The 57,671-nt window shown below is 72.0% G+C and carries 37 protein-coding genes (2 of these 37 cut by a window edge); 9 read left to right on the top strand and 28 right to left on the bottom strand.

The window, feature by feature from the left end; genetic code table 11:
• Positions 1 to 1,273, bottom strand: partial view of an RNA-guided endonuclease InsQ/TnpB family protein gene (locus ACFY3C_RS12015; RefSeq protein ID WP_390770652.1) — the 5' portion only. The gene continues 2 nt to the left of window position 1, outside the view; the window shows 1,273 of its 1,275 coding nt (coding positions 1–1,273); its start codon is at positions 1,271 to 1,273; the stop codon is cut by the window's left edge — 1 of its three bases falls inside, at position 1.
• A gap of 514 nt (positions 1,274 to 1,787) precedes the next feature.
• Positions 1,788 to 2,429: a TetR/AcrR family transcriptional regulator gene (locus ACFY3C_RS12020; protein ID WP_390770653.1), complete on the bottom strand. Its 642-nt coding sequence runs from the start codon at positions 2,427 to 2,429 to the stop codon at positions 1,788 to 1,790.
• 79 nt (positions 2,430 to 2,508) lie between these two features.
• Between ACFY3C_RS12020 and ACFY3C_RS12025 the strand changes: the two genes are divergently transcribed.
• From ACFY3C_RS12025 to ACFY3C_RS12035, 3 genes are read left to right on the top strand one after another with little or no spacing between them, the layout of a single operon-like run.
• A complete protein-coding gene (locus ACFY3C_RS12025; RefSeq protein WP_390770654.1) occupies positions 2,509 to 3,294 on the top strand; it encodes an ABC transporter ATP-binding protein in 786 nt (261 codons plus the stop codon).
• A 36-nt stretch (positions 3,295 to 3,330) separates the two neighbouring features.
• The gene (locus ACFY3C_RS12030) at positions 3,331 to 4,080 is read left to right on the top strand and encodes an ABC transporter permease (RefSeq protein ID WP_390770655.1); all 750 of its coding nucleotides are present in this window, start codon (positions 3,331 to 3,333) and stop codon (positions 4,078 to 4,080) included.
• A 13-nt stretch (positions 4,081 to 4,093) separates the two neighbouring features.
• Positions 4,094 to 4,666, top strand: coding sequence for a cob(I)yrinic acid a,c-diamide adenosyltransferase (locus ACFY3C_RS12035; RefSeq protein WP_390770656.1), 573 nt, complete (start codon positions 4,094 to 4,096; stop codon positions 4,664 to 4,666).
• Here ACFY3C_RS12035 and ACFY3C_RS12040 read toward each other — a convergent pair.
• Positions 4,663 to 5,232 carry a hypothetical protein gene (locus ACFY3C_RS12040; RefSeq protein ID WP_390770657.1) on the bottom strand — a complete coding sequence of 190 codons (570 nt, stop codon included), beginning with the start codon at positions 5,230 to 5,232 and terminating at the stop codon, positions 4,663 to 4,665. The genes ACFY3C_RS12035 and ACFY3C_RS12040 overlap by 4 nt on opposite strands.
• 151 nt (positions 5,233 to 5,383) lie before the next feature.
• On the opposite strand from ACFY3C_RS12040, the gene ACFY3C_RS12045 reads away from it, so the two are divergent.
• From ACFY3C_RS12045 to ACFY3C_RS12055, 3 genes are all read left to right on the top strand, one after another.
• Positions 5,384 to 6,556, top strand: a complete 1,173-nt coding sequence (locus tag ACFY3C_RS12045) for a sensor histidine kinase (protein WP_390770658.1) — start codon at positions 5,384 to 5,386, stop codon at positions 6,554 to 6,556.
• The gene (locus tag ACFY3C_RS12050; protein ID WP_390770659.1) at positions 6,553 to 7,203 is read left to right on the top strand and encodes a response regulator; all 651 of its coding nucleotides are present in this window, start codon (positions 6,553 to 6,555) and stop codon (positions 7,201 to 7,203) included. The genes ACFY3C_RS12045 and ACFY3C_RS12050 overlap by 4 nt, the downstream gene beginning before the upstream one ends.
• Before the next feature lie 126 nt (positions 7,204 to 7,329).
• Positions 7,330 to 9,150: a glycosyl hydrolase family 18 protein gene (locus tag ACFY3C_RS12055; protein ID WP_390770660.1), complete on the top strand. Its 1,821-nt coding sequence runs from the start codon at positions 7,330 to 7,332 to the stop codon at positions 9,148 to 9,150.
• A 71-nt stretch (positions 9,151 to 9,221) separates the two neighbouring features.
• On the opposite strand, the gene ACFY3C_RS12060 is transcribed toward ACFY3C_RS12055, so the two are convergent.
• The 17 genes from ACFY3C_RS12060 to ACFY3C_RS12140 form a co-directional block, all read right to left on the bottom strand.
• The gene (locus tag ACFY3C_RS12060; RefSeq protein WP_145883641.1) at positions 9,222 to 9,668 is read right to left on the bottom strand and encodes a DUF2550 domain-containing protein; all 447 of its coding nucleotides are present in this window, start codon (positions 9,666 to 9,668) and stop codon (positions 9,222 to 9,224) included.
• 138 nt (positions 9,669 to 9,806) lie between these two features.
• Complete coding sequence (locus ACFY3C_RS12065; RefSeq protein WP_386578985.1) at positions 9,807 to 10,184, bottom strand: F0F1 ATP synthase subunit epsilon; 378 nt, start codon at positions 10,182 to 10,184, stop codon at positions 9,807 to 9,809.
• Positions 10,185 to 10,312: 128 nt separating this feature from the next.
• Positions 10,313 to 11,749: a F0F1 ATP synthase subunit beta gene (gene atpD / locus ACFY3C_RS12070; RefSeq protein ID WP_390770661.1), complete on the bottom strand. Its 1,437-nt coding sequence runs from the start codon at positions 11,747 to 11,749 to the stop codon at positions 10,313 to 10,315.
• The gene (locus ACFY3C_RS12075) at positions 11,749 to 12,666 is read right to left on the bottom strand and encodes a F0F1 ATP synthase subunit gamma (protein ID WP_386578988.1); all 918 of its coding nucleotides are present in this window, start codon (positions 12,664 to 12,666) and stop codon (positions 11,749 to 11,751) included. The genes atpD and ACFY3C_RS12075 overlap by 1 nt, the downstream gene beginning before the upstream one ends.
• A gap of 21 nt (positions 12,667 to 12,687) precedes the next feature.
• Positions 12,688 to 14,280: a F0F1 ATP synthase subunit alpha gene (atpA, locus tag ACFY3C_RS12080; RefSeq protein WP_386578990.1), complete on the bottom strand. Its 1,593-nt coding sequence runs from the start codon at positions 14,278 to 14,280 to the stop codon at positions 12,688 to 12,690.
• A gap of 131 nt (positions 14,281 to 14,411) precedes the next feature.
• Positions 14,412 to 15,227 carry a F0F1 ATP synthase subunit delta gene (locus ACFY3C_RS12085; protein WP_386578992.1) on the bottom strand — a complete coding sequence of 272 codons (816 nt, stop codon included), beginning with the start codon at positions 15,225 to 15,227 and terminating at the stop codon, positions 14,412 to 14,414.
• Positions 15,224 to 15,769, bottom strand: coding sequence for a F0F1 ATP synthase subunit B (locus ACFY3C_RS12090; RefSeq protein ID WP_094216095.1), 546 nt, complete (start codon positions 15,767 to 15,769; stop codon positions 15,224 to 15,226). Before ACFY3C_RS12090 ends, ACFY3C_RS12085 begins: the two co-directional genes overlap by 4 nt.
• A 37-nt stretch (positions 15,770 to 15,806) precedes the next feature.
• The gene (gene atpE / locus ACFY3C_RS12095) at positions 15,807 to 16,049 is read right to left on the bottom strand and encodes an ATP synthase F0 subunit C (protein WP_097252404.1); all 243 of its coding nucleotides are present in this window, start codon (positions 16,047 to 16,049) and stop codon (positions 15,807 to 15,809) included.
• An 80-nt stretch (positions 16,050 to 16,129) separates the two neighbouring features.
• Positions 16,130 to 16,960 (bottom strand): F0F1 ATP synthase subunit A, encoded by an 831-nt coding sequence (atpB, locus tag ACFY3C_RS12100; protein WP_390770662.1) that lies wholly within the window; start codon positions 16,958 to 16,960, stop codon positions 16,130 to 16,132.
• Between the two features lie 210 nt (positions 16,961 to 17,170).
• A complete protein-coding gene (locus tag ACFY3C_RS12105; RefSeq protein WP_386578997.1) occupies positions 17,171 to 17,611 on the bottom strand; it encodes a hypothetical protein in 441 nt (146 codons plus the stop codon).
• 280 nt (positions 17,612 to 17,891) lie between these two features.
• A complete protein-coding gene (gene ispG / locus ACFY3C_RS12110; RefSeq protein ID WP_386578998.1) occupies positions 17,892 to 19,007 on the bottom strand; it encodes a flavodoxin-dependent (E)-4-hydroxy-3-methylbut-2-enyl-diphosphate synthase in 1,116 nt (371 codons plus the stop codon).
• Between the two features lie 39 nt (positions 19,008 to 19,046).
• On the bottom strand, positions 19,047 to 20,948 hold the full coding sequence (locus ACFY3C_RS12115) for a 1-deoxy-D-xylulose-5-phosphate synthase (protein WP_390770663.1): 1,902 nt from the start codon (positions 20,946 to 20,948) through the stop codon (positions 19,047 to 19,049).
• Positions 20,949 to 20,956: 8 nt separating this feature from the next.
• Positions 20,957 to 21,955, bottom strand: coding sequence for a 4-hydroxy-3-methylbut-2-enyl diphosphate reductase (gene ispH, locus ACFY3C_RS12120; RefSeq protein WP_390770664.1), 999 nt, complete (start codon positions 21,953 to 21,955; stop codon positions 20,957 to 20,959).
• Positions 21,952 to 25,638 carry an ABC transporter ATP-binding protein gene (locus ACFY3C_RS12125; protein WP_390770665.1) on the bottom strand — a complete coding sequence of 1,229 codons (3,687 nt, stop codon included), beginning with the start codon at positions 25,636 to 25,638 and terminating at the stop codon, positions 21,952 to 21,954. The genes ispH and ACFY3C_RS12125 overlap by 4 nt, the downstream gene beginning before the upstream one ends.
• Before the next feature lie 32 nt (positions 25,639 to 25,670).
• On the bottom strand, positions 25,671 to 26,363 hold the full coding sequence (locus ACFY3C_RS12130) for a 4'-phosphopantetheinyl transferase family protein (RefSeq protein ID WP_390770666.1): 693 nt from the start codon (positions 26,361 to 26,363) through the stop codon (positions 25,671 to 25,673).
• On the bottom strand, positions 26,360 to 26,569 hold the full coding sequence (locus ACFY3C_RS12135; RefSeq protein ID WP_386579007.1) for an MbtH family protein: 210 nt from the start codon (positions 26,567 to 26,569) through the stop codon (positions 26,360 to 26,362). Before ACFY3C_RS12135 ends, ACFY3C_RS12130 begins: the two co-directional genes overlap by 4 nt.
• A gap of 37 nt (positions 26,570 to 26,606) precedes the next feature.
• Positions 26,607 to 27,887 (bottom strand): glycosyltransferase, encoded by a 1,281-nt coding sequence (locus ACFY3C_RS12140; RefSeq protein ID WP_390770667.1) that lies wholly within the window; start codon positions 27,885 to 27,887, stop codon positions 26,607 to 26,609.
• A gap of 192 nt (positions 27,888 to 28,079) precedes the next feature.
• Here ACFY3C_RS12140 and ACFY3C_RS12145 point away from each other — a divergent pair, with 192 nt between their 5' ends.
• Genes ACFY3C_RS12145 through ACFY3C_RS12155 form a run of 3 tightly spaced genes read left to right on the top strand, consistent with a single transcriptional unit; the run spans position 28,080 to position 31,767 of the window.
• Entirely contained in the window at positions 28,080 to 29,357 is a 1,278-nt protein-coding gene (locus tag ACFY3C_RS12145) for a glycosyltransferase (RefSeq protein WP_390770668.1), read from the top strand.
• Positions 29,354 to 30,736, top strand: a complete 1,383-nt coding sequence (locus tag ACFY3C_RS12150) for an NDP-hexose 2,3-dehydratase family protein (protein ID WP_386579012.1) — start codon at positions 29,354 to 29,356, stop codon at positions 30,734 to 30,736. Before ACFY3C_RS12145 ends, ACFY3C_RS12150 begins: the two co-directional genes overlap by 4 nt.
• Positions 30,733 to 31,767 carry a Gfo/Idh/MocA family protein gene (locus ACFY3C_RS12155; protein WP_390770669.1) on the top strand — a complete coding sequence of 345 codons (1,035 nt, stop codon included), beginning with the start codon at positions 30,733 to 30,735 and terminating at the stop codon, positions 31,765 to 31,767. Before ACFY3C_RS12150 ends, ACFY3C_RS12155 begins: the two co-directional genes overlap by 4 nt.
• Positions 31,768 to 31,837: 70 nt before the next feature.
• Here the strand turns inward: ACFY3C_RS12155 and rfbB are convergent, their stop codons facing one another.
• The 8 genes from rfbB to ACFY3C_RS12195 form a co-directional block, all read right to left on the bottom strand.
• Complete coding sequence (gene rfbB, locus ACFY3C_RS12160; protein ID WP_390770670.1) at positions 31,838 to 32,821, bottom strand: dTDP-glucose 4,6-dehydratase; 984 nt, start codon at positions 32,819 to 32,821, stop codon at positions 31,838 to 31,840.
• On the bottom strand, positions 32,818 to 33,885 hold the full coding sequence (locus tag ACFY3C_RS12165; protein ID WP_386579094.1) for a glucose-1-phosphate thymidylyltransferase: 1,068 nt from the start codon (positions 33,883 to 33,885) through the stop codon (positions 32,818 to 32,820). Before ACFY3C_RS12165 ends, rfbB begins: the two co-directional genes overlap by 4 nt.
• Positions 33,882 to 34,781, bottom strand: coding sequence for a hypothetical protein (locus ACFY3C_RS12170; protein WP_390770671.1), 900 nt, complete (start codon positions 34,779 to 34,781; stop codon positions 33,882 to 33,884). The genes ACFY3C_RS12165 and ACFY3C_RS12170 overlap by 4 nt, the downstream gene beginning before the upstream one ends.
• Positions 34,782 to 34,802: 21 nt before the next feature.
• Positions 34,803 to 36,020: a DegT/DnrJ/EryC1/StrS family aminotransferase gene (locus tag ACFY3C_RS12175; protein ID WP_390770672.1), complete on the bottom strand. Its 1,218-nt coding sequence runs from the start codon at positions 36,018 to 36,020 to the stop codon at positions 34,803 to 34,805.
• On the bottom strand, positions 36,001 to 37,305 hold the full coding sequence (locus ACFY3C_RS12180; RefSeq protein WP_390770673.1) for a glycosyltransferase: 1,305 nt from the start codon (positions 37,303 to 37,305) through the stop codon (positions 36,001 to 36,003). Before ACFY3C_RS12180 ends, ACFY3C_RS12175 begins: the two co-directional genes overlap by 20 nt.
• Positions 37,306 to 37,433: 128 nt before the next feature.
• Positions 37,434 to 38,678 (bottom strand): crotonyl-CoA carboxylase/reductase, encoded by a 1,245-nt coding sequence (gene ccrA / locus ACFY3C_RS12185; RefSeq protein ID WP_390770674.1) that lies wholly within the window; start codon positions 38,676 to 38,678, stop codon positions 37,434 to 37,436.
• Complete coding sequence (locus ACFY3C_RS12190; protein WP_390770675.1) at positions 38,675 to 56,779, bottom strand: amino acid adenylation domain-containing protein; 18,105 nt, start codon at positions 56,777 to 56,779, stop codon at positions 38,675 to 38,677. Before ACFY3C_RS12190 ends, ccrA begins: the two co-directional genes overlap by 4 nt.
• Position 56,780: 1 nt before the next feature.
• A protein-coding gene (locus tag ACFY3C_RS12195; RefSeq protein WP_390770676.1) for an amino acid adenylation domain-containing protein crosses the window boundary here: on the bottom strand, positions 56,781 to 57,671 show its final stretch. The gene runs 13,218 nt beyond the window's last position; the window shows 891 of its 14,109 coding nt (coding positions 13,219–14,109); the start codon falls outside the window, past its right edge; it ends in the stop codon at positions 56,781 to 56,783.

Here is a 57,671-nt window from a genome sequence, read left to right on the forward strand (position 1 = left end):
ACGTCTCAATTGACGGACTTGGCGATCCTCCCGCCGACCGAGGCCGGAGGGATCGCGACCTCACGGCCGCAGTGCTAATTCCTTGCGGGTTCGCACTGGTTGGCGCTTCACGGACCGGCCTACGCCGAGGTCTCCACGCCCTGTGACCCGCATGCCCGCGGGCCAGAGTGTTCTTCGCGCCTACGGTGTCCGCGTGCTCCCGATGGCCACAGGCGGTACAGACGAACTTCGCTTGGCTCTTGCGATTGTCCGGGTGCACATACCCGCAAACAGGACACGTTACCGATGTGTTGGCGGGATGCACCGTGCGTACCTCCGCACCCGTATGCCGCGCGCGGTTGCGCACTGCCAGTTCGAAGGAATGCCATCCCTTGTCGAGGATGGCACGGTTCAGGCCGGCTTTCTGCCGGACACGGGTTCCGGGATGAGCGATGGTTCCCTTCGCGCGGGCCGTCATGCTCGCGACGTTCAGGTCTTCGAGGACCACGAGGGCGTTGCCGTCGACGACCTGACAAGCGGTCTGTGCATGGAAGTCCTGTCGGCGGTGGCGCACCCTGCCCATGATGGCCCGCATCTTCGTCCGGCATGCCTGCCGCCGCTTCGACCCTTTCCGGGTACGGGCGTGCCGTTGCTGAAGCCGCCGATATCGCTCGGCCTCGCCGACGGTGAGGAAGGCGCGGTCGAAGAACCGGCCGTCGCTGGTGGCGGCGAGCGTAGCCACTCCCCTGTCCACACCGACACGGCCGCGCTTCAAAGAAACCGTGGTCTCCTTCGCGCCGGTCTCCACCAGGAAGCTGATGTACCAGTGCTTACCTTCGCGGGACACCGTGGCCGACTTCACGGGACCGCCGAGGGGGCGGGACCATCGGAAAATCACCCATCCGAGCTTCGGCAGATGGACCCTGGCGCGCTTGCGTCCCGTGCGGACGACCGAGAGGTGACGTGGATCGGGGAAACGGAACGATGGTTCCCACCGCGACTTCGCCTTCCACCGCACGCCGAAGGTGCCATGCGTCCGGCACGCCTTGTCCAGATCGCGCAGGGTCTGCTGGAGGATGTGGGAGGGTGCGACCCTGAGCCATGGATGGTCGGCCTTGGCCTCGGCCATCTCCCGGGCCTGCTGCGCATAGCCGATCCACGCGCCGCGACGCCGATATTCGCGGCGCTGCTCCAGCCCGACATTCCAGACCGCCCGGCACACACTCGCATACTCCTCCGCCGCAGCAGCCTGCTCAGGCGTGAACGTAAGCCGATACTTCCTGCCGACCAGCACGACCCACCTCCCTCCGCCGAAGACTGGCCACCTTCCAACGGGACAACGATGCCTCTCACCCTGAGGACACGGGTGCGACAACAGAACTGATACGCGAGAGCGGCGTGGTGTTTTCCGCACGCTGTGCCCTGGATTTGCCTGCCTGACGCGGCGCAGCGAGGAGCGTCCGGCTCCACCGTTGAAGGCGTCAGCCGCGATGCCTTCCTCGACCAACTGGTTGAGCGTTGCCACCAGTCTGCCGATGGCCCGCACGACCTGCCGCGACTCCGCCGCAGGCAACAACGGCCACGCGGCCGGGCCGGCCCCGTGTTCGCCTACGTCAGGGATGAGGTGGCCCGCGACCGTACGATCACACAGAACGCCACTTTGCGTACTCGGGGTCGGCGAAGCCGGCCAGATGCCCCCTGGAGGCCCGGGCCGTGCGGCGCGGGCGGGGGCGCGCCGCAGGTACTGACCCGGGGGTCCCGAACTCCGCATCGATGGACCACCTTGCGGATCACGACCTCCACGCAGGTCAGGACGCGCCACGGACCGCGTAGTTGAGGACCTTTTCGCTCAACAGGTCCTCGATGTCGTCGAGGAGAACGAGCACCTCTCGTGACACTTCGCACGGTTCGCGCCCCTTGACCATCTCGCGTGAGATGACCGCCATGACCGTACTGTGCACCCAGCCGATCTGACCCGCCATCAGGGTGGGCAGTTCGTCGCCGTCGGCCGCGCCGGTCTCCTCGCGCAGCGCCTGTTCCAGGTTGGCCTGGACCTCCTGGGCGATGGCCCACAGCCGGGAGCGCAGCGCGGGGGTCTCCTCGATGACCCGCAGGAAGCTCGCGTACCCGGGGATCAGACCGACCCGGGGTGAGACCGCCTCGACCTCCTCGCGCAGCTCGCGCAGGACCGCGCCGACCGCGGACTCGCCGACGGGGCGGCCCCGCACCCAGCGGGCGAGCCGGTCGACCATGCCCGCGGAGCGGTCGAAGAAGAGGTCCTCCTTCGCCGGGAAGTAGTTGTAGACGGTGTTGACGGAGACGTTCGCGGCCTCGGCGATCTCCGCGACCGTCACGGCGTCGAAGCCGCGCTCCAGGAACAGCCCCGTGGCGACATCGGAGATGTACTGCCTGGTCTGCCGCTTCTTCCGCTCCCTGAGTCCCTCAGCCATGTCCGCATCCTAACTTCGCTGGGATCATTGAAAACTTGGGGTCATTGCAAAATTTCAGGGACTCTGTTTTTCTGTGGGCATGGCAGCAGTCATCAGCGCGGCCGGACTGGCCCGCACCTTCCAGACGAGAACCGGCCCCGTGGAGGCCGTGCGATGCGTCGACCTCACCGTCCGCGAAGGCGAGATCCTCGGCTTTCTCGGCCCGAACGGCGCCGGCAAGACGACCACCCTGCGCATGCTCACCACCCTGCTGAAGCCGACCGGCGGCGCGGCCACCGTCGCCGGGTGCGACCTGGCGACCGACCCGGCCGGGGTGCGCCGGGCCTCCGGCTATGTCGCCCAGTCCGGCGGGGTGGACCCGCAGATCACCGTCCGGGAGGAGCTGGTCACCCAGGCCCGGATGTACCGCCTGCCGAAGGCCGAGGCCGTCGAGCGCACCGCGGAACTCGCCCGGGAACTGGACCTCGCCGAACTGCTCGACCGGAAGACGGGCGCCCTCTCAGGCGGACAGCGGCGCCGCCTCGACATCGCGATGGCGCTCACCCACCGCCCGAAGGTGCTGTTCCTGGACGAGCCCACGACCGGACTCGACCCGGGCAGCCGGGCCGACCTGTGGGACCTGGTCCGCCGGCTGCGCGACGAGCACGGCACCACGGTCTTCCTGACCACCCACTACCTGGACGAGGCCGACGCCCTCGCCGATCGGCTGGTCGTCGTCGACCGGGGCGTCGTCGTGGCCGACGGCACGCCGAGCGCGCTCAAGCTGGCCCACGGCGGCTCGATCGACGCCACCCTCCAGGACACCTTCCTCGCCATCACCGGCCGCGGCCCCGCCCCGGCCGACACCGCCCCCGTCGCCGTATAGGACCGCTCACCTCGGACCGCTCACGGAATCAGAGAGATGCTTCTTCACGACACCGGCCTCGTCTACGGCCGTTACCTGCGCCAGTCCCTGCGCTCCCGCTTCGCGCTGCTCTTCGGCGTGCTGACCCCGCTCCTCTATCTCCTGTTCTTCGGCCCGCTCCTCACCGACCTGCCGCTCGGCGGGAGGGGCAGCTCCTGGCAGGTCCTCGTGCCCGGACTGCTGCTCCAACTCGGCTTGTTCGGGGCACTGTTCGCGGGCTTCACGATCATCATGGAGAACACCCAGGGAGTGGTGGAGCGGATGCGTGTGACGCCCGTCAGCCGGCTGGCCCTGCTCCTGGGCCGGGTGCTGCGGGACGCCACGGTCTTCGTCTTCCAGGCGGTGCTGCTGGTGCTCGCCGCGGTGGTGATGGGCCTGCGCGCGCCCCTGCCGGGCATCCTCATCGGCTTCGGGTTCGTCGCCCTGCTCACGCTCTCGCTGGCCTCTCTGTCGTACGCGCTGGGCATGCGGGTCCGCACCCCGCAGGAGTTCGGTCCCCTGATCAACGCGCTGTCGATGCCGTCGATGCTGCTGTCCGGCCTGATGCTCCCGATGACGCTCGCGCCCACCTGGCTCGACGTGCTCTCGCACTTCGTCCCGTTCCGCTATCTGGTGGACGCGGTGCGCGACGCGTACGTCGGCCAGTACACGAGTGCGCACATGCTGTACGGCGTGCTCGTCTCGGTCGGCTTCGCGGGACTCTCCGTGACAGTGGGCACACGGGTGTTCCGGACGGCCGGAGCGTAACTACGCTGGTCACATGGTCAATCTGACGCGCATCTACACCAGGACCGGCGACCAGGGCACCACCGCGCTCGGTGACATGAGCCGGGTCGCCAAGACCGACCTCAGGATCTCGGCGTACGCCGACGCCAACGAGGCCAACGCGGTGATCGGCACCGCGATCGCGCTGGGCGGCCTGGACGAGGAGGTCGTCAAGGTCCTCACCCGCGTCCAGAACGACCTGTTCGACGTGGGCGCGGACCTGTCGACGCCGGTGGTGGAGAGTCCGGAGTTCCCGCCGCTCAGGGTCGAGCAGTTCTACGTCGACCGGCTGGAGGCGGACTGCGACCGCTTCAACGAGCGGCTGGAGAAGCTGCGCTCCTTCATCCTCCCCGGCGGCACCCCCGGCGCGGCCCTGCTGCACCAGGCCTGCACGGTGGTCCGGCGGGCCGAGCGTTCCACCTGGGCGGCGCTGGAGGTACACGGCGAGATCATGAACCCGCTCACCGCGACCTACCTGAACCGGCTCTCCGATCTGCTGTTCATCCTGGCCAGGATCGCGAACAAGGCGACCGGGGACGTGCTGTGGGTGCCGGGCGGGGAGCGTTAGCGCTCCTGATCGGGGGCCTGGGCGGTCTTGGACGCCTTGGGGAGTCTGGGGAACAGCGTGTAGCTCGCGGCGATCACCACGTTGATCCCGATCACCCACACCATCCTCAGCTGCCACGCCCGCAGCGAACCGGTGTCGCCGTCGCCGCCGACGTACCAGACCGCACCCTGCAGCAGGGCAACAGCGACGAGCGCGGCCAGGATCCAGCGGCCCGCGACCTTCCACTCGTGGACGGCGCGGGCCGTGCCGTACTTCGGGGGCTCGACGGGCGGCGGGCCGCCGGCGAAGCGGTGGGCGACGCGGGCGTCCGCCCACTTGACCGTGGAGTGGCCGAGGCCGACGGTGAAGCCGATGTAGACGGCGGCGAGGCCGTGCCGCCAGTCGGGTTCCGCGCCGTTCTTGAGGTCGATCGCGGTGACCACGAACAGCACCACCTCCAGCAGCGGCTCGCACAGCAGCAGCGCCAGGCCCGTGCGGGGCATGCGCCACAGATAGCGGAAGGCCAGCCCGGAGGCCAGCAGCACCCAGAAGGCCACCTCACAGGCGACGATCAAACCGACGATCAACGTTCTCCCCCTTCGCTCACCCTTCCAGGCTGCCGTCGGCCGAGCCGCGGATCATCGTCGGCGCGGGCGAACCCGCCGTAAGCGAAAGTTGCAGTTCGGGACCCTTCCCCAGGGCCAGGCGCGGCGGCCGCGGGCCGTGTTGGATGGGGTCATGCCCCTCGCACTCACCCGCCCGCACCGCGACGACCTGCGCATCACCGTGGGCGGACTGCTCGGCGGGGTGCTGCTGTGGGTGCTCGGGATCCACCCGCGCGTGGCCTCGGACAACCTCGTGCTGTGGCAGGCGCCCTGGGCTCCGCTGGTGCCGCTCGCGGTGACCGCCGCCTGTGAGCCGCTGCGCCGCATCCGGCCGCGCGTCGGCCTGTTGGTCGGCACCGTCGCGCTGACCCTGGACACGGTGACCCTCGGCAGCATCGTGACGATCGTGCTGTACACCGACCTGGTGTACGCGGCCGTCCTGTACGGCAGCCCCACCGCCGCCCGGCGGATCCCCTGGATCACCGGGATGCTGACGGTTCTCGGCGGAGTCGTGCCCGCCGCCCTCTGGCGCGACCCGCAGGGGCTGTTGATCGGTGTGGGCGTCGGCGTGGTCGCGTTCGCGCCGGCCTCCACGGGCTGGGTGGTCCGCAACCACCGCGACGCGGCCGAGGCGGCCCGGCTGCGCGCCGAACAGACCGCGCTGCTGGCCGAGATGGACCGCACCCAGGCGGTCACCGCCGAACGGGCCAGGTTCGCCCGGGAGTTGCACGACATGGTGGCCAACCACCTGTCGGCGATCGCCATCCACTCCACGGCCGCGCTCTCCCTGGACGACCCGAAGACCTCCATGGACGCGCTGGCGGTCATCCGGGAGAACAGCGTCGAAGGGCTGGCCGAGATGCGGCGGCTGATCGGGATCCTGCGGGACGGCTCCGGCGACCGGGAGCCCGCCGCGTCGCCCACGCTCGACGGCCTCGGCGCCCTGGTCGACGGTGCCCGCTCGAACGGTCTGGAGGTGACCCTCGACGCCGGCCATGACAGCGTGCCCGTGCCGGTCGAGCTGGCCGCCTACCGGATCGTGCAGGAGTCGCTGACCAACGCCCTCAAGCATGCGGCGAGGGGGCGTGTCCATGTCGCCCTGCGGCAGGAGGACGGCACCCTTCAGGTGCGGGTGACCAGCCCGTACCGGCCCGGCGACAGTCCTCGTGCCCCCGGCTCCGGCGCCGGTCTCACCGGGATGCGGGAGCGGGCCGCGCTGCTCGGCGGCAGCTTCGAGGCCGGGCCCGAGGGCGGCCGCTGGGCCGTACGCGCCGCCCTTCCGCTCACCGAAGGAGACCCCGTATGAACCGCGCCGTCCGGGTCCTCGTCGCCGAGGACCAGTCCGCCGTCCGCGCCGGTCTGGTCCTCATCCTCGGCAGCGCGCCCGACATCGAGGTGGCCGGGGAGGCGGCGGACGGGCAGCGGGCGGTGGAACTGGCCCGGGAGCTGCGACCGGACGTGGTGCTGATGGACGTGCAGATGCCGCGCCTGGACGGGGTGTCGGCGACCCGGCAGATCGTCGCGGAGGGGACGGCGGACGTCCTGGTGCTGACCACCTTCGACCTCGACGAGTACGTGTTCGGGGCACTGCGGGCGGGGGCGGCCGGGTTCCTGCTGAAGAACACCGAGGCGCGCGATCTGCTGGAGGCCGTGCGGACGGTGGCCCGCGGGGAGGGGATCGTCGCACCGGCCGTCACCCGGCGGCTGATCGCCGAGTTCGCGGCGAAGCCGGTGCGCGAGCCGACGGCCGACCCGGCCGTGCTGGACGGTCTCACCCGGCGTGAGCGCGAGGTGCTGTCGTGCATCGGCGAGGGGCTGTCCAACGCCGAGATCGCGGCGCGGCTGGCGATGGCGGAGGGCACGGTGAAGACGCACGTCAGCCGTCTGCTGGCGAAGCTGGAGCTGCGCAGCCGGGTCCAAGCGGCGGTCTTGGCACAGGAGTTGGGGATCTAGCGGGCCCGTCGGGCAAGTGGTCCAGACCTATTGACCTGTGGTCCAGACCTTTCTATTCTCGCGGCACCGTGGGCGTGAAGGCTCAGTCATGCCCCTGACACCCCCGATACAAGAGGGAGGCGCAGCATGCGCTTCAGACACAGAGCCGCGGCAGGGTTCGCGACCCTGTTGCTCCCCCTGGCCGGTCTGGTCGGTCTCGCGAGCCCCGCCCAGGCCGCGACGAACGCCACCGCCACCTACGCCAAGACCCAGGACTGGGGTACCGGCTTCGAAGGCAAGTGGACCGTCAAGAACACCGGTACCACCGCGATCAGCTCCTGGACGATCGAGTGGGACTTCCCCTCCGGTACGTCGGTCACCTCGGCCTGGGACGCGGACGTCACGTCCTCCGGCACCCACTGGACCGCCAAGAACAAGTCGTACAACGGATCCATCGCCCCCGGTGCCTCCGTCTCCTTCGGCTTCAACGGCGCCGGTCCCGGCTCCCCGTCCAACTGCAAGCTCAACGGCGACAGTTGCGACGGCACCACGGTCCCCGGTGACGCGGCCCCCTCCGCGCCCGGCACCCCCTCCGCGTCGAACATCACCGACACCTCGGTGAAGCTCGGCTGGAGCGCGGCCACCGACGACAAGGGCATCAAGAACTACGACGTCCTGCGCGACGGGACCAAGGTCGCCACCGTGACGACGACCTCGTACACCGACACCGGCCTCACCGCCGGCACCGACTACTCCTACACCGTGCAGGCCCGCGACACCGCCGACCAGACCGGACCGGTCAGCGGCGCCGTCGCCGTGCACACCACCGGCGGCGGCACCACTCCCCCGCCCACCGGCGACAAGGTCAAGCTCGGCTACTTCACCGAGTGGGGCATCTACGGCCGCAACTACAACGTCAAGAACCTGGTGACGTCCGGCTCCGCCTCGAAGATCACCCACATCAACTACGCCTTCGGCAACGTCACCGGCGGCAAGTGCGCGATCGGCGACTCCTACGCCGACTACGACAAGGCGTTCACCGCCGACCAGTCGGTCAGCGGCGTCGCGGACACCTGGGACCAGCCGCTGCGCGGCAACTTCAACCAGCTGCGCGAGCTGAAGGCGAAGTACCCGAACATCAAGGTGCTGTGGTCCTTCGGCGGCTGGACCTGGTCCGGCGGCTTCGGTGAGGCCGCGAAGAACCCGGCCGCGTTCGCGCAGTCCTGCTACGACCTGATCGAGGACCCGCGCTGGGCCGATGTCTTCGACGGCATCGACATCGACTGGGAGTACCCGAACGCCTGCGGCCTGAGCTGCGACACCAGCGGTGCCGCGGCCTACAAGAACCTGATGGCCGCGCTCCGCGCCAAGTTCGGCTCGAACAACCTGGTCACCTCGGCCGTCACCGCCGACGGCTCCTCCGGCGGCAAGATCGAGGCCGCCGACTACGCGGGCGCCGCGCAGTACGTCGACTGGTACAACGTGATGACGTACGACTTCTTCGGCGCCTGGGACGCCCAGGGTCCGACGGCCCCGCACTCCCCGCTCACCTCGTACAGCGGCATCCCGAAGGCGGGCTTCACCACCGCCGACGCGATGGCCAAGTACAAGGCGATCGGCGTCCCCGCGAGCAAGCTGCTCATCGGCATCGGCTTCTACGGCCGCGGCTGGACCGGCGTGACGCAGGACGCCCCGGGCGGCACGGCCACGGGTCCGGCGGCCGGCACGTACGAGCAGGGCATCGAGGACTACAAGGTGCTGAAGACGTCCTGCCCGGCGACCGGCACCGTCGCGGGTACGGCGTACGCGCACTGCGGCAGCAACTGGTGGTCGTACGACACCCCCGCCACCATCGCGACGAAGATGGCGTGGGCCAAGAACCAGGGCCTCGGCGGCGCGTTCTTCTGGGAGTTCAGCGGTGACACCAGCAACGGCGAGCTGGTGAGCGCCATCAGCAACAACCTGTAAGAAACCTCAGGCGACGTTGACGCTCCCCCGGACTTCGTCCGGGGGGACCCCCACCCAGCGAGTGAATGTGGCTACGCCACATTCACTCGCTGTCCGGGCGGGGCTGCTTCCAGCCACGCGAGGAAACCGGTCAGCGCGTCTTCGCTCATCGCGAGTTCGAGGCGCGTGCCCCGGTGGGTACAGGCGAGGACCACCGCGTCGGAGAGCAGCGCCAGCTCCTCCTCGCCCTCGGGCAGCCGGCGGCCGGCCACCTCGATGGCGGCGCGCTCCAGGGTGCGGCGCGGGCGGGGGGCGTAGGAGAAGACGCGGTACCACTCGATGCGGTCGCCGTTGTAGCGGGCGACGCCGTAGCTCCAGCCCTTGCCGTTGGTGTCCGGTTTCTCGGGCACGTCCCAGCGCAGCGAGCAGTCGAAGGTGCCGCCGGAGCGCTGGATCAGTCTGCGGCGCAGTCCGAACAGGAACAGTCCCACCACCACGAGGGCGATCACGATCCCGCACACAGTCAGAGCGAGGACCATCGGCACCGACCTCCTCGTCTCCTAGGCGATGAAACTGGGTAATGAAAAGGAAAAAACACCCACATCTGCCTCAGCCGCGACCGGCACCGGATTGCTCCGGGCCGGCCGCGGCTGAGTGACGTCATACTGCGCGCTGGATCAGCGCGCCGCGGTCGCCGCCCGCAGGCGGACATCCGCACGACGCTCGGCTTCGGCGTCGTCCTCCGCCCTCGCGCGCTCGAGCTCGCGCTCCGCGCGCTGGACATCGATCTCGTCCGACAGCTCGGCGATCTCGGCCAGCAGCGACAGCTTGTTGTCGGCGAACGAGATGAAACCGCCGTGCACCGCGGCGACGACCGTTCCACCATCACTCGTACGGATGGTCACCGGGCCCGACTCCAGCACACCGAGCAGCGGCTGGTGACCGGGCATGACGCCGATGTCGCCGGACGTGGTGCGCGCGACGACCAGGGTGGCCTCACCGGACCAGACCTGGCGGTCGGCGGCGACCAGCTCGACGTGCAGCTCAGCAGCCAAGGGTGGCTCCTCGGGTCACCACCCGGCGGTAGTGCCGGGTGTTGGGGTCAATTCTAAGGGGCGTGGAGAGAGGCGCCGGACACACCCCGGAAGGGTGGGCCCGCGCCCCTCTCAGATGAGCGCGAGACTCAGGAGACGCCCAGCTCCTTGGCGTTGGCCTTGAGGTCCTCGATGCCACCGCACATGAAGAACGCCTGCTCGGGGAAGTGGTCGTACTCACCGTCGCAGATCGCGTTGAACGCGGCGATCGACTCGTCGAGCGGCACGTCCGAGCCGTCCACGCCGGTGAACTGCTTGGCGACGTGGGTGTTCTGGGACAGGAAGCGCTCCACACGACGGGCACGGTGGACGACGAGCTTGTCCTCCTCGCCCAGCTCGTCGATACCGAGGATCGCGATGATGTCCTGGAGGTCCTTGTACTTCTGCAGGATCGTCTTCACGCGCATGGCCGCGTTGTAGTGATCCGCAGCGATGTAGCGCGGGTCCAGGATCCGGGACGTGGAGTCCAGCGGGTCCACGGCCGGGTAGATGCCCTTCTCGGAGATCGGACGGGACAGAACCGTCGTCGCGTCGAGGTGGGCGAAGGTGGTGGCCGGGGCCGGGTCGGTCAGGTCGTCCGCGGGGACGTAGATCGCCTGCATCGAGGTGATCGAGTGACCACGGGTCGAGGTGATGCGCTCCTGGAGGAGACCCATCTCGTCGGCCAGGTTCGGCTGGTAACCCACCGCGGAGGGCATACGGCCGAGCAGCGTGGAGACCTCGGAACCGGCCTGCGTGAAGCGGAAGATGTTGTCGATGAAGAACAGCACGTCCTGCTTCTGGACGTCACGGAAGTACTCGGCCATGGTGAGGCCGGCCAGCGCGACGCGCAGACGGGTGCCCGGGGGCTCGTCCATCTGACCGAAGACCAGGGCGGTCTTGTCGATGACGCCCGACTCGGTCATCTCCTCGATGAGGTCGTTGCCCTCACGGGTGCGCTCACCGACACCGGCGAACACGGAGACACCGTCGTGGTTGTTGGCGACGCGGTAGATCATCTCCTGGATGAGCACCGTCTTGCCGACGCCGGCACCGCCGAACAGACCGATCTTTCCACCCTTGACGTACGGGGTGAGAAGGTCGATGACCTTGACGCCGGTCTCGAACATCTCGGTCTTCGACTCGAGCTCGTCGAAGTTCGGGGCCTTGCGGTGGATGCCCCAGCGCTCGCCCTCGTACTGCTCGTCGACGTTCAGCACCTCACCGAGGGTGTTGAACACCTTGCCCTTGGTGAAGTCGCCGACGGGCACCGTGATGGAGTTGCCGGTGTCGGTGACCGGGGCCTGGCGGACCAGACCGTCGGTGGGCTGCATGGAGATGGTGCGGACCAGGCCGTCACCCAGGTGCTGGGCGACCTCCAGGGTCAGCGTCTTCTTCTCGCCGGCGTTGGCCGGGTCGGCCACCTCGACGTGAAGGGCGTTGTAGATGTCCGGCATCGCGTCGACGGGGAACTCCACGTCGACGACCGGGCCGATGACCCGGGCGACGCGGCCCGTAGCCGTCGCGGTCTCAACAGTGGTGGTCATTATCGGTCACTCCCCGCGGTCGCGTCGGCCAGGGCGCTGGCGCCACCGACGATCTCGCTGATTTCCTGGGTGATTTCGGCCTGGCGGGCCGCGTTGGCAAGACGGGAGAGCGTGTTGATCAGCTCGCCCGCGTTGTCGGTGGCCGACTTCATCGCGCGCCGCGTGGCGGCGTGCTTCGAAGCGGCCGACTGGAGCAGCGCGTTGTAGATACGACTCTCCACGTAGCGCGGCAGCAGGGCGTCGAGGACGTCCTCCGCCGAGGGCTCGAAGTCGTACAGCGGAAGGATCTCGCCCTGCGGCTTGACCTCCTCCGCGACCTCTTCGAGGCGCAGCGGCAGCAGCCGTGCGTCGAGCGCGGTCTGCGTCATCATCGAGACGAACTCGGTGTAGACGATGTGGAGTTCGTCCACACCACCCTCGGCCGTGTCCTTCTCGATGGCCTCGATCAGAGGCTCCGCCACCTTCTTGGCGTCCGCGTACGACGGCTCGTCGGTGAAGCCCGTCCACGACTCCGAGATCTTGCGCTCACGGAAGTTGTAGTGGGCGACACCACGGCGGCCGACGATGTACGTGTCCACCTGCTTGCCCTCGCGCTCCAGGCGCTCGGTCAGCAGCTCCGCCGCCTTGATGGCGTTGGAGTTGAAGGCGCCGGCCAGACCGCGGTCGCTCGTGAGGAGCAGGACCGCGGCACGGGTCGGGTTCTCCGCCTCCGTGGTGAGCGGGTGCTTGGTGTTCGAACCCGTACCGACCGCCGTGACCGCGCGCGTCAGCTCGGTCGCGTACGGCGTGGAGGCCGCCACCTTGCGCTGCGCCTTGACGACGCGCGAGGCGGCGATCATCTCCATCGCCTTCGTGATCTTCTTGGTCGCGCTGACGGATCGGATGCGACGCTTGTAGACCCGGAGCTGGGCTCCCATGAGTCAGGTCCCTTCCTTACGTCACTTGGCGGCAGCGGCAGGAACGTCCTCGCCGAGCAGCTTGCCGTCCGAGGTCTCGAACTGCTTCTTGAACTCCGCGACGGCGTCGTCGATCGCCTGGATCGTGTCGTTCGACATCTTGGCGCCCTCGCGGATCGAGGTGAGCAGGCCCGACTCCTTGCGGTGCAGGTAGTCCAGCAGCTCCTTCTCGAAGCGGCGGACGTCGACGACCGGAACGTCGTCCATACGGCCGTTGGTGCCGGCCCAGACGGAGACGACCTGGTCCTCGGTGGACATCGGCTGGTACTGGTCCTGCTTCAGCAGCTCGACCATGCGCTGACCGCGCTCCAGCTGGGCCTTGGAGGCCGCGTCCAGGTCGGAACCGAAGGCGGCGAACGCCTCCAGCTCACGGAACTGGGCGAGGTCCACGCGGAGACGACCGGAGACCTGGCGCATCGCCTTGTGCTGCGCGGAACCACCGACTCGGGAGACGGAGATACCGACGTTCAGCGCGGGGCGCTGACCGGCGTTGAACAGGTCCGACTCCAGGAAGCACTGGCCGTCGGTGATGGAGATGACGTTGGTCGGGATGAACGCCGAGACGTCGTTGGCCTTGGTCTCGACGATCGGCAGACCGGTCATCGAGCCGGCACCCATGTCGTCGGAGAGCTTGGCGCAGCGCTCCAGCAGACGGGAGTGCAGGTAGAAGACGTCACCCGGGTAGGCCTCACGGCCCGGCGGGCGGCGCAGCAGCAGGGACACGGCGCGGTAGGCGTCGGCCTGCTTCGACAGGTCGTCGAAGATGATGAGGACGTGCTTGCCCTCGTACATCCACTGCTGGCCGATGGCCGAACCGGTGTACGGCGCCAGGTACTTGAAGCCGGCCGGGTCGGACGCCGGGGCGGCGACGATGGTCGTGTACTCCAGGGCGCCGTTCTCCTCCAGCGCGCGGCGCACGCCGGCGATGGTGGAGCCCTTCTGGCCGATGGCGACGTAGATGCAGCGGACCTGCTTCTTCGGGTCGCCCGAGCGCCAGTTGTCGCGCTGGTTGATGATCGTGTCGACGGCCAGGGCGGTCTTGCCGGTCTGGCGGTCACCGATGATCAGCTGACGCTGGCCACGGCCGATCGGGGTCATCGCGTCGACGGCCTTGTAGCCCGTCTCCATCGGCTCGTGCACCGACTTGCGCTGCATGACCGTGGGGGCCTGCAGCTCAAGGGCGCGGCGACCGGACGTCTCGATCTCGCCGAGGCCGTCGATCGGGTTGCCGAGCGGGTCGACGACACGGCCGAGGTAGCCCTCGCCGACCGCGACGGAGAGGACCTCACCGGTACGCGTGACCGGCTGACCCTCCTCGATGCCGCTGAACTCACCGAGGACGATGGCACCGATCTCGCGCTCCTCGAGGTTGAGGGCGAGGCCGAGGGTGCCGTCCTCGAACTTCAGCAGTTCGTTGGCCATGGCCGAGGGCAGGCCCTCGACCTTCGCGATGCCGTCGCCGGCAACGGTGACCGTACCGACCTCCTCGCGCGAGGCCGCGTCCGGCTTGTACGACTGGACGAAGTTCTCCAGCGCGTCCCGGATCTCCTCCGGCCGGATCGTGAGCTCCGCCATCTGGGTTCCCTGCTCTCCTTGTTGGGCCCGAAGTTTCACTTTGGGGGTCTGGGGGCGACCCCCAGGAATCCTCTGCACGGCCCAACCAGGGCCGTAAGTACGTACTGCTTTTCTCGAATGCCGAGGTGCTGCTAGCTCGCCATGCGGCGGGCCGCGTCCTCCAGCCGGTCCGCGAGGGAACCGTTGATGACCTCGTCACCGACCTGCACCCGGATCCCGCCGACGACCTCGGGGTCGACGTCCAGGTTGAGGTGCATCCGGCGGCCGTAGAGCTTGGTCAGGGCGGCGCCGAGGCGCTGCTTCTGCCCGTCACTCAGCGGCACCGCAGAGGTGACGACAGCGACCATGCGGTCCCGGCGCTCGGCGGCGAGCTTGGACAGGGACTCCAGTCCCGCTTCCAGGCTACGTCCACGCGGCGCGGTCACGAGGCGCGTCACCAGACGCTCGGTGGCGGGCTTGGCCCGGCCGCCGAGGAGCCGGTGCAGCAGCTCGATCTTGGCCGAGGTGCTCGCGGAGCGGTCGGTGAGCGCCGCACGCAGCTCGGTGTTCGAGGAGACGATCCGGCCGAACCGGAACAGCTCGTCCTCGACGTCGTCGAGCGTGTCCGTGTTCTGCGCCGCCGTGAGGTCGGCGATGCTCGCCAGCTCCTCCAGCGAGTCCACCAGGTCACGGGGCTGCGACCAGCGGGAACGGACCATGCCGGACACCACGTCGAGCGTGGTCTCGCCGACCTGGCCGCCGACGAGGCGCCGGACCAGCTCGGCCTTGGCCTCACCGGGCTGCGCCGGGTCGGTGAGGACCCGACGCAGGCTGGGCTCGCGGTCGAGCAGCGCGGTGACGGCCGCCAGCTCGTCGGCGAGCTGGACGGCGTCCACGGACGTGGAGTCCGTCAGCGCGTCGAGACGCTCACGTGCGGCTGCCAGGGCCTCGCGGCTCGCTCCGTTCATCGCGTGGCCTCGGCCTTCTCCTCGAGCTCGTCGAGGAAGCGGTCGATCACACGGCTCTGCCGGGCGTGGTCCTCGAGGGACTCACCGACGAGCTTGCCGGCCAGTTCGGTGGCGAGCTTGCCGACGTCCTGACGCAGAGCGCCTGCGGCGGCCTTGCGGTCGGCCTCGATCTGGGTGTGACCGGCGGCGACGATCTCCTCGCGCTGCCGCTGGCCCTCGGCCCGCATCTCGGCGATGAGGGCGGCACCCTGCTCCTGCGCCTCCTGGCGCAGGCGCGCGGCCTCGTGCCGGGCCTCGGCGAGCTGGGCCTTGTACTGCTCGAGGACGCTCTGGGCCTCGGTCTGCGCGGCCTCGGCCTTCTCGATACCGCCCTCGATGGCCTCGCGACGCTCTTCCAGAACCTTGTTGATGGTCGGGAGGAGCTTCTTGGCGAGGAAGATGAAGACGATGGCGAAAGCAATCAGGCCGATGACAAGCTCTGGGATCTCGGGGATCAGAGGATTCTGCTCCTCTGTCGCCGCCAGCGTTACCAGGGCGTTCACATCAGTGCCTTCCGTCTAAGGGAGTTGCGTCGAAGCGTCAGCTACGGAAGAGGAAGCCCATGACGATACCGATCAGCGCCAGGGCCTCACAGAAGGCGAAACCCATGATCTGGTTGGCGCGGATCAGACCGGCAGCCTCGGGCTGGCGGGCGAGAGCCTGGGTGCCGTTACCGAAGATGATGCCGACGCCGATGCCGGGGCCGATCGCAGCGAGGCCGTAGCCGACCGAACCGAGGTTGCCGGAGAGGCCGTCAGCGGCGAGGGTCTGGAGAGCGGACATGCCGGTTCTTCCTTCTCTTTACGCGTACCGGTGGGGGTTGGCCACCGGTCAGTCAGGTTGGACAGGGAGGGCGAGGAGGCTCAGTGGTGCTCGGCGAGAGCGCCCTGAACGTAGTTGCAGGCGAGGAGTACGAAGACGTACGCCTGAACGGCCTGGATGAAGAGCTCGAACGCCGTGAGCAGGATGGTCATCACGAACGAGGCGCCAGCGTAGACGATGCCGACTCCGTTCAGCAGGTACCAGCTGCCGATGGTGAAGGTCAGCAGCAGCAGGTGGCCGGCGAACATGTTCGCGAACAGTCGGACCGCGTGGGTGAACGGGCGGATCAGCACGTTCGAGAAGAAGTCGATGATCACGATCACCGGCAGTACGGCGCCGAGCGACTTGTCGTAACCGGTGATGTTCTTCAGACCGCCGGTGAACCCGTGCTTCTTGAACGTCAGGAACATCCACAGGATGTAGACGATGGCCGCCAGACCCGCCGGGAAGGCGATCATGGACGTCACGGGGAACTGTGCCAGCGGGATCACGGACCACAGGTTCATGATCCAGATGAAGAAGAACAGCGACACCATGAGGGGCACGTACTTCTCGCCCTCGCGCTTGCCCAGCGTCTCGTAGACGATGCCGCGGCGCACGAAGTCGTACCCGGCCTCACCGATCATCTGGAGCTTGCCAGGCACGAGCTTGGGCCTGGCGAACGCGGCCCAGAAGAAAGCGACGATCGCTACCGTGCCCAGCAGGGCCAGCAGCATCGGCTTGTTGAACTCGAACCCGCCGACAGTGAAGAGCGGCTTGAAGACAAAGGAGTGCAGGCCAGGAGCCGGGAATCCACATCCGGTGAAGATGTGACAGTCGGACTCGAAGGCGAGCACCTGCGTCGGGTCAGCACTCACCGCGGGCTCCTCCATCGTGGCGCATAGATACGGCAACCTCGTTGTGTCGGCGCGGCGCGGGGCCGCGGTTCGGCACGGGACTGGTGTTACGGATGTGGGGGCGGCTGTGGGGCATCTCGCCTCGCGATTGAACAGGCGTCAGCTCAGATGCCCGCGCCCGCGATGCCGCAGTTGGCACCGGACGATAGCAGCATCTCTCGCGAGCCTTTATCCCGGCCCTACCTCTCACCGCGAGTGCCCTGTCTTCTCGGGCTTGTCGCCCTTCGACGAGGCATCAGGTTCGACGTAGAGGATCTTGGCCTTCATGTGGGCACGGGTCTGCGCGACGATCCACGCCAGAGTGGTGACCACGAGAACGATGGCGAAGACACGGGGATTGAACAGGTTCGTGTCCTTGAACACGGCGACGAAGACGACCAGCAACAGCAACTGGGCCGTGTAGAGCATCAGGCCCATGCCCTGGAAGAGCTGCGGAAGCGATTTGGCGATGCGCTGCAGGACATAGAGACCGGACCCCATGAAGAGGCACACGACCACCGTCGCGACGACAGCACCGATCGCTCCCTTGCCGCCCGCGGCCACTGCACTGACGACGGCGGCAAGCGCGCCGACGACAGCCGTGGGTACGGCGGCCTGGGCCAGGATCCGGGCGTCATTGGACGGCATGGCGGCAACTCCGCTTTCACAGGGGGCAGGGTGTCGTCATGGACGAGCGTAGTCCCGGGCTGAGTGATCGAGACCTCACGCCATCGGACCGACGCACTTCGGTCCTTCGGCTCTATCCGGGGTTCTCGTGAACCGTATCACAAACTATTTGATGAGGTCTTTACCTGGTAGGTGTGCGCGCCGTCACACATGAGAGTGACGGCGCGCGTCTGTGCAAAAACCGGGGCGCCTTGTCTGGTATTGGGACCCTTTGCTCCCCCACGACTTGGCAATGCTCTAGTCAGATTCTTACCTTGCCTGCCAGCTTGAGGGCCTCCTCGATCAGGGTCTCCGCGATCTTGGATTCGGGCACGGTCCGTACGACCTCGCCCCGGACGAAGATCTGTCCCTTGCCGTTTCCGGAGGCCACGCCCAGGTCCGCCTCCCGGGCCTCGCCCGGGCCGTTGACCACGCATCCCATCACGGCGACCCGCAGCGGGACGTCCATGCCCTCCAGGGCGGCGGTCACCTCGGCGGCCAGGCGGTAGACGTCCACCTGGGCCCGGCCGCACGACGGGCAGGAGACGATCTCCAGCTTGCGCGGGCGCAGTTCCAGCGCCTGCAGGATCTGGATGCCGACCTTGACCTCCTCCACCGGCGGCGCCGACAGCGACACCCGGATCGTGTCGCCGATCCCCTGCCGGAGGAGGGCGCCGAAGGCCACGGCCGACTTCACGGTGCCCTGGAACGCGGGGCCGGCCTCGGTGACGCCGAGGTGCAGGGGGTAGTCGCACGCCTCGGCCAGCAGTTCGTAGGCGCGGATCATCACCACCGGGTCGTTGTGCTTCACGGAGATCTTCAGATCGTGGAAGTCGTGCTCCGCGAAGAGGGACGCCTCCCACAGCGCGGACTCCACCAGCGCCTCGGGGGTCGCCCTGCCGTGCTTGGCCAGCAGGCGGGCGTCCAGCGAACCGGCGTTGACTCCGATCCTGATCGGGGTGCCCCGGTCCTTGGCCGCGCGGGCGATGGCCGCCACCTGGTCGTCGAACTTCCTGATGTTGCCCGGGTTCACCCGGATCCCGGCGCAGCCGGCGTCGATCGCGGCGAAGACGTACTTCGGCTGGAAGTGGATGTCGGCGACGACCGGCAGGGACGACTTGGCCGCGATGACGGGCAGCGCCTCCGCGTCGTCCTGCGAGGGGCACGCGACCCGGACGATGTCGCAGCCCGCCGCCGCCAGTTCGGCGATCTGCTGGAGGGTCGCGTTCACGTCGGCCGTGACCGTCGTGGTCATCGACTGCACCGAGACGGGGAAGTCGCCGCCGACGCCCACGGAGCCCACGTGCAGCGCGCGGGTCCCGCGGCGCTCCCCCAGGGTCTGCGGCGGTACGGCGGGCATGCCGAGCTGGACCGTCATTCTCCTCGTTCCCTCCTGGTCGGCGTGGTGACGCTGGTGTCACTGGTCACTGTGGTGGCCCTGATGTGAGTTGGTGCCCGTGGTGTCCGTGCCGTCTGTGGCGTCCGTGCCGTCTGTGGCGTCCGTGCCGTCTGTGGCGTCCGTGGTGTTCTCGTGGCGGCCCAGCGCACGCAGGGCCGTGCGGAGGATCCCCTCGGCCGTCAGGCCCGCGCGGGCCAGGATGTCCTCGCGCCGGCCCTGGGCCAGGAAGTGCTGCGGCAGGCCCATGACCTGGACCGGGCGGCGGGCGCCGGCGTCCGCGAGCGCCTGGGCCAGGGCGGCCCCGGCACCGCCGGACCGTCCGCTGTCCTCGACGCTCAGCACCGCCCGGTGCGCGAGGCCCAGGTCGATCAGGGCGGGTGCGACCGGCTGGATCCAGCGCGGGTCCACCACGGTGACGCCCACGCCCCGCTCACGCAGCAGCTCCGCGGCGGCCAGGCAGACGGGGGCGAGCGGGCCGACGGACACCAGCAGTACGTCGGGGTCCGCACCGGAGCGGTGCAGCACGTCCAGGCCGGCGACCGTGTCGAGGGCGGGTACGGGGTCGGCCGCCGCGCCCTTGGGGAAGCGCACCGCGGTGGGCGCGTCGTCGACCGCGACGGCCTCCCGCAGCGCACGGCGCAGGGTCTCGGCGTCGCGCGGGGCGGCCACCTTCAGCCCGGGCACGATCTGGAACAGGGACAGGTCCCACATGCCGTTGTGCGACGGGCCGTCGTCGCCGGTGGCCCCGGCCCGGTCCAGGACGAAGGTGACCGGCGCGCGGTGCAGCGCGACGTCCATGAGCAGCTGGTCGAAGCCCCGGTTGAGGAAGGTGGCGTAGACGGCCACGACCGGGTGCAGGCCGCCGAGCGCGAGTCCGGCGGCCGCGGTGACGGCGTGCTGCTCCGCGATACCCACGTCGAAGGTCCGCTCGGGGAAGCGCCGGGCGAAGGTGGTGAGGCCGGCCGGCTCCAGCATGGCCGCGGTGAGGGCGACGAGGTCGGTCCGGCGCTCGCCGAGGTCGGCAAGCTCCGCCTCGAACACCGAGGTCCAGGACGGCCGGGGCGCCACCGGGGCGGCGCCCGCGGCGGGCCGGGCGCGGACCACGTGGCAGCGGTCGGCCTCGTTCTGCTCGGCCGGGGCGTGCCCGCGTCCCTTCTGGGTCACGCAGTGCACGACCACCGGCCGGCCCAGCGCGGCCGCACGCCGCAGCGCCTCCTCCAGGGCCTCGACGTCATGGCCGTCGACGGGACCCAGCTGGGCCAGCCCCAGGTTCTCGAACAGGCCGGGCAGTCCCGGGTCCCGGTCGCCGGCCCGGCGGGCCGCGAGGTGCTCGGCGATGCCGCCGACGGTCGGCGCGTAGCTGCGGCCGTTGTCGTTGAGCACGATGACGACGGGGCGGTGCGGTGCCGCCGCGATGTTGTTCAGCGCCTCCCAGGCCATACCGCCGGTGAGGGCGCCGTCGCCGATCACCGCGACGACCCTGCGGTCGGTGACCCCGCGCAGCGCGTGCGCCCGGGCCAGACCGTCGGCGTACGACAGGACGGTCGAGGCGTGGGAGTTCTCGATGACGTCGTGCGCGGACTCCTCGCGCGAGGGGTATCCGGACAGGCCCTCGGGCCGGCGCAGCGCGTCGAAGGCGCCGGCCCGGCCGGTGAGGATCTTGTGCACGTACGTCTGGTGGCCGGTGTCCCACAGGAGGGTGTCCCGGGGCGAGTCGAAGACGCGGTGCAGGGCGAGGGTCAGTTCCACCACTCCCAGGTTGGGCCCGAGGTGGCCTCCGGTGCGGCCGACCTTGTCGACGAGGAAGCCGCGGATCCACCCGGCGAGTTCCTCGACCTCCGCCGTGGACAGGTCGCGCAGGTCCGCGGGGCCGCGCAGCTCGGTGAGCGGGGCGAGAGGGCGTTCGATGCTGGTCGTCATGGGGGTCCTCACCGGTTCTCGTCGGCCAGCGGCGTGCGCGGGGCCCGCCCGGTGACCGGGTCGGCCAGCCGCGAGGGCATGGCGAAGACCACGTCCTCCGGGGTCCCGTCGTCCGTGCGGACGTCGGCGAGCCCGAGTTCGGTCAGCCGGTCCACCAGGCCGCGCACCAGGATCTCCGGCGCGCTGGCGCCGGCGCTGATGCCGACCGAGCCGACCGACTCCAGCCAGCGCTCGTCCAGATGCGTCACGTCGGGGACCAGATGGGCGGGGCAGCCCTCGCGGCGGGCGACCTCGACCATCCGCAGCGAGTTGCTGGAGTTCTCGGAGCCGACGACGAGCACCAGGTCGCAGGAGCGGGCCAGGGACTTCACCGCGTTCTGCCGGTTCTGGCTCGCGTAGCAGATGTCGTCGCCGTGCGGGCCGACGATGTCGGTGAAGCGCCGGTGCAGGGCCTCGACGACCTCGGCGGTCTCGTCGAAGGACAGGGTGGTCTGGGTCAGGTACGCCACCGGGGTGTCGTCGGGAAGGTCCAGCCGCTCGACGTCCTCGGCGCTCTCCACGACCAGGGTCCTGGCGGGCGCCTCGCCGCGGACCCCCTCGACCTCCTCGTGGTCCTCGTGCCCGACCAGCAGGATGGTGCGCCCGTCGCGGTCGTACCGGACCGCCTCCTGGTGCACCTTGGACACCAGCGGGCAGGTGGCGTCGATGACGTCGAGCCGCCGTGCGGCCGCGCCCGCCCGCACCTGCGGGGAGACGCCGTGGGCGGAGAAGACGCACACCGCGCCCTCGGGCACCTCGTCCTCGCTGTCCACGAAGACCGCGCCGCGCCGCCGCAGTTCACCGACGACGTGGTGGTTGTGCACGATCTCCTTGCGGACGTACACGGGCGCGCCGTACAGGTCCAGGGCGCGTTCGACGATGCCGATGGCGCGCCGTACGCCCGCGCAGAAGCCGCGGGGTTCGGCCAGGAGGACGCGCCCGCGGGGCGTCGTCTGCTCGGTGGTCATAGGGGCCTTCCTTGCGTCTGGAGTTCTGTCCGGGGGTGCGCCTCGTGGGCGCGCCAGAGGGCGGCGTAGTGGCCGCCCAGCGCGAGGAGTTCGGTGTGCGTTCCGTCCTCGCACACGCGGCCGTCCCGCAGGACGAGCACGCGGTCGGCGCGGGCCGCCAGGGCGAGCCGGTGGGTGATGACCAGCGTGGTGCGCCGGGTGGCGAGCCGGTCGGTGGCGGCGTCGACCATGGCCTCGGTGGCGGGGTCCAGGGCGGACGTCGCCTCGTCGAGGAGCAGCACGGCCGGCGCGGCCAGCCGGGTCCGGGTGAGGGCGATCAGCTGGCGCTGGCCCACGGAGAGGTTGCCTCCGCCCTCGGTGATCCGCTGGCGGTAGCCGTCGGGCAGCGCGGTGATGAAGGAGTGCGCGCCGGTCAGCCGTGCCGCCGCCTCGACCTCGTCGTCCGTGGCGTCGTCACGCCCGTAGGCGATGGCGTCCCGGACGGTTCCGGCGAACAGGTGGGGCTCCTGGGGGATCAGGCCGAGCCGTTGCCGGTAGGCGCTCAGGTCGAGTTCGCGGACGTCCTGCCCGTCGACGAGGACGGCACCGGCGGTGGGGTCGTAGAACCGCGCGACCAGCTTCAGCAGGGTCGACTTTCCGGACCCGCTCTCGCCGACGACGGCCACCCGCTGACCTGCGGGGATCCGGACGCTCATGCCGGTCAGCGCGGCCGCCGGACGTGCCACGCGGCCCGCGGTGTCCTCCGCGGTGTCCGCGTACCGGAAGTGGACGTCGTGGAGGACGATCTCGCCGCGCAGCGGGCCGACGGGGCGGGGACGCGCGGCCTGCGGTGTGCCGGTGGGCAGCCGCAGCAGCTCGTCGATCCGGTCGAGGGAGACCCGTGCCTGCTGGAAGGTGTCGTACAGCTGGGAGATCTGCTGGACGGGGAGGAAGAACAGCTCCAGGTACAGCAGGTAGGCGACGAGTGTGCCCGCGCTCATGGAGCCGTCCCGGACGTGGTGCGTCCCGAAGCCCAGCAGGCCGGCCGCGCAGACGGCGGCCAGGCATTCGATGAAGGGGAAGTACAGGGCCATCAGGTACTGCGAGCGGATCCGCGCCCGCCGGACGGCGTCGCTGTGTGCGGCGAACCGGCTCAGGAACGCCTCCTCCTGGCGGAACGCCTGGATGACGGGCATGCCCTGCGCGCTCTCCTGGAGGGCGGCGTTGACCGTGGCGGTCCGCTCCCGCGCCAGCCGGTAGGCGACCAGCGACCGGCGGCGGAACACGGCCGTGGCCAGGTACAGGGCGGGCAGCAGAAGCAGGGCCGCCAGGAGCAGGACGGGGTTGGCGACCAGCAGGACGACCAGGACTCCGGCCATGGTCAGCAGGCCGGCGAGGAAGCCCGTCAGTCCTGTCTGCAGGAACCCGGAGACGGCGTCCACGTCGGTGGTCATCCGGGTGAGGGTCCGGCCGTCGGCCTCCCGCTCGTAGTGGTCCAGGCCCAGGCGGTGCAGCTGGGCGGCCATGCGGACCCGCAGGGCGTACAGCAGGCGCTCGCCGGTGCGTCCGGTGACCAGCAGGGAGCCGCGCTGGACCAGCCAGCGCAGCAGCGTGACGGCCAGGGCGGCGGCGCACGCCGCCGACAGCGCGGCGGGAGCTGCCCCGTCGGTGATGCTCTCGATGCCCCGGCGCACGGCGTAGGGCTGGGCGAGACCGCACAGGACGTCGGCGAACACCAGGGCCAGGCCCGCCGCGAGCGGCAGCCAGAAGCCCCGGGTGAGCCTGCGGAGCCCGAACGTGCCGCCGACGTCACGGGCCAGCGCGTCCTCGTCCACCGCCGGGTCCTCGTCGACGGCCGGGGGCCCGGGCGGGGACGCGGAGGCAGGCGCGGGGGCGGACGCGGACCGCGTGTGCGGGCCGGGCGCGGGGCCGATCGGCGGTGCGGGGGTGCCGGACGGCTCGGCCGGGGCCGCGTCGAAGTGGGCACGGTAGAGGGCGCAGCGGGCGTGCAGTTCGTCGTGGGTGCCCAGGTCGGCGAGCCGGCCGCGGTCCAGTACGGCTATGCGGTCGGCCAGGGCCAGGGTCGATCTGCGGCGTGCGACCACGAGCGTCGTACGGCCGTCGGCGTGGACGCGCAGGCCCTCGTGGATCGCCGCCTCCACGGCCGGGTCCACCGCGGAGGTCGCGTCGTCGAGGATCAGCAGACGGGGTTTCAGGAGCAGGGCGCGGGCCAGGGCGAGGCGTTGGCGCTGGCCGCCGGAGAGGGTCCGGCCCCGCTCGCCGACCTCGGTCAGGTAGCCGTTCGCCAGGGCCGAGACGAAGCCGTCGGCCTGGGCGAGCCGTGCTGCCTCGCGGATCTCCTCGTCGTCCGCGTCGGGGCGGCCCAGCGCGATGTTGTCGCGGATGCTCCCGGCGAACAGGAGGCTCTCCTCCGGCACCAGGGCGAGGGAGGCACGCAGCGATTCCAGACTCAGTTCGCGTACGTCCGTGCCGCCGATCCGGACAGCGCCCGTCCGCGCCTCGTGGAACCGGGCCGGCAGCAGGGCGAGCGTGGACTTGCCGGACCCCGGACCGCCGACGACGGCGACCGTCTCGCCGGGTTCGATGCGCAACGACAGGTCGTCGAGCACGGGGCGGTCGGGCGTGTACCGGAAGCCGACGTGGTCGAACTCGACGGCCAGGGGCCCCTCGTCGGGCAGCCGGGCGGCACCGTCCGCGCGCCGCGGCGCTACGTCGGTCAGCTCCAGCACGCGGGCGACGGCGGCCGTGGCCTGCTGGACGGAGTTCGCCAGGCCCGCCAGGATGCCCAGCGGACCCGCGAGTTGGATGAGGTACATCGAGAAGGCGACGAACGTGCCGAGGCTCAGCCGGCCCCCGGCCGCCGCCCAGCCGCCGAGGGCCAGGACGGCGATCTGGGCGAGCGCCGGTACGGCCTGCAGCGGCGGCTGGTAGCGGGCGACCAGCCGGGTGACGCGCATGCGCGCGGCGTACAGCCGCCGGGCCGCCTCCGTGTACCGGGCCGTCTCCCGCTCCTCGCGGCCGAAGGCCTTGACGAGCTGGACGCCGGCGACGGAACTCTGCACGACGCCCGCGGCGGTGGCCGCCCGGTCCTGGGCCTGCCAGGTGGCGGCCAGCAACTGCGGGTGGCTACGCCGGGCCAGAGCCCACAGGACGGGGACCATGAGCAGGCTCACCGCCGTCAGCGGCAGGGAGAGCACGGCCATCACGGTGAGCACCCCAACGACGGTGGTGATGTGGGAGACCAGGGCCGGCAGCATGGCGACCAGGCTGTGCACGCCGTTCAGGTCGACCGTGGCCCGGCTCATGAGCTGTCCGGGCGCCAGGTCCTGCTGCCCGGGACCGTCCGGGCGGGACACCGCCCGGAACAGTGCCACGCGCAGATCGTGCTGGACGTCGGCGGCGAGCCGGCTCGCGTGGAAGCGGCGCAGAAAGGTCAGCGCGTACCGGGCCGCGGCGACGGCCAGCAGCAGGGTCGTCCAGGGGAGCAGGGGGCGCGCGCCCTCGACGACCACGTCGTCCAGCACGATCTGGGTGATCAGCGGCACCGCGACGCTCGTCGCCGTGGCACCCACGGCGCCCACGAGCGACTGCGCCAGCGCCCCGCGGTGACGGAGACAGTGGCCGAGCAGGCGCCGCAGTGGACGGCCGCGGGGGGCTTCCGCGTCAACAGCGGATGGCGCCACGTCGGTTCCTTTCCTGAGCTTGCGTGTGGTCGTCACTGGAACGCGGCCGCCCGCCAGTCGCCCGGGTCCGCGACGAGCGGGGCCGCGGGCCGGCCGCTCACGGCGATGGACAGCACCGCGCGGGTGCCGCCGGCCGGGGTCACGACCGTGGTCACGGTGTCGGAGCCGTAGTCGGCATCGGGCGGGAACGGCAGCCGGCTGCCGGACGGTCGCGTGGACGGCCAGTCGGTCGGCACGGCGACCGGCCGGGTGAGTCCGCCGCGGCGCAGGCCGTGTCCGCGGGCCTTGCCGATGGCCTCCTTACGGGTCCACAGCGCCAGGAACGCCTCGTCGCGCTCGTGCCGGGGCAGGCCGGCGATCCAGTCGGCAGCGGTGTCACCGAGCCACCGGCGAGCCAGTGCGGTGGCGGGCAGCGGCCGGACGATCTCGATGTCCACGCCGAGGGCCGCCGGACCGTGGGAGAGGGCGACGGCGAAGACGCCCGCGGCGTGGCTGAGGCTGACCTGCACGCCGGCGGCGGGCCCGGTGAGCCGGGGGCGCCCACCGGGGTCGTGTGCCACCCGGATCAGGTGGGCCGGGCTGCCGGTCAGTTCGGCCGCGGAGGCGACGAGCGCGGCATGGGTGGCAGCGCGCTCGTCGCCCTCGGGGGCAGGCCCCCACCGGACGGCCGGCCGCGTGGGGTCCGGCGGGCCGTCGGTGCGGGGGAACGGGACCTGCCTCCTCATCCCGCCATCTGGCGGACGAGGCTCTTGGGCCGCATGTCGGTCCAGTTCTTCTCGATGTGGTCCAGGCAGGCCTGCCGGCTGTCCTCCGCGTGGGCCACTTCCCAGCCCGCTGGGATCTCGGCGAAACCGGGCCACAGGGAGTGCTGGCCCTCGTCGTTGACGAGCACCAGGTACCGGCCGTCTTCGTCCTCGAAGGGATTGGACATCTCATCCTCTTTTCTTGGTTGTTGCTCTGGGTTCTGGTCAGGAAACGATCTTCTCGAGCATCCGGACCGCGTTCTCGGCCCCGTTCTCCACGGACGTCAGCCGGGCCAGGCGGTCGACCGCGCGGGCGATGCCCGGGTCCTTGAGGGCCTGATCGACCGCTTTCGTGAGGGTGTCCGCGGTCAGGTGCCGGTGCGGGACGGGCGGCGGTGCGACGCCCAGGCCATGAAGGTGGTCGGCCCACATCAGCGCTTCCTTCTGGAAGGGACAGATCACCTGGGGAACGCCGGCGCGCAGCGCCGTGTTGTGCGCTCCGGTTCCGCCCGGGTGCACCACGGCACGGACCCGGGGAAACAGCCAGTCGTACGGTATTTCGTCCTCCACCAGGACGTTTTCCGGAGGATTCGGAATGGACGCGCCACCCCAGCCCGTGACGACGATCGCACGGACCCCTGTTCTGCGGACGACCTCCAAAACGATGCGGCCGACTTCCTCGGGGTCCGTGCCCATGTGACTGCCGAATCCGAAGAACACCGGTGCATCGCCGTCGTCCAGGAATTGCAGCAGCCGTTTCGAAGGCTGCCACCGCGCGCTGCTCGGAAGCATCCAGAATCCGGTCGTGTGGACCCATTCGGGCCAGTCGTCCGCCGGCTCGATCACGTGCGGGCTGAAACCGAGGAGCACCGGCGCCGGCGTTCCGTCGGCCCGGAACCTGTTGTCCAGGGCGCCCTCACGGGGCGGAAGTCCGAGGACGTCGGCCCGCCAGCGGCCGAACATCTCGGCGAGCGGCCCCTTGATCGGGTTGTCGTTCACCCGGGCGTGACGCTCCAGGTTGTCCGGCCGCTGCTCGAAGGTGCCGACCTCGGGCGGGTAGCGCCGTGAGGCGACGAAGTGCGGGTAGAGGCTGGCCAGTACGTGCGGAACCCCGAGTTTCTCGGCGATCTGGTGCACGGCCTGACGCGACGAGTGGGAGTGGATCACCACGTCCGCACCGTCCGCGGCGGCGTCCCACATGTCCTTCAGCATGATCGGGTACAGCCGGGGGAATATCTCCGCGAATATGCGTTCCCGGGCCTTGTCGTACGCGTCGCCCTTCCCTTCCGAGTTGACCAGGATCTCCCGGACGTCGGGCCGCTGATGGAGTCGCACGGCCTCGTCCTCCACCGGCGCAAAGTCCACTCCGTATTCCGCGGCCATCGGGCCGTAGAGGCGGGGACCGACGAGTGTGGCCGAATGTCCGGCCTGATTGAGCGCGAAGGCCAGCGCCAGATAGGGCTGCATATCCCCACGAGTGCCATGGGAATAAATCAGTGCTCGCACCGCTTCGGACCCTCCCGTTCCTGACGAGTCGGGCGCGACACCAGCGGCATGGCCCGAGGAAGTACCTTCGGCACGTTAGGGCCTGGCGTAATCGAGCGGCTCTAGGAAATCTGTACAGGACAAATGCCTCTTGCGGACGGTGCGACGGAATGGAAACAGTTGGCCGTTCCGACGCGTACGGGAGGCGAAACGTTGAAAGTCCTGGTCTACTGCTACGGAAATAGAGGCGACGTCCAGCCATATCTGGCACTGGCCTACGCACTGCGCCGTGCGGGACATGAGGCCGTGCTTGCGGCGCCTCGTCTCTTCGCACCGCTCGCCGACCAGTACGGCGTGCCGTTCGCCCAGCTGGACGACGCCGCCGTCACCGTGCGCTCCCGGGCGGACATCCGCCGCCTCCAGGCGCACAGCGACCGTCCGACCGCTCGGATCGAGGAGCAGCGTCGGGAGGTCCGCCGGCAGATGGTTCCGCACTACGCGGCCGTACTGCGTGATCTGTGGGAGGCGGCGGCCTGCGGCCCCGACGTGATCGTTCACTCGCACGCGTTCCGTGAGGTGATTCCGCAGATCGCCGAGCGGCTGAAGGTTCCGCACGTCCTAGGCTCCCTCTATCCCAACTTCGTGGTCTCGCGCGACTATCCGGCGTTCGGCATGCTGTCGGACGTGTTCTCCGGCAAGGAGGACACGAGCCGGACGGACGTACGGACCTATCTGCCGCCCGCCGTCATCGACGTGGTGGACCGGTGGCGCGCGGACACCCTCGGGCTTCCGCCGCGGGAGGGCTACCTCGACTTCCGGTTCTCCGCCGACGGCGCGCCCGCACCCGTGCTGCACAGCTTCAGCCCGCATGTCCTCACCCCGGGCTCCGACTGGCCCGACTCGGTGCACACCGACGGCTTCTGGCACCTTCCGCCGCCGCCGGGCTGGCAGCCGCCGGAGCGGTTGCTGCGCTTCCTGGAGGAGGGCGAGAAGCCGGTTCTCATCGGGTTCGGCAGCGCTCTTGGGACCGACCCCGAGCGGACCACCGCCCTGGTGCTGGACGCCGTGCGGGAGAGCGGCCGGCGGGCGGTGGTCGTGGCCGGCTGGGGCGGCCTCGACGTCGCCGGCGCCCCGGACGGCGTCCTCGCGCTGGACGAGGTTCCCTACGGATGGCTGCTGCCACGGGTGCGCGTGGCCGTCAACTCCGGCTCGCTGGGCGCGCACAACGCCGCGCTCTCGGCGGGGGTCCCCCAGGTCGTCTGCCCGTTCGAGGTGAACCAGCTGATGTGGGGCGAGCATCTGCACCGCCTGGGAGTGGCGCCCGCCCCGCTGAAGCAGCGCGAGCTGACGTCGTCCGCCCTGGCCGGGGCGATCACGACGGCAGCCACGGACCCGGCCATCGCCGCGGCCGCCGCCGAGCTGGGCGAGCGCCTGCGGGCCGAGGACGGCGCCGCCTCCGCGGTGCGGTTCCTGGAGAGGATCCAGCCGTGACGGGGGCCGCCACGGCGAGCCGGATCTCGCCCACCGACACCGCGCTCGCGGCTCGGCTGGCCCTGTCGGCACGGTGTACCGACGGGGTGACCAGCACCGCCGCGTTCTTCGACTGGCTTGCCGAACGGCAGCTGCACCATGCGCAGAAGACCGAGCGCATACCCTTCGGCGCACTCGACAAGTGGGGGTTCGACCCGGACACCGGGGACCTGGGCCACACCAGCGGGCGGTTCTTCTCGGTGCAGGGACTGCGGGTCCGCTCCGACTTCGGTGCGGTGCCCGCATGGTCCCAGCCGATCATCAGCCAGCCCGAGGTCGGCATCCTCGGCCTCGCCGTGCGCGAGATCGACGGCGTGCTGCACTTCCTGATGCAGGCCAAGTCGGAGCCGGGGAACGTCAACGGTGTCCAGCTCTCCCCCACCGTCCAGGCGACGCGCAGCAACTACACGCGGGTACACGGCGGTTCGTCGGTGCCGTATCTGGACGCCTTCCGCGCACCCGAGCCCGGGCGGGTGCTGGCGGACGTGCTGCAGTCCGAGCAGGGCTCCTGGTTCCTGCGCAAGCGCAACCGCAACATGGTGGTCGAGGCCGGGCCCGAGCTGCAGGCCGGCGAGGACTTCTGCTGGCTGACGCTGGGACAGCTCAACTCCCTGCTGCGGTGGGAGAACCTGGTCAACATGGACGCGCGGACCGTGCTGTCGTGCCTGCCCGACTGGGACCGCGTCGACGGGCCCGGGAGCGCCGTGCACACCGGACAGGAGATCCGCAGCTGGCTGACCGACCGCCGGGTCACGCACGAGGTCGTCACCGAGCGGCTGCCACTGCGGGCGGTCTCCGGCTGGCACCGCACGGCCGACGCCATCGCGCACGACGAGGGCCGGTTCTTCAGCATCGTCGCGGTCCACGTGGGCTCGCGCAGCCGGGAGGTGGCTTCCTGGACCCAGCCGCTGCTGCGGCCGCACGGCCAGGGGATCGCCGCGCTGCTCGTCAAGCGCGTCGGCGGTGTCCTCCACGCGCTGATGCACGCACGCGTCGAACCGGGATTCGTCGACACGGTGGAGCTGGGGCCGACCGTGCAGTGCGCGCCCGACAGTCACGCCCACCTGGCCGCCGCCGACCGGCCGCCCCATCTGGATCTGGTGCTGGGCGCCGACCGGGCGCACACCCTGTTCGACACCGTGCTGTCGGAGGAGGGCGGCAGGTTCGACCAGGCGCAGACCCGATACATGATCATCTCGGTGGACGACCGGGTCCCGGTCGAGGAGAACGCCGCGATGCGCTGGCTGAGTCCGGGCCAGCTGGAGGATCTGCTGAAGTACAGCGGCCAGCTCAACGTCCAGGCCAGGACGCTGGTGGCCGCCCTCAGGGCGGTGCGATGACCCACGACCGCGGCACCCCGCCGGTACGCATCGGGGTCCTGGGAGCCGCCTCCATCGCCTGGCGGCGGGTCCTGCCCGCGATGACGGCCTGCCCGGACGTCGAGGTCGTCGCCGTGGCCTCCCGGGACCCGCGGCGGGCGCGCCGGTTCGCCGACCGCTTCGGCTGTGCGGCCGTCACCGGGTACGAGGCGCTGCTGGAGCGCTCGGGCGTCGAGGCGGTGTACGTTCCGCTGCCCGCGGCGCTGCACCACACGTGGGCCGCCCGCGCGCTGGAGGCCGGCCGGCATGTGCTGGTCGAGAAACCCATGGCCACGACGGCGGCACAAGCCCGGGAACTGACCGCGCTCGCCGAGAGCCGCGGCCTGGTGCTGCGGGAGAACTTCATGTTCCTCCATCACCCGCGCCACCAGGCCGTCTCCGAGCTGCTGCGGGACGGACGGATCGGCCGGCTCCGCATGCTCCACGCGTCGTTCTGCGTCCCTGCGCTCTCCCCCGACGACATCCGGTACACCCGCGAACTGGGGGGTGGCGCTCTGCTGGACACGGGCGTCTACCCGCTGCGGACCGCGGTGCGATTCCTGGGACGGGGACTGCAGGTCACCGGCGCCACCCTCCGGATCCGGCCGAGCGACGGCCTGGACGTCTCCGGGCAGGTCCTGCTGGCCGCCGACTCGGGTGTCCTCGCCTCGCTGGACTTCGGCTTCGAGCACGGTTACGGGGCGCGGTACACGCTGTGGGGCGACCGGGCGCGGCTGACCGCGGACCAGGTCGTCAGCCCGCCGACCGAGCTGCGCACGCAGCTGCGGATCGAGGAACAGGACCGGGTGGAGCAGCTCCTGCTGCCGCCCGCCGACCAGTTCCTGGCCTGCGTCGCGGAATTCGCGGCGGCGGTCCGCGGGGCGGTCGGCTCCGGCGGTAGCGACCGGGCGGCGTGGCACGCGGACGCGGTGGCGACGCTGGAGCTGGTGGACGCGGTCCGGGAACGGGCCGTCAGGGTGCCGTGCGAGGAAGTCGGTACGAAGAACGCGTGACCGGGGCGCTCCCCGAAAGCCGAAGGGCCCGCTTGCGCGGGCCCTTCGCCATGAGTGCCGGATTCAACGCTCAGAGGGTCGCCCGTGTCAGCAGCGGTTCCCACCAGGAGCGGTTGTCGCGGTACCAGCGGACGGTCTCCTCCAGGCCGGTGGCGAAGTCCTTGTGCGGCCGGTAGCCCAGCTCGTCGCGGATCCTGCTCCAGTCGACCGAGTAGCGCCGGTCGTGGCCCTTGCGGTCCTCGACGTACTCGACGCGGTCCCAGCCGGCGCCGCAGGCCTCCAGGAGCATCGACGTGAGTTCCTTGTTGGTCAGCTCGGTACCGCCGCCGATGTTGTAGACCCGGCCCGGCCGGCCACCGGTGCGCACCAGCTCGATGCCCCGGACGTGGTCGTCGACGTGCAGCCAGTCCCGTACGTGCTCGCCGTCGCCGAACAACGGCACGTCGCCGCCGTCCAGGAGCGTGGTGACGAAGCGCGGGATGAGCTTCTCCGGGAAGTGGTGAGGGCCGTAGTTGTTGGAACAGCGGGTGACCCGGACGTCCAGGCCGTGCGTGTGGTGGTACGACAGCGCGACCAGGTCACTGGACGCCTTCGAGGCCGCGTACGGGGAGTTGGGGAGCAGCGGCGCGGTCTCGGGCGTGGAACCCGTCGGCACCGAGCCGTACACCTCGTCGGTGGAGATGTGCACGAAGGTGCCGAGGCCCGTGCGCAGGGCCGCGTCGAGCAGGGTCTGGGTGCCGAGCGCGTTGGTGCGCAGGAACGCCGTCGCGCCCAGGATCGACCGGTCCACGTGCGACTCGGCCGCGAAGTGCACCACCTGGTCGCTGCGGGCCGTCAGCGACTCGACGAGTGGGGCGTCGCAGATGTCGCCGTGCACGAAGGTGAATCGGGGGTCCTGCCTGACCGGGTCGAGGTTGGCCGGGTTGCCGGCGTAGGTCAGGGCGTCGAGGACGGTGACGCGGACGTCGCCCGGGCCCTGCGGGCCGAGCAGCGTCCGTACGTAGTGGGAGCCGATGAAGCCGGCTCCGCCCGTCACGAGGATGCTGGTCGTCATGGGGAGATCTGCACCTTGCTGTGGTCGCCGAGGATGAGCCGGTGTGCTGCGGGAGCCCGGGGGGCCGGGGTGACTTCCACGTTCCGGCCGATCAGGGACGCCTCGACACGGCGCACCCCGGTGATGGAGGAACCGGGCAGCACGATGGAGAACTCGATCTCGCTGTCCTCGATGCGGCACCGCTCGGAGATCGACGTGAAGGGACCCACGTAGGAGCCGCTGACCTCCACACCGGACGCGATGACCACCGGGCCGACGATCCGGGAGCCGCGGACCCTCGCCCCGTCCGCGATCCGCACCCGGCCGACGATCTCCGTGGCCTCGTCGACGTCCCCGGCGACCATGGGCTCGATGGTCTCGAGGACGGTGCGGTTGACCTCCAGCATGTCGCCGACGTTGCCGGTGTCCTTCCAGTAGCCGGAGATCGTGGTGGAGCGTACGTCGCGCCGCCGGTCGATCAGCCACTGGATGGCATCGGTGATCTCCAGTTCTCCGCGGCCGGAAGGGGTGATGGCGGCGACCGCTTCGTGGATCGCCGGGGTGAACAGGTAGACGCCGACCAGGGCCAGGTCGCTCTTGGGTTCGGCGGGCTTCTCCACGAGGCCCACCACCCTTCCCCGCTCGTCGAGTTCGGCGACGCCGAAGGCGGTGGGGTCGGGCACCCGGGTGAGCAGGATCTGCGCGTCGGGCCGCCCGGTGCGGAACTCCTCGACCAGTCCGGTGATGCCGCCGACGATGAAGTTGTCGCCGAGGTACATCACGAAGTCGTCGTCGCCGAGGAAGTCCCGGGCGATGCGCACCGCGTGGGCGAGGCCCAGGGGGGCCTCCTGGGGGAGGTACGTGATGCGCAGGCCGTCGAATCCACCCTCGTCGACGGCCGCACGGATCTCGTCCGCGGTCTCCCCGACGACGATGCCCACGTCCCTGATGCCCGCGTCCGCGATGGCCTCCAGCACGTAGAACAGGACGGGCTTGTTGGCGACGGGGACCAGTTGCTTGGCCGAGGTGTGGGTGATGGGCCGCAGCCGGCTGCCGGTGCCGCCCGCCAGGACGAGGGCCCTCATGTCCACGACACGACCGTGTCGGGGTCGACGAAGCCGAGGATGCCGGCGAGCGTGGTGCGGCGGCTCCCGGCGCTGGTGTTGGGCTCCACCGCGTGGATGTGCGCACCGTTGAAGACGTAGATGTCACCGGCGTTGATCTCGAGCCACTGGCACTCGATGCCGTCGAGGGTGTCCATCGGGTACGGGGAGCCGGTGTGCTCCAGGCTCAGGCGGCGCTTGCTGTCCTCGTCCGGCTGGATGTTCCACAGGGCGAGCCGGCCGCCGTCGCCGTTCTCCAGGCATATGTTGAGCGCGCAGACCTGGTGGTCGAGCACACGCTGGATCTCGAAGCCCGCCTGCCCGGGGTGGGTGCACTGGGAGCTGTCCTCGTGCGGGTCGAGGGTGTAGTCGCCGGCGCCGTGCCAGGAGCGCAGCAGCCCGCGGCACGCCTGGCGGCCCCCGTGCTCGGCACGGCGCACCGTGACGTCCTGCGGGGCGAGGGCCCCGGCGAGACCGTCGTAGAACTCGGTCAGCGGGTCCCGCTCGATGTCGAGCACCTGCTCCAGCGCCGGTGCGGTGCGCTCGGACTCGTCGAGGTACTCCTCGGTCGTCTTGTGGAAGTGGTAGGTGCCCAGGTAGTAGCTGGGTGCGACGGCGGTCCGCTGCTCCCGGTCGCCGCTGTCCCAGAAACGTGCGGACAGCTGGGCGCAGATCTCCGGATCGACCGCGCCGCGGAAGACGACGCCCGCGCTCCTGCCCCTGAGCACGTCGACGACGGCCTGCGGGTCGAAGGTCCGGTACTCCTTGATGCGGAAGTAGTCGGGGTCCCCGCTGAATCCGGTGAGGCGCCGACCTGCGGCGGGCGCGGCGACGGCTTCGCTCGTGGCTTCGGTGGTGGCTTCGGTGGTGATCGCCATGTGGTGTCTCTCCCTTGGTTGTCAGTGCGCCGACGCTGCCCCGAGCACCTGCCGTACGACCTCGCAGACGCGGTCCACGTCGTGCGGGGTCACGGCCGGCCCGGACGGCAGGACCAGGACGCGTTCGGCCAGTGCCTCGGTGCCGGGCAGCGGTAGTGGCATGTGGACGTCGGCCCGCTGCGCATAGGGCCGCATGCGGTGGCAGCCCGGGTGGAAGTACCTCTGGGCCAGCACGTTCTCCTGATGGAGTGCGGCGAGCAGCCGGTCGCGGTGGACTCCGGTGACCGTGGCGTCGATCTCCATGACGACGTACTGGTGGTTGCTGCGCTCCCCCGGGCCGGGGCCGCGCAGCCGCACGCCGGGGACGCCGGAGAGCCCGGCCCGGTAGTGCTCGTGCCGCAGAGCGTTCGCCGCGGTGATCTCGTCCATGTGCTCAAGAGCGGTGAGCCCCATGGCCGCGGAGATCTCGTTCATCTTGGCGTTGGTGCCGAAGGTGAGGACCTCCCGGCCGGGCCCGAACCCGAAGTTGCGCATGCGGTCCACGCGTTCGGCGAGTTCGGGGTCGTTCGTGAGGACGGCTCCGCCTTCGAACGCGTTGATGAACTTGGTCGCGTGGAAGCTGAGGATCTCGCCGTCGCCGAAGCCGCCGACCGCGCGGCCGTCCAGCTCGCAGCCCAGGGCGTGCGCGCCGTCGTAGAGCAGGCCGAGGCCGTGCTCGTCCGCGATCGCCCGCAGCTCGTCGTCGGGGCAGATCCGGCCCCACAGGTGAACGCCGACGATGCCGCTGGTGCGTCGGGTGACGAGCCGGCGCACATGGGCGGGGTCCAGGGTGCCGGTGTGCGGGTCGATGTCGGCGAAGACCGGGGTCAGGCCCTGCCACTGCAGGGCGTGGACGGTGGCGACGTAGGTGAACGACGGCACGATCACCTCGCCGGTCAGGCCGCGGGCCCGGACCAGCACCTCCAGCGCGGAGGTGCCGTTGCTGGTGGCCAGGACGTGTGCGGCTCCGGTGAGTTGGGTGAGCCGGTCCTCGAACTCGCGCACCAGCGGGCCGTTGTTGGTCAGCCAGCCCCGGTCGAGGGCCTGTGAGATGCGTTCGAACAGACGGCGGCGGTCGGGAATGTTGGGGGTGCCGACGTGCAGCGGCCGGTCGAAGGCGGGGCGTTCGCTGCGGCGGGCCGGGACGGGCCGCTCCTGGTCGACCGCGCTCCCGATGCCGTCATGCGTGGTGAGCGACACGGCGTGCTCCTGTCTGCTCGTGGTGGACTCGTTCCAGCACCCGGACGGCGCCAGGGGCGCCGTCCTCCTCGCGCACCAGGGCGGCGACCCTGGCGACGGTGCGGGCGATGCCGGGATCGGTGACGGCGATCCGGATGGCCTCGGCGAGGGCGTCGGCGGTCAGGTCGCGCTGCAGCAGGGGCGCGGGAGCGACGCCGAGTTCGTGCAGGCGCCCGGCCCACACCAGCTGTTCCTTGTGGAACGGGCAGCTGACCTGCGGGACGCCGGCCTCGAGAGCCGCGTTGTGGGCGCCGACGCCGCCCGCGTGGACGGCGGCCCGTACGCGCGGCAGCAACCAGTCGTAGGGGACCTCGGTGGCGGTGATGATGTCCGTGCCCGGCTCCGGGATCTCGATCCCGCCCCAGCCCGCCACCACCACGGCGCGCACTCCGGCGCGCCGCACCGCCTCCTGCACCAGGCGGCCGGTGGCCCTCGGGTCCGGGGCCAGGGAACTCCCGAACCCGACGAACACCGGCTTCTCACCGGCCTCCAGGAACCGCCGCAGGTCCTCGGGCGGGATCCAGTCGACGGCCGGGGGGAGTGACCAGAACCCGGTGGTGTGGACCCACTCCGGCCAGTCGGCGGACGGCTTCACCAGCTGCGGGCTGAAGCCGTGCAGGACGGTGGCCGGGGTGCCGTCGGCGCGGTACCGGAAGTCCGTGGCGTTCTCCCGCGGCGGCAGTCCGAGCACCTCGGACCGCCATTCGGCGAGCGCGCGGGCGGGAAGCGCCGTGAAGACGTTCTCCTCCTGCCCGGGCTTCTCGGGAATTCGGTGGGTCCGTTCGAAGAACGTGTGGTCCCGAGACGGTACGAAGTTGGGGTAAAGGGTCGCGAGGACGTGCGGTACGCCGATCTTTTCGGCTATCTGGGCAGCGGCTTCCCGTTGGCTGTGCGAATGGACGACGATGTCGGCGCTGCCGTCGGCAGCCACCTCCCACATGTCCCGGAAAACCGCGGGATAGATGCGCGGGAACGACTCGACGAAGATCTTCTGCTTGAGTTCCCGGTCGGCTTCCGTCAGGGCGTCACTGCGCTGCAGGACGTCCCTGAACTCGGGCCTGGTCATGAGCTGGACGAGGTCGTCGTTCAGCGCCGCGAACGGAACTCCGTATTTCTCCGCGGCCGGGGAGAAAAGGCGGGGGGCCGCCAGAACCACGCTGTGTCCGGCCTGTTGCAGCGCCACGGAAAGCGCCAGATAAGGCTCGACGTCCCCCCGGCTTCCATGGCAGTAGACAAGCGCCTTCATCCGTTCCCCGTCTGTTCGTCATTCGGACCGCTGTCACATTAGGAGAGAGCCGCGCCGGGGAGCTGGACGCCGCCTCGACGCCCAACTGCCCCCGGCGGCAGGTGAAAAGGGACCGCGGTCCCGGAGGGTCACGGCACTGCGGTGAGACCCGGTTCGGGGGCGTTGACCAGGACGGCCGTGTTGCCCGCCGGGTGCCGGTTGTCGTGGACGAGCTGGTGGGCGTCGGCGATCTCCCGGAACGGGAGGGTCAGGCTCAGGCACGGGTCGACCCGGCCGGAGGCCACCAGGTTGATGGCCGCCCGGGTCTCCCGCACGTTGGCCGCGTGCGAACCCTGCAGGCGCTTTTGGAACATCCACAGGAACCGCAGGTCGATGTCGCCGTTGTAGCCGCTGGTGCCCGCGCAGGTGACCACCATGCCGGCGTTGTCGCAGACGTAGACGGAGGTGGCGAGGGTGTCGCGGCCCGGGTGTTCGAGGACGATCCGGGGCGATCTGCGTTCGCCGAGGATCTCCCAGATCCGGCGCCCGAAGGCCCGGGCCCCCGACTGCCAGTGCCGGTACGCCGCGGTGTCGCCCGCGTCCGGCAGCCTGCCCCAGTGGTCGAAGTCGCGGCGGTTGATCACACCGCGGGCCCCGAGGCGCAGGCAGTGCTCCGCCTTGTCGTCGTCGGAGATCACGGCGATGGGGATGCCGCCGAAGTGGTCGGTGATCTGGATCGCCATGGAGCCGAGGCCCCCGGACCCGCCCCAGATCAGGACGGGGTCGCCGGGCTGCACGGTGTGCGGGGCCCAGCCGGTGAGCATCCGGTACGAGGTCGAGCCGCCGCCGAGGAAGCAGCTGGCCTGCTCCCAGGTCAGGTGCGGCGGCTTGGGGTGCACCTGGTACTCGTCGACGACCGTGAACTGGGCGAAGGAGCCGAAGTTCAGCTCGTATCCCCAGGCCTTCTGGGACTTGGAGGCGGTGGGGTCGACGCCCATGCGGATGTCGGGCGCCGACTCGTCCCACTGGACGCCGGCGATGATCACGTGGTCGCCGACCTTGTACTGGGTGGCGCCCTCGCCGACCGCCCACACCACGCCGGCGCCCTCGGAGCCGGCGATGTGGAAGTCGTGCGGATCGCCCTGCTTGCGGCGGGCGGCGATCACGTCGGCGGGGGTGCCGAGGCCGGCCCACACGCCGTTGTAGTTGACGCCGGCCGCCATCACCATGACCAGCACCTGGCCGCGGCCCACCGGCGGCACCTCGACCGGCTCGACCTGGATGGCCTGCCGCGGCGGGCCGTACCGCTCGGGCCGGATGAGGGCCGCGTACATGTGGCTCGGGACCTCGCCGAGCGGGGGCGGCTCACCGATCTCGTAGATGTCGCGGGTCATCGCCCCTCCTCCTCGCCGAGGTTCTCCAGCCGCTCGGTGACGATCCGGCCGACCTCGGCGATCGGGCCGGGCAGCAGCATCTGTTCGTGCCGGCCGGGGACGGTGCGGGCGTCGACGCGGCCGTCGACGTACGGCTGCCAGCGCGCCGTTCCGGCCTCGGCGCCCGGGCCGTCCGCGCCGGCCGCGAGGAGCAGCAGGTCGCCCCGGAAGACCTTCGGGGTGAAGGCCCGGCGCAGCTCGACGTTGTCCTGGAACGTCTGCGCCACCGTGACCAGGTGGTCGGCCAGCAGGTCGGTGAGCGGGTTGCCCTGGGCGCGCAGCACCGCGGCGACCGTCTCCTCGTCCGGCTCGGCGCCGGCGGGCAGCTGTTCGCCGAGGCCGGTCGCCTCCAGCAGAGCCGCCATCAGGTTCTGCTCCCCGGACCCGGGCGCGGCGGGCGCCGCCACGGCGGAGGAGACGGGGTAGGAGTCGAGGACGGCGACCAGGCCGACCTCGGCCCCGTCCGCCTGCAGCCGGGTCGCCACCGCCTGGGCGACGAGCCCGCCGAAGGACCAGCCCAGCAGGTGGTAGGGCCCGTCGGGCTGGGCGGCCCGGATCCGCTCGGCGAAGTGCTCGGCGATCTCCTCGATGCCGCCGGGCCGGTAGCCGGGGGTGCCGAACGCCCTGGCCTGCACGCCGTACACCGGCACGGACGCGGGCAGATGGCGCAGCAGTCCCGCGTACCGCCAGCTCAGGCCGCCGCCGGCGTGGAAGCAGAACAGGGCGGGGCCGCTCCCCTTGGCGCGCAGCGGCAGCAGGACGTCGAGGGCGTTGTGCTCGTCGGGTCCGACGCCGCCCGCCAGCCGTTCGGCCAGCGCGCGCACGGTCGGTGAGGTGAACAGGGCCTGGATGCTCAGCTCGCAGCCGAGCACCGAGCGGATCCGGCTGACCAGGGAGGCGGCCAGCAGGGAGTTGCCGCCCAGCAGGAAGAAGTCGTCGTCGATGCCGAGGCCGGGCACGCCGAGGGCGTCCGCGAACAGCTCGCACAGCACCGTCTCCTGGGGGCTGCGCGGCCGTCCGGCCACGTCGTCGGTGCGCTGCTGGTCGGGGGCGGGCAGGGCCTTGCGGTCCAGCTTGGTGTGCGAGGTCAGCGGCAGCTTGCCGAGGACGACCAGCGCGGACGGCACCATGAACTCCGGGAGTTTCCCGGCCAGATGGGCCTGGAGCGCGGCCAGGTCGGGGGCCGGGGCGCCGGCGTCGGGCACCACGTAGCCGACCAGTCGCTTGTCGCCGGGACGGTCCTCGCGGACCAGGGCGACGGCCTGCCCGATGCCGGGGTAGGCGCTGAGCGCCACCTCGACCTCGCGCAGTTCGACCCGGAAGCCGCGCAGCTTGACCTGTTCGTCGGTCCGGCCGACGAACTCCATCAGCCCGTCGGCGCGCCGGCGGACCAGGTCGCCGGTGCGGTACATCCGGGTGCCGGGCTCGCCGTAGGGGTCGGCGACGAACCGTTCGGCGGTCATGCCCGGGTTGTTCTCGTAGCCGCGGGCGACACCGGTCCCGGCGAGGTACAGCTCACCGACCACGCCGACCGGTTGGGGCCGCAGTCCGGGGCTGAGGACATAGGCCCGGGTGGCGTCGAGCGCGGCGCCGATGGGGACGCTCTCGGGCACCTCGTCGCCGGGCCGCATCGAGTGCCGGGTGGAGAACACGGTGGTCTCGGTGGGGCCGTAGCCGGCGGTGACCACGGTGTCCGTGCCGGCGCAGGCGTCCAGGGCCCGGCGGACGGCGTAGGCGGGGACCACGTCACCGCCGGTGCGGACCTCGGCGAGGCCCCGGAAGCACTCCGGGTGGGTCTCGGCGAGCAGCCGGAACAGGCCTCCGGAGGCCCACAGTCCGGTGATGCCCTCCTCGACGACGAGGGAGGCGATGGCTTCCAGGTCGACCTTGCCGGGCGGGGCGATGACGACCTCGCCGTGGTTCAGCAGCGGCACCCACCATTCGAGGGTGGACACGTCCCAGGCGTGCGGCGAGTGGAACAGCACGCGCTGGGTGGCGTCCAGTTGCCACCAGTGGTCGGCGGCGAGTTCCACGACGGCGCGGTGGCTGACCGCGACGCCCTTGGGGGTGCCGGTGGAGCCGGAGGTGTAGATGACATAGGCGAGTTGGTCGGGCAGGACGGTCACGTCCGGCGCGGTGTCCGGCTGGGCCGGGATGCCGTGGTCGGTGTCGACGGCGACCACCGTGACCCTGCCGGAGAGTGCCTGCGTCCAGTGGGCGGCGCGGTCGCCGTCGGTCAGCAGCACCGGGGAGCGGGTCTCGTCGAGCAGCAGCCGCACCCGCTCGTCGGGGTAGGTGGGCTCCAGCGGGACGTACACCGCGCTCGCCTTGAGGACGGCCAGCACGCTGACGATCAGGTCGACCGAGCGGTCCAGCAGCACCCCGACCCGGGTCTCGGGGCGCACCCCGAGTTCGATGAGCCGGCGGGCCGTGCGGTTGGCACGCTCGTCGAGTTCGCGGTAGGTCAGGCGGGTGTCGCCGAGCCGTACGGCGATGTCGTCCGGGCCCTCGGCGACGGCCTGCGCGAACCGGTGGGTCATGGTCGGCGGGTCGGCGGGGACGTCGAGCGGGCCGCCGTTCCAGCCGTCGATGAGCTGTTCCCGCTCGTCGGCGGCCGCGATGTCGACGGTGGCGACGGGCTGTCCCGGCGCGGCGGTGATGCCCTCCAGGACGTGCACGAGCCGGTCGAGCAGCGTCTGCACGGCGCTGGTGTCGAACAGTTCGGGCCGGTGGTCGAGGCGCAGCCGCAGGCGGCCGTCGCCCACGGAGGCGATCAGGGCCAGCGGGTAGTGGGCCGCGGCGCGTCCCTCCACGGCCGTCGCGCGCAGGGCGCCCTCGCGCCCGCCGCCGGAGGCGGTCGGGAAGTTCTCGTAGACGACGAGGGTGTCGAAGAGGTCCCCGGCGACGCCGGTCAGCCGCTGGATGTCGGCGAGCCCGGCATGGTGGTGCGCGGTGAGCGCGGACTGCTCGTCCTGCAGCCGGGTGAACAGCGCCCGCCAGTCCTCGGCCGCATCGAGGCGGACCCGGACGGGGAGGGTGTTGATGAACAGGCCGACGATGGACTCGATGCCGGGGATCTCCGGGGGGCGGCCGGAGACCGTGGTGCCGAACACCACGTCGTCGCGGCCGAGCAGCCGGCCGAGCAGCACCGCCCAGGCGCCCTGGAGCACGGTGTTGACGGTGACCGCGTTCTCGGCGGCGTACGCCTGGAGTGCCGCGGTGGTCTCGGCGGACAGCGAGCGGCCGACGTCCTGCGGCATCTGCGTGGGTGCCCCGGATCCGGCGGGGGCCAGCAGGGAGGGCTCGCTGAGCCCGTCGAGCGCCCGGCGCCAGGCCTCCTCGGTGGCCGCCCGGTCCTGTCCGGCCAGCCAGACGAAGTAGTCGCGGTAGGGCACGACCGGCGGCAGGGCGGCCCGTTCGCCGTGGTAGAGGGCGACCAGGTCGCGCAGGAACAGCGGCATGGACCAGCCGTCGAGCACGATGTGGTGCTTGAGGATGACGAGACGGTGCCGCTCCTCGCCCAGCCGGATCAGCAGCAGCCGCACCAGCGGGGCGGTGGCCAGGTCGAAGCGGTGGTCGCGGGCCGCGTCGGTGAGCCGGGACAGCTCGGCCTCGCGGGCCGCCTCGTCGAGGCCGGTCAGATCGGCCTCCTCGAAGGGCAGTTCCACCCGGCGGGCGATGACCTGGACGGGGTGGCCGTCGCCGCGGTGGACGAAGCGGGCCCGCAGGTTGGGGTGGCGGTCCAGCAGCGCCTGCCCGGCCGCGCGCAGCGCCACGGGATCCAGCGGCCCTTCCAGGTCGACGCTGAGCTGCATCGCGTACACGTCGGGGCCGGTGTCCGCGTAGAGGGTGTGGAAGAGCAGGCCCTCCTGGAGCGGGGACAGCGGCAGGACGTCCTCGACGCCGCCCGGCGCGGCCTCCAGCGCGTCGATCTCGGCCTGGGTGAGGGAGACCAGCGGCAGGTCGGACGGGGTGAGCCCGCCGGCGTCCGGGCGTTCGGCGGCTGCGGCCAGCTCGCCCAGTGCGGCGAACCAGTCGTCGGCGAGCTGCCGGACCTGGTCCCGGGTGAACAGGGCCCCGGGCCAGGAGAAGGTGACGTCCAGCTGGGGTCCCTCGGCCGTCTCACGGGTGACGGCGCTGATCTCCAGCGGGTGCGCGAACGGCAGTCCGGCGTCGGCGGGCACGACCCGGGTGTCCATGCGCGGCTCGCCGGACCAGCCCGGGACGCCGCGTCCGCTGCTGTCGCCGAGTGCCGTCGCGTTGACGCGGCCCAGGTAGTTGAACCCGATCTGCGGGGTGGGGTGGGCGGCGAGCAGTCCGGCGGTGTCCGGGTTGAGGTAGCGCAGCAGCCCGTAGCCGAGGCCGTTGTCGGGCACGGCCCGGATCTGCTCCTTGACCCGCTTCAGCGCGGTGGCCGGGCCGTGCGTGCCGGGGTCGAGGCGCAGCGGGTGGATGGCGGTGAACCAGCCGACCGTGCGGGACAGGTCGACGTCGTCGGCGATCTCCTCACGGCCGTGGGTCTCGACGTCGACGAGGACGGCGGAGCCGGAGCCCCAGCCGTTGCGCTCGCGCCAGCGGGCGGCGGCGCGGGCGAAGCCGGTGAGCAGCACGTCGTCCATCCGCGCCTGGAAGCGGTCCGGTACGGCGGTGAGCAGGGTGCCGGTGGTCGCGGCGGGCAGCCGGACCGAGAGGTGCTCGGCGCTCTCGCGGGTGTCGCGGGCGGCGCGGAACGCCTCGGCGCCGAGCCGTGGTTCGGGCTCCTCCAGCATCCGGGTCCACAGGTCGAGTTCCGCGGCCCGCTCGGGTGTCTGGGCCTCGGCCAGCAGCAGCTGGGCCCAGCGGCGCGGGGAGGTCCCGACGGGCGCCAGGCTCGGCGTCCGCCCGGCGGCCGCGGCCTGCCAGGCGGTGGCCAGGTCGGGCACCAGGATCCGCCAGGACACGCCGTCGACGACCAGATGGTGGGCGACGACGAGCAGCCAGCCGGGCCGGCCGGTGCCGCCGTCGAACCAGACGACCTGGAACAGCACGCCGTCCTCCGGGTCGAGGCGGCGGCGTGCGGCCTCGCCCTCCTCGGTGACCAGGGCGGTCAGCGCGGGGTCGGCCGGGTCGTCGGGGAAGCCGCTCACGTCGACGCGGGTGATCCGGTCGGCGGCCTGGACCTCGCCGGCCGGTCGCACGGTGAGACCCCAGGTGACGGAGGCGGCGGAGCCCGACAGCCGCATGCGCAGCGCGTCGTGGTGGTCGACGACCGCCTGGAGCGCGCCGGTGAGGGCGTCCCGGCCGAGGCTCGGGACCCGCAGCAGCACCGACTGGTTCAGTCCGGCGATGGGACCGCGCCGCTGCGCGAGCCAGCGCACGACCGGGGTCGGCGGTACGGCGCCGACGCCGTCGTCGGCGGGCTTGGCGGGGCCGGGCCGGGTGTCGGTGACCGCGGCGGCCAGCTCGGCGACCGTCTGGTGCCGGAACATGTCGCGCGGCGACACGGCCAGGCCCGCCTCCCGGGCCCGGCTGGCGACCTGGAGCGCGGTGATGCTGTCGCCGCCCAGGGAGAAGAAGTTGTCTGCCACGCCCACTCGGGGCAGGCCCAGCACGCCGGCCATCACCCGGCACAGCAGTGCCTCGCGGTCGGTGCGCGGAGCGCCGTCGATGCCGTCGGTGCCTTCTCGGCCCGGGGGCCCGGCGGTGGCGGCCGGGGCGGGCAGCGCCGCCCGGTCGACCTTGCCGTTGACGGTCAGCGGGATCCGGTCGAGCACCACGAGCGCCGACGGCACCATGTACTCGGGCAGCACCTCGGCGAGCCGGGCCCGTACGGCGGTGGTGTCCAGGCCGGTGCCGGGGGCCGCGGCGAGATAACCGACCAGGCGGGGGCGGCCGGGCTCGTCCTCGCGGACGGCGGCCACCGCCTGTCCCACCCCGGGGCAGGACGCGAGCGCCGTCTCCACCTCGCCGAGTTCGATGCGCAGACCCCGGATCTTGACCTGACCGTCGGCGCGGCCGACGAACTCCAGCGCCCCGTCCGGGCGGCGCCGGACCACGTCGCCCGTGCGGTACATCCGGGTGCCCGCCGGGCCGAACGGGTCGGCGACGAACCGCTGCGCGGTCAGCGCGGGCCGGCCGAGGTAGCCGCGGGCCACGCCGGCGCCCGCCACGTACAGCTCGCCCGGCTCGCCGTCGGCCACCGGTGCGAGGCGCGCGTCGAGGACGTGCAGACGCAGGTTCGGCAGCGCGCCGCCGATCGGCGGGATGCCGGGTTCGGCCGGGAGCGGGCCGGCCATGGTGCAGGAGACGGTGGTCTCGGTGGGGCCGTAGCAGTTGAACATCCGGCGGCCGACCGCCCACCGCGCGATCAGGCCGTCCGGCGGCGCCTCCCCGGCGATCACCAGGGTGCGTACGGACGGCAGGGCGTCCTCGGGCAGCCGGGCGAGCACGGCGGGCGGCAGCGTGGCGTGGGTGACGCCCTGCTCGCCGATCAGCTCCGGCAGCCGGGCGACCTGGTCGAGCATGTCGGCCGGGCCCAGCACCAGGCAGGCGCCGCAGCTGAGCGGGGTGCAGATCTCGGACAGCGCGGCGTCGAAGCTCAGCGAGGCGAACTGCAGCACCCGGCTGCCCGGTCCCATGGCGTACGGCTCGACGCGCGCCCGCACCAGGTTGGGGATGCCGCGGTGCTCGACGACGACGCCCTTGGGCCGGCCGGTGGAGCCGGAGGTGTAGATGACGTAGGCGGGTGTGTGCGGGGTGAGCGGGGCGGTGCGGTCGGCGTCCGTGAGGTCGTCGGCCGCGAGGCCGGCCAGCGCGGCGCGGGTGTCGGGCGCGTCGAGGACGATCCGGGTGGTGCCGGGCGCGGCCGGGAGCCGGTCCTGGACCGCGGTCGTGGTCAGCGCCAGCGCGGGAGCCGCGTCGTCGAGCATGTACGTGATCCGGTCGGCCGGGTACTCGCTGTCCAGCGGCAGATAGGCGGCGCCTGACTTCAGTGCGGCCAGGACCGCGACGACCATGTCGGGCGAGCGCGGCACCATGAGCGCGACGACCCGCTCGGGTCCGGCTCCGTGCCGGACGAGCAGCCGGGCCAGCCGGTTGGCGCGTTCGTTCAGCTCGGCGTAGGTCAGGGTGCCGGCCGCGTCGGTCACGGCGGGCGCACCGGGGGTGCGGGCCGCCTGCTCCTCGATCATCCGGGGTGTCAGGGAGCCGAGGTCCGGTTCCCTGCCGTCGTGTGGTGCGGTCTCCAATTCCTTCTCCAGCGTGGGGATGTCGAGGTCGCCGAGGGCCCGGTGCGGGTCGGTGGCCACCTCCTCGAGCAGTCGGGTGAAGTGCGCCGTCATCGCCTCGGCCGTCGGACGGTCGAAGAGGTCGGTCGCGTAGGCGAGCGTTCCGGTCAGGCCGGCGGGCTCGCCGTCGGGTCCCCGGCGTTCCGTGACGCGCAGGGACAGGTCGAACTTGGCGGTGCCGCCCTCCTGGGTGTCCGGGCGGGCGACGCTCTCGGCGGTGAGGCCGTCCAGGGCGGCGCCGTCGCGCTGGAAGGCGTCCAGCACGAGCATCACCTGGAACAGCGGGTGACGGGCCAGCGAGCGCTCCACGCCGAGTTGCCGGACCAGCTGTTCGAACGGCAGGTCCTGGTGGGCGTAGGCCGCCAGGTCCGTCTCCCGTACCCGGTCCAGCAGTTCGCCGAAGGTCGGGTCGCCGCCGGTGTCGGTGCGCAGCACCAGCGTGTTGACGAAGAACCCGACCAGGTCGTCGGCGGCGGCGTCGGTGCGCCCGGCCACCGGGGTGCCGACCGGGATGTCGGTGCCGGCGCCGAGCCGGGTGAGCAGCGCGGCGAGCGCGGCCTGGAGCACCATGAAGAGCGTGACCCGGCCGGACCGGGCGAGGGCGAGCAGCTCCTGGTGCAGTCGGCCGTCCACCTCGAAGGGGACGAGGTCGCCGTGGTGGCTCGCCTCGGCCGGGCGGGGCCGGGCGGCGGGCAGCTCCAGTACATCGGGCAGACCGGCGAGGGCCTGCTTCCAGTGAGCGGCCTGCCGGGCCGCTTCGCTGTCCGGGTCGCGCACGTCGCCGAGCAGCTCGCGCTGCCACAGGGCGTAGTCGGTGTACTGGACGGGCAGCGGGGTCCAGCGCGGGGCGGCGCCGGAGCGGCGGGCGGAGTAGGCCTCGGTGAGGTCGCGGATCAGCGGGCGCATCGACCAGGCGTCACCGGCGATGTGATGCAGCACCAGCACCAGCACGTGATCGTCCGGGCCGAGCGCCAACAGGGTCGCCCGCAGCGGGAGTTCGGCGTCCAGCCGGAACTCGTGGCGTACGGCGGCGGCCACCGCGCCGTCCAGCGCGGACTCGGTCACCGCCCGTACCCGCAGCTCCGGGACCGCGTCCGCGACGTCCAGGACGCGCTGGTGCGGCAGGCCGTCCCGCTCGGGGTAGAGCGTGCGCAGCACCTCGTGGCGCGCGACCACGTCGGCGAGGGCCGCCCGCAGCGCGTCCACGTCGAGTTCGCCGCGCAGCCGGGTGGCGAGCGGCAGGTTGTACAGCGCGCCGGCCTCCTCGATGGCGTCGAGCATCCACAGGCGGTGCTGGGCGAAGGACAGCGGCAGGGTCTCGGGCCGTTCCCGGCGCACCAGCGCGGGACGGGCGGCCGCGGCCGTGCCGACGTACCGGGCCAGACCGGCCACGGTGGGCGCCTCGAACAGTGCGCGGACCGGCACCTCCACGCCCAGGACCGTGCGGATCCGGGAGACCAGGCGGGTCGCCAGCAGCGAGTGGCCGCCCAGCTCGAAGAAGCCGTCGTCGATACCGACCCGTTCGAGGCCGAGGGCCTCGGCGAACAGCCCGCACAGGATCTCCTCCTGCGCGTCGCGCGGTTCCCGCGTCGTCCCGGCGCTGAGCTCGGGCACGGGCAGCGCCCTGCGGTCGGTCTTGCCGTTCGGGGTCAGCGGTACGGCGTCCAGCGCCACGATCGCCGAGGGCACCATGTACTCCGGCAGCGCCGACGCCAGCGCCGCGCGTACGGCAGCGGCGTCCTCGGTGCCGACCACGTAACCGATCAGCCGGGGCACGCCGTCGGGTCCGGGCGACACGGCGGCGACGGCCGCGCCGACGCCGGGCCGGGCCCGCAGGTGGGCCTCGATCTCCCCGAGTTCGATGCGGTGACCGCGGATCTTGACCTGGTCGTCGGCCCGGCCCACGAACACCAGCCGGCCGTCCGGCGACCACTGGACCACGTCACCCGTGCGGTACATGCGCGAGCCCGCCGGGCCGAACGGATCGGCCACGAACCGGCCCGCCGTCAGCCCCGCACGGCCCAGGTAGCCACGCGCCACTCCGTCACCGGCGATGTACAACTCCCCCGGCACGCCCGGCGGGACGAGCCGCAGCGCGCCGTCGAGGACGTACACCCGCTGGTTGGCCAACGGGCCGCCGATCGACACCTCCGCCCCGGTGACCGGCGCCGACGTCGACCAGATGGTGGTCTCCGTCGGGCCGTACACGTTCACCACTGACGCGGCCGACGCGGACAGCTCCCGGGCCAGCACCGGATCCAGGGCCTCGCCGCCGACCAGCACACGCAGCCCCTCAAGGGCCCCCGGCGCCTCGTCCAGCAGCGCCCGCCACAGGCTCGGCGTCGCCTGCATCACCGACACGTCCTCGGCCTGCACGAGTGCGGCCAGGGCCTGCGGATCCCGCACGGTCTCGCGGGCGGCGAGCACCAGCGTCGCCCCGGCCACCAGCGGCCCGAACACCTCAAGCAGCGCGATGTCGAAACCGAACGTGGTCACCGCCAGCCAGCGGTCCCCCGGCGCCGGGCCGACGACCGGGCGCATGCCCCACAGGAAGTTGCGCAGGGCCCCGTGCGGGACCACCACACCCTTCGGGCGTCCCGTGGAACCGGAGGTGTAGAGCACGTAGGCCGCGTCCTCGGGCGTCACGGTCACCGGATGGACGGCCGCGTCGGCCGGGCCCACCTCTTCCACGAGCACCGCGTCGGGCACCACGGACGCCGTCTCCCGCGACGCCAGCACCACGGCCGGCGCCGCGTCCCCCAGCACGAACGCCACACGCTCCGCCGGGAAACCCGCGTCCACCGGCAGGAACGCCGCGCCGACACGGCCGACGGCGAGCATCGCCGCCACCGCATCCACCGAACGCGGCAGCACCAACGCCACCACCGCACCCCTGCCCACCCCACGCCGCAGCAACTCCGCCGCCAACGCATCGACCCGGGCATCCAACCGGCCGTAGCTGAGGGAGGCTCCGCCACAGCGCACGGCCACCGCATCCGGCGTCGCGGCCGCCTGTCCGGCGAACCATTCCGGCAGCAGGGCCACCGGCACCGGCGACGCGGAGTCGTTCCACGCCCCGAGCACCGTGTCCCGCTCCGCCGCGGAGAGTACGTCGAGGTCGTCGACTCGGGCGGTGGGATCGGTCGCCGCCTGGCGCAGCAGCCGTACCAGGCGGTCCGCGAGGGAGTGGGCGGTGGCCGGGTCGAAGAGAGCGGTGGAGTACTCGAGGACGCCGTCGACCCCGGCCGGTGCCCCGTCCTCGGTGTGGCGTTCGCCGAGGCCGAACGACAGGTCGTAGCGGGCCCACTTGGCGGTGCCGCGCTCCACCGTCGCGGTCAGGCCGCCCGGCAGGTCCAGCGCGGCACCGGACGCGTGCTCCAGGGTGAGCATGACCTGGAAGAGCGGGTGCCGGGTGAGGGAGCGCTCCGGGTTCAGCTCCTCCACCAGCCGTTCGAACGGCAGGTCCTGGTGGGCGTAGGCCGCGAGATCGGTCTGCCGGACCCGGGCCAGCAGTTCCGCGAAGTCCGGGTTGCCGCTCGTGTCGGTGCGCAGCACCAGCGTGTTGACGAAGAACCCGACGAGGTCGTCCAGGGCTTCGTCGGTGCGTCCGGCCACCGGGGTGCCCAGCGGGACGTCGGTGCCGGCGCCGAGCCGGGTGAGCAGCGCGGCGACACCGGCCTGGAGCACCATGAAGAGGCTGACGCCGTGTTCCCGGGCGAGGGCGGCCAACTGTCCGTGCAGCTCAGCGTCGAGGGTGAAGCGGGCGTCGGCGGCCGGGTGCGGCCCGCCCGCCGTGCGGTGCCGGTCGACGGGGAGGGGGGTCTCCTCGGGGAGCCCGTCCAGGGCGTCGCGCCAGAAGGCCAGCTGACGGGCGATCTCCCCCGGCTCTCCCTCGCCCTCGACTCCTGCGCCCTCTTCAACGCCTTCGAGGCCTTCGTCGCCGAGGACGTCCCGCTGCCACAGCGCGTAGTCCGCGTAGCTCACCGGCAGTGGCTGCCAGGCGGGAGCGGAGCCGGTGGTGCGGGCCGTGTACGCCGTGCTCAGATCGGCGGCGAAGGGCCGCCACGACCACGCGTCACTGGCGATGTGATGCATCACCAGCACCAGGAGGTGTTCCTCCGCGCCCAGTTCGACGAGCGTGGCCCGCAACGGCGGTTCGGTGGTCAGGTCGAAACCCCGGCCGGTCAGTTCGGCGAGCAGCTCCGGTACGCCCTGCTCGGCCGCCGTCCGGACGGGGAGATCGAGATGGTCCGTGCCGTCGAGCACGCGCTGCACGGGCTCGCCGTCCACGGCCGGGAACACCGTGCGCAGCGTCTCGTGCCGTACGGCCACGTCACGCACCGCGTCGCGCAGCGCGGCGCGGTCCAGGCGCCCCCGCAGCCGCAGCACGGCGGGCACGTTGTAGAGCGGGCTGTCCGGGTCCATCCGGTTGAGGAACCACAGCCTGCGCTGGGCGTACGACACCGGGACGCGCTCGGGGCGCGGCATCGGCGCGAGCGCGGGACGGGCGTGCTCGGCGTCGCGCAGCAGGCTCGCGAGGCCGGCCGGGGTGGGCCGCTCGAACAGGGCGCGCAGCGGGAGTTCGATGCCGAGGACGGACCGCACCCGGTTGACGAGGCGGGTGGCCAGCAGCGAATGCCCGCCCAGGTGGAAGAAGTTGTCGTCCGCTCCGGCCCGGCCGATGCCCAGGATCTCGGCGAACAGCGCGCACAGCACCTCCTCCTCGGGGGTGCGCGGCGCGCGGCCGGCCGGGACGTGCGAGGCGTCCGGGACGGGCAGCGCGGCCCGGTCGGTCTTGCCGTTGGCGGTCAGCGGCAGCGCGTCGAGGACGACGACGTCGCTGGGCAGCAGGTAGGGGGCGAGGCTCCCGGCGAGGTGCGTGCGCACCGTCTCGGCGTCGACCTGGGCTCCCGGTCCGTCCCCGGCGGGGTCGCGCGGGACGACGTAGGCGGCCAGGCGCGGGGCTCCGGGCCGGTCCTCGCGCAGGGCCGCGGCGGCGGACGCCACACCGGGCACCCGCAGCAGGGCCGCCTCGACCTCGCCGAGTTCGACGCGGTGGCCGCGGATCTTGACCTGGTCGTCGGCGCGGCCGACGAAGTCCAGTGCGCCGTCGGCGTTCCAGCGGACCCGGTCGCCGGTGCGGTACATCCGGGAGCCGGCCGGGCCGTGCGGGTCGGCGACGAACCGCTCGGCGGTCAGGGCGGGCCGGTTGGCGTAGCCGCGGGCCAGGCCGTGCCCGGCGACGTACAGCTCGCCGACGGTGCCGTCGGGGACCGGGCGCAGCCGAGCGTCCAGGACGTAGGCGCGCGTGTTCCACATCGGACGGCCCAGGGGCACCGGGCCGTGCGGGACGGCTCCGCCTTGCGGGAGGCGGTGGTCGAGGCAGCCGACGGTGGTCTCGGTCGGGCCGTAGTGGTTGATCAGCGCCAGGTCGGGGCGGCCGGCCCGGCGGCCGGTGAGCTGCTCGCCGCGCAGGGCCTCGCCGCCGGTCATCAGCTCGGCGTGCGGGGCGAGGACGTCCGGCATCAGCTCCAGCAGCGGCAGATGGCTCGGTGTGACCTTCAGGAAGGTCAGTCCGCCGGGCACGTCGAGCCGTTCGTCGAGGTCACCGACGTGCAGGCAGCCGCCGGCCAGCAGCGTGCCGTACAGGGTGGTCAGGCCCAGGTCGAAGGAGAGCGACGAGTGCAGCAGGGTGCGTCCGGCCAAACCGGGGTAGGTCCGGGCGGCGCGGGCCGCGTAGTCGGTGAGGGCACGCTGCGGGACGACGACGCCCTTGGGGGCGCCGGTGGAGCCGGAGGTGTAGATGACGTAGGCCGCCTGGTCGGGCGAGGGCGGACCGACCGGGTCCGGGGCCTCGGAGGGCATCCGGCGCAGTGCCGCGCGGGTCTCCTCGGCGTCCAGGACGAGGAGCCGTTCGGGTCCCTCGGCCAGGCCCGGCACGCCGGCCAGGGTGTCCTCGGTGGTCAGCAGGACGGCGGCGGCCGCGTCCTCGCGGATGAAGTCGAGCCGGCCGCCGGGCTGTTCGGTGTCGAGCGGGAGGTAGGCCGCGCCCGCCTTGCCGACCGCGAGCATCGCGACGACCGCGCTGACGGAGCGGGGCAGGGCCAGCGCGACCAGGTCCTCCGGGCCGATGCCGCGGCTGGTGAGCAGCCGGGCCAGCCGGTTGCTGCGGGCGTCCAGCTGGGCGTAGGTGAGCACCTCGGTGCTGTCCGCGACCGCCGGCGCCTCCGGGGTGCGGGCGGCCTGCCGGGCGAACAGGGGCGGCAGCGTGCTCCCGGGCAGGGCGTGCGCGGTGTCGTTGCGGCCGTGCAGGAGGTCGGCGTGTTCCTCGGCGGTGAGGATCTCCAGGTCGCCGATCGAGCGGTCGGGCTCGGCGACGGCGGCGCCCAGCAGCCGGACGAACCGGGCGACGAGGCGCTCGACGGTCGGCCGGTCGTACAGGTCGGTGGCGAACAGGGCCTGGGCGCGCACCCCGCCGGGGGTGCCGTCGGCGGCCTGTGTCTCGCCGAGCCGCAGGGCCAGGTCGAAGCGGGCCGCGTCGTCGTCGCGCCGTACGACCTCGGCGGTCAGGTCCGGGAGGGCGGGCACGGGCGGCGCGGCGTTCTGCAGCGACAGGGACACCTGGAACAGCGGGTGGCGGGCGAGGGACCGCTCGGGGTTCAGCTCCTCCACGATCCGCTCGAACGGCAGCTCCTGGTGGGCGTAGGCGGCCAGGTCGGTCTCCCGGACCCGGGCCAGCAGCTCACGGAAGGCGGGGGCGCCGGAGGTGTCGGTGCGCAGCACCAGTTCGTTGATGAAGACGCCCACGAGGTCGTCGCAGGCGTCGTCGGTACGGCCCGCGACCGGGGTGCCGAGCGGGATGTCGGTGCCGGCGCCGAGCCGGGTCAGCAGCGCGGCGAGCGCGGCCTGGAACACCATGAAGAGGCTGACGCCGCTCTGCCGGGCCAGGGCCAGCAGCCTGCGGTGGAGCTGGGCGTCGAGTTCGAAGGGCACCTGGTCGCCGCGGTGGGTGGCGAGGGCCGGCCGGGGCCGATCCGCCGGCAGCGGCAGCTCCTGCGGAAGCCCCGCCAACTGCCGCTTCCAGTACGCCAGCTGCCGTGCGGACAGGCTCTCGGGGTCGTCCTCGTCGCCGAACAGCTCGTGCTGCCACAGGGCGTAGTCGGCGTACTGGACGGGCAGCGGGGTCCAGCGCGGGGCGGCGCCGGAGCGGCGGGCGGTGTAGGCCTCGGTGAGGTCGCCGACCAGGGGGCGCATCGACCAGGCGTCACCGGCGATGTGGTGCAGCACCAGCACCAGCACGTGGTCGTCCGGACCCACGGCGAGCAGGGTGGCCCGCAGCGGGATCCGGGCCGCGAGCCGGAAGCCCTCGCGGGTGGCCGCGGCCACATCCCGGGCCAGGTCGTCCGCGCTGGTGACGCCGGTGCTCAGCACCTGGGCGGCCGCCTCGGCGGGGGCGAGGACGCGCTGGTGGGGCTGTCCGTCGCGCTCGGGGAAGACGGTGCGCAGGGACTCGTGCCGCTCCAGCACGTCGGCCAGGGCCGCCCGCAACGCGTCCGGGTCCAGGGTGCCGCGCAGCCGCAGCGCCATGGCCATGTTGTAGTGGGACGCCTCCGGGTCCATCCGGTTGACGAACCACAGGCGGTGCTGGGCGAAGGACAGCGGCAGGGTCCCGGGCCGTTCCCGGCGCACCAGCGCGGGACGGGCGGCCGCGGCCGTGTCGACGTACCGGGCCAGACCGGCCACGGTGGGCGCCTCGAACAGTGCCCGAACCGGCACCTCCACGCCCAGCACCGTGCGGATCCGGGAGACCAGGCGGGTCGCCAGCAGCGAGTGACCGCCCAGCTCGAAGAAGCCGTCGTCGATGCCGACCCTGGGCACCGAGAGGATCTCCGCGAACAGCCCGCACAGGATGTCCTCCTGCGCGGTCCGCGCCTCCCGCCCCTGCCGCGCGCCCAGGTCGGGGGCGGGCAGGGCCTTGCGGTCGGTCTTGCCGTTCGGGGTCAGCGGCACGGCGTCCAGCGCCACGATCGCCGAGGGCACCATGTACTGCGGCAGCAGCCCGGCCACATGGCGGCGCACGGCCGTGACGTCCGCCTCGGCGGGCACCACGTATCCGACCAGCCGCTTGTCGCCGGGCGTGTCCTCGCGGACCGTCGCCACGGCGCGGGTCACGCCGTCGGCACCGGCCAGCGCCTGCTCCACCTCGCCGAGTTCGATGCGGTGGCCGCGGATCTTGACCTGGTCGTCGGCCCGGCCCACGAACACCAGCCGGCCGTCCGGCGACCACTGGACCACGTCACCCGTGCGGTACATGCGCGAGCCCGCCGGGCCGAACGGATCGGCCACGAACCGGCCCGCCGTCAGCCCCGCACGGCCCAGGTAGCCACGCGCCACTCCGTCACCGGCGATGTACAACTCCCCCGGCACGCCCGGCGGGACGAGCCGCAGCGCGCCGTCGAGGACGTACACCCGCTGGTTGGCCAACGGGCCGCCGATCGACACCTCCGCCCCGGTGACCGGCGCCGACGTCGACCAGATGGTGGTCTCCGTCGGGCCGTACAGATTCCGCACCGAGGTCGCTCCGGCGGCCAACTCCCTTGCCAGGGAGGCGTCCAGGGCCTCACCGCCGACCAGCACCCGCAGGCCGTCGACAGCCTGCGGCACCTGCTCCAGCAGCGCCCGCCACAGGCTCGGCGTCGCCTGCATCACCGACACGCCCTCGGTGCGGACCAGTTCACCGAGGACGACCGGGTCGCGTACGTCGTCGCCCGCGGCCAGCACCACCGTCGCGCCCGAGACCAGCGGCAGGAACACCTCCAGCAGGGCGATGTCGAAGCCGAAGGTGGTCACCGCCAGCCAGCGGTCCCCCGGTGACAGCGCGAGGTGGGACGCCATCGCCCCCAGGAAGTTGCGCAGTGCGCCGTGCGGGACCACCACGCCCTTCGGGCGTCCCGTCGAACCCGATGTATAGAGCACATACGCCGCATCGTCGGCCGTCACCTCCGCCGCCGGGACCGGCTCCGCGGCCGGGCCCACCTCTTCCACGAGCACCGCGTCGGGCACCACCGACGCCGTCTCCCGCGACGCCAGCACCACGGCCGGCGCCGCGTCCCCCAGCACGAACGCCACACGCTCCGCCGGGAAACCCGCGTCCACCGGCAGGAACGCCGCGCCGACACGGCCGACGGCGAGCATCGCCGCCACCGCATCCACCGAACGCGGCAGCACCAACGCCACCACCGCACCCCGGCCGACCCCACGCCGCAGCAACTCGGCGGCCAGCGCGTCGACCCGGGCATCCAACCGGCCGTAGCTGAGGGAGGCTCCGCCACAGCGCACAGCCACCGCATCCGGCGTCGCGGCCGCCTGGCGGGCGAACTGCTCGGGGAGCAGCGCCGCCGGCAGCTCCTCGGCCGTCGCGTTCCACTCGCCCAGCAGGAGTGCGCGCTCCTCGGTGGAGAGGACGTCGGCGGCCGCGACGGGGCTGTCCGTGCTCAGGACGGCGGCCCGCAGCATGCGTACGAAGCGGTCCAGCAGGGCCTCGGCCGCCGGGCGGTCGACGAGGTCGGGCCGGTGGTCGAGGCGGACGTGGAGGTCGTCGCCGCGCTGGGAGACGACGAGGGTGAGCGGGTAGTGGGTGGCGTCGCGGCCCTTGGCGCCGACCAGGCGGAGCCCGGAGTCGAGGGGGGCCGAAGTGGCCGCGTCGACCGGGTAGTTCTCCACCAGGACGGCGGTGTCGAAGAGGTCGCCGGTGCCGGTCAGCGACTGGATGGCGGACAGGCCCAGGTGCTGGTGGGCGCCCAGGGCGGACTGCTCGTCCTGCACCCGGGCCAGGGCCTCGGCCCAGGTCTCGGCGGCGTCGAGGCGGACGCGTACCGGGACGGTGTTGATGAACAGGCCGATCATGGTCTCGACGCCGGGGATGTCGGCCGGGCGGCCGGAGACCGTCGTACCGAAGACGACGTCGTCACGGCCCGTCAGCCGGCCGAGCAGGGCGCCCCAGGCGGTCTGGACGACGGTGTTGAGGGTGACGGCGTGCTCGGCGGTGAGGCGGGCCAGGCCCGTGCGGAACTCCCCGGGCAGGGAGGTCTCGACGCGTTCCGGCAGCCGGGGTTCGCCGGCGGACACGGCGCCCGGGCACATGCGGGTGGGGCCGTTCAGGCCGTCCAGCGCCACGCGCCAGGCCTGCTCGTCGGTCTGCCGGTCGCGGCGGCCGAGCCACTCCAGATAGCGCCGGTAGGGGGTGGTGGGGGCGAGGGCCTCGGCGCCGCGGTCGTAGGCGGTGAAGACCTCGCGCAGCAGGACGGGGACCGACCAGCCGTCCATCAGGATGTGGTGGTTGGTCAGGACGAGGCGGTGCAGGTCACCTGCCCGGCGGACGAGCAGGCAGCGCAGCAGGGGCGGTGCGGCGAGGTCGAACCGCTCGGCGCGCTCCGCGTCGCACAGGCGGGCCAGTGCGGTGTCCGCCTCCTGCGCCGGCAGACCGCCGAGGTCCTCCTCGCGCCAGGGCAGATCGAACCGGCGCGGCACGAACTGCACGGGCTTGCCGGACCGCACCGCCCGGAAACCGGCCCGCAGGTTGGGGTGTCGGCGCAGCACTGCGGTGACGGCCTCGCGCAGCCGGGCGGCGTCCAGCGGGCCGGCCAGGTCGACGAACAGCTGGACGGTGTAGGCGTCCTGGCCCGCTCCGTCGTCGTACAGGGAGTGGAACAGGAGTCCTTCCTGGAGCGGCGAGAGCGGCAGCACGTCCTCGATGCCCGACGGGCCGCGCCCCTTGCCGGTGTTCTGTGTGGTCACTTCACTGCCTCCAGTCGGACTCGAGCTCGTCGATCTCGTCCTGGAGGAGGTCCACCAGGGAGAGGTCGGAAGGGGTGGCGGGGTCGGCGTCCGGGCCGGGTGTCGCCCCGGTCAGCGCGTCCAGCGCCGCCCACCACAGGTCGGTCAGGGCCGCGATCTCCGGCTCGTCGAACAGCACGCCGGGCCAGGACCAGGTGGCCTTCAGACGCGGGCCGTCGGGGCCGTCGTGGACGATCGCGTTCAGCTCCAGGGCGTGCGCGAACGGCATGCCGGGGTCGGTGGGCGCCACGGTCACCCGCTCGGGTGCCGCGCCCCAGACGGTGGGGGCGTCGCCGCCGGTGCGGACCCGGCCCAGGTAGTTGAACGCGATCTGCGGGCTGTGTCCGGCGGCGAGCAGCGGCGCGGTCCTCGGGTTGAGGTGGCGCAGCAGGCCGTAGCCGGTGCCCTTGTCGGGCAGGGCCCGCAGCTGCTCCGCGATCCGGGCGAGCGCCCCGGCGAGGGCGTCGGGGTCCGCCGTCTCGTGCCAGCGGATACCGGGGTCGAGGCGCAGCGGGTGCATGGCGGTGAACCAGCCGACCGTGCGCGTCAGGTCGGCGGTGTCGTCGCCGTCCCGGCCGTGGCCCTCGCGGTGGATCAGGACGGGGCTGCCGCCGCCGGTGCCGCGCCGCCGCCGCCACTCGGCGAGGGCCAGCGCGAACCCGGTGAGCAGCGTCTCCTCGGCTCCGGTCGTGAGCAGGGCCTCGGTGCGCTCGGGCGGCAGCTCGGCGGTGTGGTGGCGGGCGGTGCCCTTGGTGTGCTCGGCCGGGTCGAGCGGCTCGGCGGTCAGCCTCGGGTCGGGGGCGGCCGTGAGCCCTTCCCACAGGGCGAGCTGGTCCTCGGCCGCCGGGGAGAG

Origin of the sequence: Streptomyces sp. NPDC001410, from assembly GCF_042895235.1 — a bacterium.
GTDB lineage: Bacteria > Actinomycetota > Actinomycetes > Streptomycetales > Streptomycetaceae > Streptomyces.

Bases quoted from the DNA above. Each gene is read 5' to 3' on its own strand.
- ACFY3C_RS12050 (WP_390770659.1), top strand. From the start codon at position 6,553: ATGAACCGCGCCGTCCGGGTCCTCGTCGCCGAGGACCAGTCCGCCGTC.
- atpA (WP_386578990.1), bottom strand. From the start codon at position 14,280: ATGGCGGAGCTCACGATCCGGCCGGAGGAGATCCGGGACGCGCTGGAG.
- ACFY3C_RS12055 (WP_390770660.1), top strand. From the start codon at position 7,330: ATGCGCTTCAGACACAGAGCCGCGGCAGGGTTCGCGACCCTGTTGCTC.
- ACFY3C_RS12105 (WP_386578997.1), bottom strand. From the start codon at position 17,611: ATGCCGTCCAATGACGCCCGGATCCTGGCCCAGGCCGCCGTACCCACG.
- ccrA (WP_390770674.1), bottom strand. From the start codon at position 38,678: ATGACCCGCGACATCTACGAGATCGGTGAGCCGCCCCCGCTCGGCGAG.
- ACFY3C_RS12030 (WP_390770655.1), top strand. From the start codon at position 3,331: ATGCTTCTTCACGACACCGGCCTCGTCTACGGCCGTTACCTGCGCCAG.
- ispG (WP_386578998.1), bottom strand. From the start codon at position 19,007: ATGACGGTCCAGCTCGGCATGCCCGCCGTACCGCCGCAGACCCTGGGG.
- ACFY3C_RS12135 (WP_386579007.1), bottom strand. From the start codon at position 26,569: ATGTCCAATCCCTTCGAGGACGAAGACGGCCGGTACCTGGTGCTCGTC.
- ACFY3C_RS12130 (WP_390770666.1), bottom strand. From the start codon at position 26,363: ATGAGGAGGCAGGTCCCGTTCCCCCGCACCGACGGCCCGCCGGACCCC.
- ACFY3C_RS12165 (WP_386579094.1), bottom strand. From the start codon at position 33,885: ATGAGGGCCCTCGTCCTGGCGGGCGGCACCGGCAGCCGGCTGCGGCCC.
- ACFY3C_RS12085 (WP_386578992.1), bottom strand. From the start codon at position 15,227: ATGAACGGAGCGAGCCGCGAGGCCCTGGCAGCCGCACGTGAGCGTCTC.
- ACFY3C_RS12020 (WP_390770653.1), bottom strand. From the start codon at position 2,429: ATGGCTGAGGGACTCAGGGAGCGGAAGAAGCGGCAGACCAGGCAGTAC.
- ACFY3C_RS12075 (WP_386578988.1), bottom strand. From the start codon at position 12,666: ATGGGAGCCCAGCTCCGGGTCTACAAGCGTCGCATCCGATCCGTCAGC.
- ACFY3C_RS12115 (WP_390770663.1), bottom strand. From the start codon at position 20,948: ATGACGACCAGCATCGAACGCCCTCTCGCCCCGCTCACCGAGCTGCGC.
- ACFY3C_RS12025 (WP_390770654.1), top strand. From the start codon at position 2,509: ATGGCAGCAGTCATCAGCGCGGCCGGACTGGCCCGCACCTTCCAGACG.
- atpB (WP_390770662.1), bottom strand. From the start codon at position 16,960: ATGGAGGAGCCCGCGGTGAGTGCTGACCCGACGCAGGTGCTCGCCTTC.
- atpE (WP_097252404.1), bottom strand. From the start codon at position 16,049: ATGTCCGCTCTCCAGACCCTCGCCGCTGACGGCCTCTCCGGCAACCTC.
- atpD (WP_390770661.1), bottom strand. From the start codon at position 11,749: ATGACCACCACTGTTGAGACCGCGACGGCTACGGGCCGCGTCGCCCGG.
- ACFY3C_RS12060 (WP_145883641.1), bottom strand. From the start codon at position 9,668: ATGGTCCTCGCTCTGACTGTGTGCGGGATCGTGATCGCCCTCGTGGTG.
- ACFY3C_RS12155 (WP_390770669.1), top strand. From the start codon at position 30,733: ATGACCCACGACCGCGGCACCCCGCCGGTACGCATCGGGGTCCTGGGA.
- ACFY3C_RS12180 (WP_390770673.1), bottom strand. From the start codon at position 37,305: ATGAAGGCGCTTGTCTACTGCCATGGAAGCCGGGGGGACGTCGAGCCT.
- ACFY3C_RS12035 (WP_390770656.1), top strand. From the start codon at position 4,094: ATGGTCAATCTGACGCGCATCTACACCAGGACCGGCGACCAGGGCACC.
- ispH (WP_390770664.1), bottom strand. From the start codon at position 21,955: ATGACCACCGAGCAGACGACGCCCCGCGGGCGCGTCCTCCTGGCCGAA.
- ACFY3C_RS12045 (WP_390770658.1), top strand. From the start codon at position 5,384: ATGCCCCTCGCACTCACCCGCCCGCACCGCGACGACCTGCGCATCACC.
- rfbB (WP_390770670.1), bottom strand. From the start codon at position 32,821: ATGACGACCAGCATCCTCGTGACGGGCGGAGCCGGCTTCATCGGCTCC.
- ACFY3C_RS12170 (WP_390770671.1), bottom strand. From the start codon at position 34,781: ATGGCGATCACCACCGAAGCCACCACCGAAGCCACGAGCGAAGCCGTC.